Source organism: Candidatus Omnitrophota bacterium (assembly GCA_030650275.1).
In the GTDB taxonomy this organism is placed as follows: Bacteria; Omnitrophota; Gorgyraeia; order Zapsychrales; family Fredricksoniimonadaceae; genus JACPXN01.
Genome location: JAUSEK010000014.1, coordinates 1 through 41,934, shown reverse-complemented (window position 1 = coordinate 41,934; position 41,934 = coordinate 1). Strand labels below are relative to the sequence as shown.

Sequence of the window (41,934 nt, the reverse complement as noted above, 5' to 3'; positions counted from 1 at the left end):
AGGCAGTCAAATCGTCCGTGAAATAGTAATCCCAGCCCTGACCAAGGAAGTCAACGAGAACAAGAACTTCGCCCAACTCCGTCAGGTCTACAACTCCCTTATCCTTGCCACTTGGTACAAGAAGAAGATCAAGGACAGCATCCTCTCTCAGGTCTATGCGGATAAGAATAAGATCAAAGGAACGGAATATCATGACAGCGTCATTAACCCTATGCCTACCAGGGGACATGTTGCGCAAGCTCCCGCGTTAGCGGGAGACCGCAACGTGTCCCCAAGCACATTGCCAACCTCTCAAGCATTGAATGCGAAAGCACCCCAGGGAAACCCTTCTAACGACGTTGAAGCCATCTACCAGCAATACCTCAAGGCCTTCAAAAAAGGCGTCTACAACTACATCAAAGAAGAGCAGGACCCCATAACGCAACAAATCATTCCAAGGAAGTATTTTTCGGGCGGTATTAATGCCACAGATTTTGCCCAACTGGTTTTGCAAACAGTAACAACGATTGATGCAAAACAATTAAACACAGAGGATTTAATGAATGTGTCCGCAGATTTGGCCATGTCCGCGAACGCCGGCCTGGAACTCGTGCCGAATCCCGTAACAGACCGGGCGATGGCGGCCCATCCGAAAAATATTATGGATGGAAAGTTTTTCGCTAATTTTGAAGGGCCGGTCTATTATCCTGCCAGTGAACTGGATTTAAAAAGCATTGTTCCGTTGGCGAAATTGTTTCCGAAGCTTACGAAATTGGTGTATGTCGATTTTTTAGATCCGGATGAAATGAATTTAGCAACTTATTTTAAACCATGGGAAGATGACGGTCCAAACGCTTCTTCAGCATATCGTTATTATGGATCCAAAGACCTGCCATTGTTACAACGCCAAATGAAAAGAAAATTAGCTCAATTTCAATATCGTAAAGAGGCCATTATTGATCAAAGCAAAACTTCCGTGAAGATTGTTTCAGCTCCAAGTAAGGAACTGCGGCTTCAGATAGCCTTCGAGAAGAATATTAAGAGTGCACCTTGGATGAACGGCAGAGTTATAGAGATCAAATTCTTAATTCGTAATATTTTTGATTACAAGAGAATATTCGACGTAATTTATGTCAATTATCCAGGATATAGCGGTACGTTAGCCGATAATGAAAGATTCTGGGAAGCGATGCATAGACGAACTTCAGCGAGAGGGTATTTAGTAGAAACAAATGCACATAGCACTACAAATGAAATGGAGGCTGTTAAGGAAAGGTATTTTGTTAGATCAGCTAAGACATCCTTCAAAGAGCTCTATCTCTATAGCTCGAGTAAAATAACCATATGGCGGCCGTTACCAGGCGCAAAAGGGGACAACGCCCAATTAAGCCAAGACCGGGCGATGACGGCAAAGGGAGTTAAAAAGTTCGTTAACAAATTTCCAATGGATGTCGGAAGTTTGTTACGGGAAGTGATCCGTGATCTTGATTCGAAGCGTGCTCCGGGTATTGTAGGTCTGGTTGACGTGGGTGACGAGGTCAATCAGGTTGTAAGGGTTGGGACCATAAAAGATACTCCATTATATGAGAAAAACGGAGAAGGATCTCGGGGACGTTACGAATCTAGAAAACTGAAAAGTGTTTTTAGGGAGCTGTTGATCAATGCTTATGACGCATCGCCCTCGCATTCAAATCCAATTAAGGTTCAAATTTCATTGTCTGGAAAGAATATAAATATTTCTATTGAGAATAAGGGGCGGATTGATTTCACAGAATTACGACAAAGATTGTTCAATGCAGGGGAACGCTGGAGTTTGTATAGAGATACAAAGACAGGTGAACTGGCTGTCAGTCGTCCTGGGCCGCTAAAAGTGTCTTTAGAAGACCATTCAACCTATGGTAGGATTGATTTTGAGAGAATTGATTGGAGATCAAAAGAAAAGATCAATGAAATAATTGATGGATTTGTTAGTAAATTTGGAATACAGGGATTGTTGTTTATTCGTGGACTAAGTACGAAATATAGGTCCATTGATGATTCATTTGATGAAGATGAAATGGTCAGTGGGGCTGGATTGGGTTTATGGGATGCTAGATTGAACGCCCGCAGTCTTTTCGGGGGAGATGTTCTTTTTGAGAATTCTCAAGCAGGAAGCGTTAGGACGCTTGTTAATTTACATATGGCGGATGAGGCGATGGCGGCGGACGCCGGCCACGCGCCTGCGCCGGATCCCGAAACAGACCACGCGATGATAGCGCAAGCGCAGGGTAACATCGACCTGACGACCTTGCCTATCGGCGGTTTTAACGTATTGAACATACCCGCGGTCAGCCAGGCCATTGAACGTGGCCGCACAGATAAGAAAATATTGGCACAGCTTGAAAAATTGAGAAGTTCATTCGTATATGACAAATATGCTTCGAAGCTTCGTGAATGGGGTCAACAGATGGAATTAAAGGGAGATGTTGTCTATTGTCCTTTCGGAGGTTTTGATCCTGCCACACCGTTGACCATGGTCGGAGGATCGACGGACATTGTTTCAATGGGAAGGGAAGGTTTTGGAACGTGGGAGGACATCAAAGAATTATTCGCACAACCGATAAACATTGTCAGGGCAGAATTGACTTCTCTGCGTTATGATTCTCCTTCGGACTGGGATCAACTTAAAGATCAGACGGGCATCAGCGGCATGGGTCCCTTGGCCATCGCACGGATCATGGCATTTTTGCATGGGAAGATCAGGCAAATTTCCTATTTTGACCTCGACCAAGAAGGGAACATCAATTTTCTTAATGAACAACACGTTAGCAGTATCACGGATGGGGCGAAAACAAATGCCGTGGTGGAGTTTGAAGTTGCCGATGAGAAGACAGGAAAGCCGGTATTAAAACGCTTTTGGTATATTCAAAGGGATGTGTACTCGGGACAGGTATTGGCCCCCTATATTGAAGGATTTTCAGTCGACAACTGGAAGGATTTAAAGACGGCCCTTCAACAAGAGAAATTGATAGATCAAAACAGTGTGATCTTGGAAAAAATGTTGACCCTGGGCGATCAAGTCCCTCAAGGATTGTCAAAAATATTGCCTGCCCAAGATGCCCGTGCCTTGGTCCGGTTTTTAAAAGAAAGACGGGAATCATTTGACGCGTATAAAAAATTTATTTCCCGCCTGTCTTTTCAAACGTTATTTATCAAGGGCGCCTACGATATGTGGGATGTTCCTGCGCGTACCGAAACTCGTCAAGAAGAGTTGGAACAAAAAATATTGGTCAGGAGTGTTACCCTTACTTCTGCCAAGAACAATAAGGCACGCGTTGTTTCAGACAGAAAGCTAGGTGGATGGGATAGTCCTGCGTCGCATGACATATGGAACATTCCACCGCATGAATATGCGCTGGTGGTAAGGGACGAAGCCTTTGGATACAGCCAAGTATATGATTCTATTTACTACGGCGAGGCCGAGCGGCTTAGAGGTGAAAATGATTTTGCCATGGCCACCACCCCGCGTCAAGACCGGGCGATGGGGGCGGATACCAATCAGAATCCTGCACCGGACCACGAAACAGATCAAGTGATCGCGGCTGGGGCCAAGATTATTGACGGGCGAGAGTTTTTTGCCGCAGCTGAGCCTAAGAAAAAAGAGGAAATTTTGGGTCGTTTGGTTGAACTGAACAGGCTCATAGCTCCTTATGATGAGAAAGATCAAGAACTTGTTGATACAGACCGTCAGCAATTCCAGCATCAACTTAATAGTAAGGGACACAGGTTTATGTTTGCGATAGACAGCAGTGGTCAGATACTAGGTTTTGCAGAGGCGGAGAGAATTCCAAAGAAACCTAGAAAAGCGATGCTTGTGGCCATTGCCGTTGATAGACAATATCAAAATAAACCAAACTTAAGGATGGGCACCTGGCTCATGAAACATATCATCGCCGGACTTCATAAAGAAGGCGTACAACAGATGACATGGACAGCTTTTACTGAGGACGCAATCAAATTTTATATGAAGACTTTTAGACCTTATTTTAATAAATATCATAATGAGGTATATTTTGGTAATTTTTGGATCGATATTTCTAAATTATATAAATTGCGGCCAGATTTTGATCTTTCCCGAGGTCATACAGAGAAAAGGGACAACGCCCAATTAGCCGAAAAACATGGACAGGGAGACCAGGCCATGGCCCCGGACGCCGGCCTGGCGTCTGCGCCGAAGCCCGAAACAGACCGGGCGATGGCGGTAGGGGCTCCGGTAGTCTTGTTGATGGGTATACCTGCTTCTGGTAAGGGTATGGTAGGTCTTACGTTGTTTAATAAATTAGGAATTCCTCATATTTCTTTAGGAGAACTATTGTCAGGCCTTGAGAAGGATCAGCGTCAAGGATCTAAAAGGTTGCTTGAGGTTTTAAAAGCAAATCCATCACTTTACGCGAAGGGATTTATTTTAGATCTAAGTCCAATATCTCTTGAAAGACATAAAGGGCTGGAAAAAGTTTTAGAGGAAGAAGGATTTTATATAAAAGGGGTAATTAACGTTAATATTGAAAATGAAACAGCAAGAAAAAGATTTATCGATAGAGGGTATCGGCCGGGAGAGGGCAAAGAAAAAGATTTAGGTGAGAGGTTTGATGAGAGACTTGTAGAGCGTGAGGATGTTAGAACATCACTTGTTCAATCATATAGGGAACGAAAGGATATTAGGGTTTTTGATTTGGATAATAGCGGAACCCCTAATGATTTAGAAACAAAGATTAATGGGATGGTGGAAGAATTCAAGAAATTTTTAAAAGACTCTGACATTGACAATGCTCAATTAGGCGATGATAAGGCCACGGTTAGTAATACAGGCGGTATCGACCTAACCCCCGCCAATTTATATTTGCAAACTAGTAATTCCGGAGGGCAAATTAAGTTTCACATCGACCCCGCCATCCTTCAGCAATTGCAAAACGCCTCGGGCTTTGTGCCGGTCATCATCAACATCCAGCCCCTCAACAACCTGCCCGAATTCCTGGGGATCGTGAATTAAATTATCAAGAGCAGCATATTTGATGATATAATTTAAATATGCAAGTTTCAAGAATGCATGAGGTGACTAATTATGAAGAAAAGATTTGATGCTGTTAAAATGGCGCGGGACATCCGTGACAAATTGCAGCGTAAAACCAAGAATATGTCTCGTAAGGAACTAACTGAGTTTTATCGACAAGCGGCTGTTAGGGTTAATCAGCGTCATGGTGAAACTTTAAAAGAATTGGCTAAGTAGACTTATATGAACAGGTCTTTTTATATTGATCTGGCCCGGTAAAACTTGACGAATTAAAGAAAACCGCGCAAACCGATCATCCGCTGTGATATAATTCCTTTATGGTGCTTAAAAAATTAAAACAAAGTTTATTTTGGTTCTTGAAACGGGACGCGCAGTTCGACCTTGATTGCCCGTCAACGCGGCAGATCTATGTGCAACAGGTACTTTCGCGCGGCCATGAGGCGGACATTCGCGGGCTCCTCAAAGACATCGGCGTTGACGGCATACGCCAGGTATTTGACGATCTCAAGCGGTATATTCCCGCTGAAGTGAGAATGTTTTGGGAGGATTTCTTTGCAGATCATCACACCGTTTCAAAATAATATTTTAAAGAAAATCGGTGGCCTTAAAGATGCCGGACCTTTTTGTTTTACGGGCGGCACTGCGCTGTCATTATTTTATTTAAAGCACCGTAGAAGCGAAGATCTGGATTTTTTTACGGACAAAGAAAATTTTATCATGCCTTTTGGCCGTTTGTTGGAGAAGGACTTGAAGTCAGATGGATACGGGGTTGCCATACACCGGGAATTTAAGTCTTTTGCGGAATTAAAAGTTTCCTTGCCCGGCGATGAGGTCGTCATTCACCTGGCACTGGATGCTCCTTTTTATCTTCAACCGTGGTGTCAATTTTCCGATTATCCGGGTCTTCATGTGCATAGCCTAACAGACATTGCCGCTAATAAATTGCTGGCCCTCTTCGGCCGCGCGGCGTTGAGGGATTTTATTGACGTTTATTATTTGATCAAAATGGGGAAATTCTCCAAGGCCCAGATGGTCGATTATGCCAAACAAAAAGACCCTGGGTTTGATCTGTATTGGCTGGGGGTAGCGTTTGAACGTTTGAAATTATATCAGCAGAAAGATTATGATTTATCGTTGGTTTTTGATCCTTTAAAAGCAGAAGAATTGCTGTCATTTTTCAATCAGTGGCGAAAAGAAATTGCCTCTTCGCTCTCGGGATAGATGCTCTTAAGAGAAATCAGCTTATGAACAGGTCTTTTTATATTGATCTAGCCCGGCAAAGCATGGCTGGCGAAGAATTGAGCGACGCCTTATGCGGCCGCATTTTGGGGGACGAAGCCCTTGAAATTTTGCCTCTTTTAGATGCCGCGTATGAGGTGCGCAAGACCTTTCGCGGCAAAGAGGTGGTCGTCCATATCATCAACAATGCCCAGAACGGCCATTGCCCCGAGGATTGTCACTATTGCGCCCAAGCCAAAACATCCAAGGCGGACATCGAGGAATACGGCCTTAAATCCGACGAGGAAATGCTGGAAGAAGCCCGTCAGGCCTATTCCAAAGGCGCCTACCGTTATTGCATGGTTTTCGCCGGACGCGGGGCTTCGCCGTCAAGGGTCCAGCGCCTGACAAAGCTTATCACCAGCATCAAATCGGAATTTCCAAATAAAGAAATTTGTGTGTCCACCGGTTTTGTGACGCCCGAGGCCGCGGTTTCCTTAAAACAGGCGGGTTTAGACCGGCTCAATCATAATCTCAACACTTCTGAATCGCATTATCCAAACATTTGCACGACGCACACCTTTGCCGACCGGATCAACACCCTTTTGGCCGCGCGCCAGGCAGGCATAGAATTGTGTTCCGGCATGATCGTGGGCATGGGCGAGGAGCATAAGGACATCATTGAAGTGGCCAAACGCCTGCGGACGCTTAAGGCCGCGTCCATTCCGGTCAATCTTTTGGTCCCCATCGAGGGCAATTTGTTGTCCGAACCCAAAAATTTGACCCCGCAATTCGTCTTGCGCGTTTTGTGCCTGTTCAGGTTTTTGAATCCCAAAGCGGAAATCCGCGTCGCCGCCGGACGGGAAGGGCATTTGCGCAGCATGGAAGTCATGGCCTTATATCCGGCCAATTCTTTATTCTTGCAGGGGTATTTGAATTCCAAAGGGGCATCCAATGGCCGTACTTTGCGCATGATCAAGGATGCCGGTTTTGAGATCAAATCGGACCTGGCTATTGACGATTTGATCAAAAATGATAAAATCAAAAATGATGATTTTGGCGGGGATGACGCCAAAGTCGTTATCAAGGGATTAAAGGATCTAAGACCCGCATTAAAGGCCTAGGTTTTTGCTTTTCTCCTTGTCAAACCCGTTGGTAATGTTATATATAAGGATAATAATAAGAGGTTGATATGTCGGTGGAGAAACGTTCGGTCACACGCTTTGAGCTTTTAATGGATGCCGGTTTCGGCGCGCAGAAAGCCGGGGACATCCTTTTGCAGGCCTTTGTGGGCATGGGCAAATACGTCTACGTTGAGCCCATGATCCCGGCCGAGATCAGCCCTCCGGCCAGGACCCGCCCGGCGCTCTCCGGCGTCATCATCCGCCTGGCGGATTTTGACATCACCAATATCGGCAATGACACCGATTTCATTCTGGCTTCCCATGAGATGGTCCTTGATACGCGTCTCGACGATAAGGAATACAATTCCAATTGCCGCATCCTTTTGGACATGGGCGACCGCGAGGCCAACCCCGACTCTTATGAGATGGTGCTCAAACGCTGCACCAGAGAGGGCTTGAGCGTCATTCCTTTTGATGTGGATGAGCCCTCCCAGACCATTGTCAAGGAATTGGGCGGCAAGGGCCAGAACCTGTATTATTTAGGGATGTTGAGTTATGTCTACAACATGGACGAGGAGATCGTCAAACGGGAGATCCAAAAGACATTCGGTAAGAAACTCAACGAAGAGATCTACGCCAAAAATATCACCCTTTTCCATAACGGTTATCAACTGGCCAAGGAAAAGGTTTTTTTCACTTATCAGGTCGAGAGCATCCCGCGGCAGGAGGAGAAGATCCTCATTGACGGCAATACCGCCTTGAGCATGGGTATCATTGACGCGGGGATCAAATTTTTTTCCGGTTACCCTATCACGCCCGCTTCCTCCATCATGCATACGCTGGCCAAAATGTTCCCGTCTTACGGCGGCATGGTGCATCAGGCCGAAGATGAGATCGCGGCCATCGGCACGGCCATCGGTTCGTATTACGGCGGTGTTCCGGCGGTCACGTGCACGTCCGGTCCGGGCCTGTCGCTCAAGCAGGAATTCATCGGTTATGCCCAGGTGGCGGAGATCCCCATTATTGTGATCGATGCCCAGCGTTCCGGCCCCTCAACGGGCATGCCGACCAAAACCGAACAATCGGACCTGCCGGCGGTGATCTTCGGCAGTCACGGCGATTACACAAAGATCGTCATCAGCGTTGCCAATGTCATTGATTGTTTTTACGCTCCGCACATGGCCCGGTATCTGGCTGAAAAGTTACGCTTGCCGGTTTTTATCATGAGCGATTTTCAGACGGCCAACAGTTATAAGGTCATCACCAAGCCCAAGGTCGTTGAGATGGACAATGTCGAAGATATCCCCGATTTTATTTTGGACCGTTTTCACATCAACCGTTTGCCTAAAGAGATTGAGATGGTGCACCTCTCACAGTCCGTGCCCGGCACCGAGGGCGGCATGCGCAGGGTCACGGGTCTGAATACGGACGCCAAGGGCCATGTGGATTATTTTTCCGGCACCAATCAGCGTTCGCATCGCATCCGCAATGAAAAGGTCCATCACGTGCGCCGGGCTTTGGTCAAACCGGAGATGTTCGGGCCCGATTCCGGCGATCTTCTGGTGGTGGGCTGGGGTTCCGCCCGCGGCGCCATCGAGGAGGCCATGTCCCTGTGCAAAAAGGAGGGGATCAAGGTGGCCGGCATGCACATGCGCATCGTTTATCCGTTGCCGCTTATTCTCAAAGATATTTTTGCAAAATATAAGAAGATCGTGACCGTGGAGGTCGCTTACGGCGACGCGCTCAAGCCCTCGCCGCTGGCGATGCTGCTGCGTTGTGAAACACTTTTTGACGTTCAACCGATGATCGCCGAGGCCACCGGCCGTCCCATACGCCCGAAGATCATTGTTAATAGAGTCAAGGAGACGCTTTTATGTCAGTTGTCCTTAAAGACCTGAATACCGAAAATCCGCGCTGGTGCGTTGGCTGCGGGGATTTCGGCATCATCATGGGGTTGAAGCGTTTTATCGTTGAGCGCCAGCTGCAGCCGGCTCACACGGTCAATGTGTCTGGCATCGGCTGTTCCGGCCGCGCCCCGAATTATTTTAATACCTATGGCGTGCACGCGATCCACGGCCGTCCCATCACCGTGGCTCTGGGGCTGGCCCTGACCCGTCCGGACCTGAATCTGTTCGTGCATGCCGGTGACGGGGATGCTTTGAGCATCGGCGGCAATCATCTCATACATGGGATCAACAAGAACTTCAAATGCGTGTTTCTGCTCTACGACAATGAACTTTACGCCCTGACCAAGAACCAGACGTCCCCGACGACGCGCAAAGACCATGTCACCAACACCCAGCCGCAGGGAAGTTACTTACAGCCGATCGATCCTTTGACCGTGGCTTTGGGCTTGGGGGCATCATTCGTCGCGAGCACCGCGGACTGGATCCCGGACCATTTGACCGCCACGATGAAGGCGGCGTTCGACCATCCGGGCTTTGCGTTCGTGCACATTTCCCAGCGCTGTCCGCATTTTGACCCGGCCAATTTTGACCACAAGACATCAACGTGGTTTTCTTTTTTAAAGCATGACAAGGGCATCGCCCCGGACAAGCGCATCGCGCCCAAGACCGAAGTCGTTGAACATGACCCGTCGGACCTGGTTGCGGCGTTCAAATTCGCTGCCGCCGAACGCCGCTATTTCGGTTTGTTCTACCAAAACACGGCCAAGCCCCGTTATGACCAGATCCTGCGCGATCTGGTGGCCAAGGCCGAACAGAAACCCCGCTCCAAAATATTGGACCATTATCTCATCTGATGGAAGACCTCATTATCGTTGGTTCGGGCCCCGCGGGACACACAGCCGCGATCTACGCGGCAAGGGCCGCTCTCAAGCCCTTGATGTTTGAAGGTCTGCTCGCCGGAGGCGTTGCGGCCGGGGGGCAGTTGACCATCACCACCGACGTTGAAAATTATCCCGGTTTCAAGGCCATTGCGGGCCCCAAGCTTATGGATCTGATGCGCGAGCAAAGTTTGCATTGCGGCACACGCATCCTGACCGAAACCGTGGACCGCGTGGACCTTTCCCAACGGCCTTTCAAGGTCTTTGTGGGCGCTGCCGTTCATGAGACCAGGGCGCTCATCATTTCCACCGGCGCCGCGGCCAAGCGCATGAATTTGCCCGGGGAACAACGGCTGTGGCAAAAGGGGATCTCCGCCTGCGCGGTTTGCGACGGGGCTTTGCCGGTTTTTCGTAACAAGGTCCTGGCTGTCATCGGGGGCGGGGATTCGGCTGTCGAAGAAAGCACCTATTTGACCAAGTTCGCTTCCCAGGTCCTGATGATCGTGCGCCGCGATGTTTTGCGCGCCGCCAAGGTGATGCAGGAACGCGTCAAAAATAACCCCAAGATCAAGGTCCTTTTTAATACCCTTCCTGTTGAAATTTTAGGGGACAAGGTGGTCACGGGCCTTAAGGTCAAAAATTCAACCACGGGCGCCGAGTCGGTGTTATCCATCGGCGGTCTTTTTTACGCCATCGGCCACGCGCCCAATACGTCTTTTTTACAGGGCCAGGTGGTTGTGGACGAAGCCGGCTACATTCAAACACAGCCCGGCACGACACGCACGAGCGTGGAGGGCGTCTTTGCCTGCGGCGACGTGCAGGACAAGGTGTACCGTCAGGCCGTCACCTCTGCTGGCACAGGATGCATGGCCGCCCTGGACGCTGAGCGTTTTTTGTCAGGACATTAATGCCGAATTTTAGCCGAAAAACCATTGCCCGATACTTGGATGACCTGGCCGGCCGCGAGCCCGTCCCCGGCGGCGGTTCCGCGGCTGCTTTGTCCGCGGCTTTGGGTACCGCGCTCATTTCCATGGTCACGCGTTATTCCATCGGCAGGAAAGGCAAACCCAGGATCTTAGACCGACAGATGACAAAGGTTTTGGCACAAAGCGAGGCCCTGCGCCGTCGGCTTTTGGTTTTGGCCAGCGAAGATGCCAAGGCCTATCTGGCGGTCGTGGCCGCCCGCGTGGGGAGCGCCAAAGCCAAACAGCGCGCCGCTCTTAAAGCCGCGGCTGTTCCCAAAGAGGTGCGTCAGTTATGTTACAAAGCCATCCGACTGACCCCTTTTCTGACAGCCAAAGGCAACCCGTATCTTTTGAGCGATGTTGAGGTGGCGGTGGAATTGTTGATGGCGGGGTTCAATGCCGCGTCCGCCATGGTGAGGGTCAACGCATGAGCGCTAAAATCCTTGATGGAAAGATACTCGCGGTCCGGATCAAGGAACAATTGATCAAGGACATCGCGGCCCTTAAGTCCGGCACGGGAAAAGTTCCGCGTTTTGTGAGTATCAGCGTCGGGGAAGACCCGGCAGGCGCATCCTACGCGCTTTCTCAGGAGCGCACTGCCAGGGAGCTGGGCATTGCCTATGAACGTAAGGTATTTTCCGCGTCAGTCACAGAATCTGAAGTTCTTGCCGATATCCGCGCCTTTAACGCAGACCCCTTGACGCACGCGATCATTGTCAATAAACCGCTGCCTGCCCATTTGGATTTAAACACGTTGATTGAGGTTATCTATCCTGATAAGGACGCGGAAGGTTTGAATTCCTATAATCAAGGTCGTATTTTTTCAGGGACAGCGTTTTTAATTCCCTGCACGCCAGCTGCGGTGATGGCGCATATCAAATCCACGGCGATCGATCTCAAAGGCAAGGAGGCTGTTGTTCTTGGTCGTAGTGAGATCATAGGTAAACCAATAGCGATGTTACTTTTAAAAGAAAACGCGACGGTCACCATTTGTCATTCCAAGACAAAGAATTTGCCGGAGCATGTTCAAAGAGCGGATATCGTGGTGGCTGCCATCGGCAAACCATTGTTTGTCAAAGGCGATTGGATCAAGCCCGGGGCCATTGTCATTGATGTCGGGACCAACCGGATTGATGGAAAAATTGTTGGGGATGTGGACTTTGAGTCCGCCAAAGAAAAAGCCGGTTACATCACGCCCGCGCGCGGTGGGGTGGGGCCGGTGACGTCAGTGATGCTTATGAAAAATGTTTTTTGGATGTTCAACGCGCAGGTGAAGTGAGGATGTCCAATATTGTCATTATCGGTAACGGAATTCCCGCCATCAGCGCGATCGAGACAATCCGCGCCGAAGATCAAGGATCGCCCATCACGCTGTTGTGTCCCGAAGGTATTTTACCGTATGATCGTACGCTGCTCGCCGCTCATTTGGCCAAAGAGGTCAAAGAGCAGGGCCTTCATCCCAAACACGCATCGTTTTTTAAAGAGCATGGGGTGGATATCGTCCTCAATGAACAATTGTCCCGCGTGAGCACCAAACGCAAATACGTGGGCGCGGAAAGCAAACGGCAATTTCCTTATGACCGTCTTTTGGTCACTGATCTGGGCGCTGTGCATGGACCGGACATTAAGGGCCGCGGCAAAGAGGGTATTTTTGACTGCGCGCATTACAAGTCCATGGAGGCCTTGGCTAAGCACATCCCGTTCATTGACAATGCTGTTGTGTGCGTCAGCAATTTTTTGGGATTGAACACGGCCTGCGCCTTGAAGATGTTGGGCAAGGAAGTCAGTGTTGTCAGCCCCGCCGTGGGCGGTGGGATCCTGCCGGATGTTTTTGACGAAGAGACCACTATGCTTTTAAAGCAGATCCTTGAGGGTAAGGGCTTGAAGGTCATGGCGGGAAATGCCGTGGAAGAAATTTTAGGCGATGGTGAGGTCAAAGCGGTGCGTTTGAAATCCGGCAAGGTGATCGCGGCGCAAGCCGTCATTTTTGATGACCTCAAAGCTGATACAAGGGTTTTTAGCGACGGCATGCCTGATGGCGTGGACATGGCCGCTGTTGATCAACCGTCGACAGGTGTCCGTGATTTCGGCCTTAAGGTCATCAACGGCACCTGCGCCGGTGTGGTGCGCCGGGCCCCCCAAGGCGGGCGGGAATACATGCAATTTGACGGCCCGGATAATGTTTATAAGAAAATTTTCATCCAGGACGGACACATTGTTGGTTTTGTTCTTTTTAACGCTGCTTTTGCCAAAGAAAAACTGCTCCGTGACCTTTTAGAGGGCAAAGAAGTGGCCCAAACCCAGGAACAGTTGTTCAGCGAATACTTCTCCGCCGTAGGCGGATCAGCCTCCGGCTGACAAATCTTTCCATGTCCAATGCGCGCATATTTCTGGTGGATGGCCACGGCCTCTGTTACAGGGCTTTTTACGCGGTCAAAAACCTGTCCAACTCCAAAGGCCAGCCCACCAACGCGGTGTTCGGCTTTTGCAATATCCTGCGCAAACTTCTCAACGATCTGAAACCGGACCATCTGGCGGTTTGTTTTGATACGGGCAAGAAAACGCATCGCCAAACCAAGTTTGCCGACTATAAGGTCCAACGGCCGTCCATGCCCGACGAACTGATCAGCCAGATGGACATCATCCGCCGTGTGGTCGCGGCCTATAACATCCCTATGTTTGAAATGGAAGGGTATGAAGCGGACGATATGATGGCCACTCTTGCCGCGCGTTTTTCCGGAAAAGACAAGGACGTTGTCATCGTCACCGACGACAAAGACATGGGCCAATTGGTCGGGGACCACATCAAACTCTACAGCGCCCGCCAACAGCAGATGATCAGCGCGCAAGATGTGGAAAGCAAATTCGGCGTCACCCCTGGTCAGATCGTGGACTTTATCGCCCTGGCCGGCGACGTTTCCGATAATATTCCCGGTGTCCATGGCATCGGCGAGGTTTCGGCCCGTAAATTGTTAAGTACATATGGGTCTTTGAAGAACATTTACACCCGTCTCGACAAGGTCACTCCGGTCAAATTGCGGGAAAAATTGGAAGCAGGTCGCGAACACGCTTTTTTAAGCCAGGAATTGGCGACCCTGCACACTGACCTGCCCGTGCATGTTTCTCTGGAAGATCTCAAACGCAAAGATCCGGACAGCAAAGCGTTGTTTGACATCTACACCGAATTGGAATTCCGTAAATTCGCCAAGGAAATTTCCGGCGAAGGGGCCGAGGATCCCGTTGCCGAAGATCTCAAGGACTACGTGCATGGACATGAGGGAAAAAAAGACATCCACATCGTTTATGACCTCAAAGCCCTGCGCAAAAGCGGCCGGCTCACGGATGAGGCCTTCAAGGGGGATGTGTTTGACGTGCATTTGGCGGATTATTTATTATCCGGCGGCCAGGGCAAATACAATATGCCTTCTTTGAGGTCCAGCGAAGAGGGACTGCGCGAATTATATACCCTGCAGAAAGCCATGCTCAAAGAACAAGAGGTGGAGGTCCTTTTTTACGATATTGAAATGCCTTTGGCCGATGTTTTGGCCCGCATGGAGAAAAACGGCGTGCGGCTGGACAAGGCGGTGCTGGAGGAACTTTCAAAAGAGTGCGCCGTCAAGATCAAAGAGGCGGAGGATTCGCTGTTTGAGATCGCGGGCACGACGTTTAACCTCAATTCACCCAAACAATTGAGCGAAGTCCTGTTTGAGCGCCTCAAACTCCCCGTCATCAAGAAAACGAAAACCGGTTTTTCCACCGACGAGGAGGTCCTGACCCGTTTGGCCGCCAAGCATCCTTTGCCGGCCCTGATCCTGGAATACCGTCAGGTGGCCAAATTAAAGTCCACCTATATTGATGCCTTGCCGCAGCTTGTTGACCCGGCGGACGGGCGTCTGCACGCGTCTTTTAACCAGACCGGCGCCGAGACCGGGCGTTTGAGTTCCAATAATCCCAATCTGCAGAACATCCCCATCCGCACGGACTTAGGCAGGCGGATCCGCAAGGCCTTTGTGCCTTATGCCAAAGGCCACGTGCTTTTGTCCGCGGATTATTCGCAGATCGAACTGCGCGTCCTGGCTCATTTGTGCGGCGACGTGAATTTAAAGAAGGCATTTGCCGAGGGCGCGGACATTCACCGTTACACGGCCAGCCTGATCTTTGATACGCCGGAGTCAAAGGTGGACGACAACATGCGCACCACGGCCAAGCGGATCAATTTCGGGATCATTTATGGCATGAGTTCTTTCGGTTTGGCCAAGGACTTGGGCGTTTCCATCAAGGAAGCCCAGGATTTCATTGACCGGTATTTTTTGCGCTACCCCAAGGTGCGCGTATTCATGGATGATGAGATCGTCAAGGCCAGGGAACAGGGATATGTCACCACCTTGCTTTGCCGCCGTCGTTATTTGCCGGAAATTCATAATGCCAATATGGGTTTGCGCCAGTTCGCCGAGCGCCAGGCCATCAATACGCCGGTGCAGGGCACGGCCGCCGATCTCATCAAACTGGCCATGGTCAACATTGACCGGCTGATGACCGAAAAGAAAATGTCCTCAACCATGATCCTGACCGTGCACGACGAACTTGTCTTTGACGTGCCGCAAAAAGAGATCGGCCCTATGGCTTCGCTGGTGCGTACCGAGATGGAAGGGGTCATCAAACTTTCTGTCCCCGTCAAAGCCACCGTCAAAACCGGACCAAACTGGCTGGAGATGACAACGCTATCATGAAAATCGTTTTTTGCGCATCAGAAGTGGTCCCATTCGCCAAGACCGGCGGGCTTGCCGACGTGTGCGGGGCCTTGCCGTTGGCTTTGGAAGGATTGGGCCATGAGATCGTTATCATCACGCCCCGGTATAAAACGTCCAAAGGCATCCCTTCGCCCGTGGTGCGCATCGGTAAAAATATCCGCGTTTATTTTGTTGAACACAACCGTTATTTCCAACGGGACGGCCTCTACGGCGACTATGGCGGCGACTACAATGACAATCTTGAGCGGTTCGCCTTTTTCTGCCACGAGGCCTTGGCCATCCTCAAGCGTATCAAATTCAAACCGGACATCATCCATTGCCATGACTGGCATACGGCGCTCATCCCGGTTTTGCTGAAGACCAAATTCCAAAGCGACCCTTTCTTCAAGAACACCCGGTCGGTTCTGACCATCCACAATCTGGCGTATCAGGGCGTTTTTCCCAAACAGCAATACGCCAAACTGGGGGTGGAGGGGCATTTGTTCCACATGCAGGGCCTGGAATTTTATGACCAGATCAATGTCCTGAAAGGCGGCATCATTTTCAGCGACGCGGTCACCACCGTCAGCCCTCAATACGCCAGGGAGATCCAGGGTGAGGAATTGGGCTGCAGCCTTGACGGGGTCTTGCGCAACCGTGGCCGCGATGTCACCGGTATCCTCAACGGCCTGGACTATGAGGCCTGGAACCCCAAGGACGACCCGTTTTTGGATTTTCCTTATTCCTCCCAGGACCCGCAGGAAAAATTTCTTAACAAGATGGTGGTCCGCGCCATGATGAATTTGTCTTCCCCAGACAGTCGCGCGCCGCTGTTCGGTTTTGTGGGGCGGCTCTGCCATCAAAAAGGCGTGGACCTCATTGCGGGGGTTGTGGACGATATCGTGCGTTTGGGCGGGCAGATCGTGTTGACCGGTGTCGGGGAGCGAAAATACCACCGGATGCTGGAAGAATGCGCGGGCCGTCATTCCAAAAATATGGGGATCTTTCTCAAATTTGATGAGAATGTTGCCCATAAGATCTACGCGGGCTGTGATTTTTTCCTGATGCCATCGGCGTTCGAGCCCTGCGGCCTGGGCCAGATGATCGCCCTGCGTTATGGCTCCATCCCCGTTGTGCACCACACCGGCGGTTTGGCCGACACCATCAAACTCTACGACCCCATCCATCAAAGCGGCAACGGGTTCGTTTTTACCAAATACGACAAGCCGTCGTTCGTCAAGGCGCTGGCAGAGGCGGTCAAAACCTACCGCGATCAAAAGCAGATGGATTTTTTGACCGATCAGGCCTTCCGCCACCGTTTTTCCTGGGAGAGATCGGCGCGCGAATACTTAAGGGTGTACCAGAAATGCTTATCGTAGGCGTCACAGGCGGTTTAGGCACGGGCAAAACCACGGTCGCGGCCATGTTCAAGCGCCATGGCGCCGGGATCATTGACGCGGATGCCATCACCCGCGGCCTTTTGGGCCCCAAAGGAAAATGCATTAAAAGAGTGGCAAAAATTTTTCCAGATGCTATACTGAAGTTAATATTAAACCGCCAGGCACTTGCCAGCATTGTTTTTCAAAATTCTCACACATTAAAAAAACTCACCGATATCGTTTTTCCGCCAGCGTTGAAGGAAGTTCAAAGGCAGATCTCCCTATATAGAAACAAACCTCTGATCGTTCTTGATGTCCCGCTCTTATTTGAATCCGGATGGGAAAAAATCGTTGATATCACTGTTGTGGTGAAGGCGTCCCGTTGCCAGCAATTCGAACGGTGCAGATTGTCCGGGGCTGATATCACACGGCGCCTGCGCCTGCAAATGCCCTTGAGCGAAAAGGTCCGGCGAGCGGACATCGTCATAGATAATCGCGGCACCATTGGTGAAACCCGCCAGCAAGTGGATGCCGTTGTTGATAGATTGCTTCAAAGGAAAAAACAAAACAGGAGAACGGAATGACCAAGACGGAAACAAAACCGGACAAAGAAGACCTTAAAAACGAGAACGGCGACTATAAACCGGCCAACCCCGCGGGGAAGACCGTGCATATAGAAGAACTCAAAGAGATGAAAATGGTCGAGTTGACCAAGATCGCCCACGACATGGACATTCAGGGCGCCGGCGGCCTTAAAAAGCAGGACCTGATGTTCAAGATCCTTCAGGCCCAGGCGGAAAAAGAAGGCCTCATGTTCGGGGAGGGGACCCTGGAGATCCTCACCGAGGGATTTGGTTTCTTGAGAAGCGCCGAATACAACTATCTGCCCTGTCCGGATGATATTTACGTATCGCCTTCGCAGATCCGCCGTTTTGACCTAAAGACCGGGGACACGGTTTCCGGCCAGATCCGTCCGCCCAAGGAAGGGGAAAAGTATTTCGCCCTTTTGAAGGTTGAGGCGGTCAATTTTGAGAATCCCGAAAAGAGCAAGGACAAGATCTTCTTTGATAACCTGACGCCTTTGTATCCCAAGACGCACCTGAAACTGGAGATCGACCAGAAGGAGGTCTCCACCCGCATCATGGACCTTTTGACGCCCATCGGCAAGGGCCAGCGCGCTTTGATCGTGGCCCCTCCGTATAGCGGTAAAACGGTGCTCATGCAGAAGATCGCCAATTCCATCGTCACCAACCATCCGGAAGTGGTGCTCATCGTTCTTTTGATCGACGAGCGTCCGGAAGAGGTCACGGACATGCAGCGCAGTGTCAAGGGCGAGGTCATTGCCTCCACCTTTGACGAGCCCGCGGAACGCCACGTGCAGATCGCGGAGATCGTCATTGAAAAGGCCAAACGTCTGGTTGAGCACAAACGCGACGTGGTCATCCTGCTGGATAGCATCACGCGTCTGGCCCGTGCCTATAACACCGTGGTCCCGCACAGCGGAAAGATCCTCTCCGGCGGTGTGGACTCCAACGCTTTGCACAAGCCCAAGCGGTTTTTCGGCGCCGCGCGCAATATTGAGGAAGGCGGTTCCCTGACCATCATCGCCACGTCCCTGGTGGACACCGGAAGCCGCATGGATGAAGTCATCTTTGAAGAGTTCAAAGGCACCGGCAACATGGAATTACAGCTGGATCGCAATCTGTTCCAGCGGCGCATTTACCCGGCCATTGACATCAAGCGTTCCAACACCCGCCACGAAGAATTGCTGGTCTCGGAAAGCGACCTTCAGCGCGTCTGGCTTTTGCGCAAGGCCTTCAATGACCTGAATTCCGCGGAGGCCATGGAGCTTTTGATCGACAAGATCTCCAAATTCAAGACCAACGCGGAGTTCTTGCAAAACATGAATAAATAAGGTAATATACCGCCCTTATTGAAAGGAAACCCTGATATGAAAGCCAATATCCATCCCGCGTATGACCAGGCCATCATCACCTGCGCCTGCGGCAGTGTCATCCATACGCGCGCGACCAAAAAAAGCATCCGCGTGGAGATCTGCTCCCAGTGCCATCCGTTCTTTACGGGGGCCAAGAAGTTCGTGGATACGGCCGGCCGCATTGAGCGTTTCAACAAGCGTTATGCTAAAAACAAATGAGTTGGCCCGGCTCAAAAAAAGCGAAGAGCGTTTTGTTGAGCTGGAAAAACTGCTGGCTGACGCGGACATTGCCGCCGACCAGGGCCGGTATGGAAAACTCGCCAAAGAATTTTCCGGTCTAACATCCCTCGTTGAGCCGTACCGTTCCTATCAAAAGACCGCGGACCAGATCCGCGAACTGCAGGACCTCCTCAAAAGCAAACACGACGCTGAATTTGAGCAAATGGCCAGGTCTGAACTGGTTGACCTGGGCTCGCGTTTGGCTGTTTGGGAAAAGAAACTTTCCGACGCTTTAGACCCCCGCAAGAATGAACAGGACAAGGACATCATCATTGAGATCCGCGCCGGCACCGGAGGCCTGGAGGCCAGTTTATTTGCCGCGGACCTTTACCGCATGTACAGCAAATACGCGGACCTCAAAGGGTGGCGTCTGGAATTGATCGAGTTTGATGAGACGGAGGCCGGCGGGGTCAAGGAAGTCATTTTTTCTTTAAGCGGCAAGGGTTGTTCCAAGCGCCTGAAGTGGGAAAGCGGAACGCATCGCGTCCAGCGCGTGCCCACCACCGAGGCCTCGGGCCGTATCCATACCTCGGCAGTCACCGTGGCCATTCTCTTTGAGCCCGAAGAGATCGACCTGGTCGTTGACGCCAAGGACCTTAAGATCGACGTGTACCGTTCTTCCGGTCCGGGCGGGCAAAGCGTCAATACCACGGATTCGGCCGTGCGCATCACGCATTTGCCCACCAATACGGTGGTCGTGTGCCAGGATGAGCGTTCGCAGTTAAAGAACAGGGCCAAGGCCATGCGCATTTTGCGCGCGCGCATTCTGGACAAGAAGAAACAGGACGCGTTCGCCAAAGAAGCCGCTCTGCGCAAGTCGCAGGTCGGTTCCGGCGACCGCAGTGAAAAGATCCGCACCTATAATTTCCCCGACCGGCGCATCACCGACCACCGCATCGGGTTCACCACGCATCAATTGGAATCCGTGCTGGAAGGGAATCTGGACGAATTGACCGACGCCCTCATGGCCGCGGAACGCGAAGTCCTCGAAAAAGCCCAGGCCGCGTAACCTGTATTAATTATTTTTTGACAATTATTCTGTCTTTTGTTAAATTGTTTCTATCCGCATCGTCCCCGCGATGTTTACATAAATTCCCCGAGAATCTAACTTTCTATTCAAAGGGGGATTTATGTCCGCAAAACCAAACACATCAAACGTCTTAACTCACAATTTCATCGCACAAAAGATCTATTTGATCCGCGGTCAGAAGGTGATGATTGACCACGATTTGGCCATGCTTTATGAGGTAAATACAAAGCAATTGAATCAACAGGTCAAACGTAATAGGGACAGATTTCCTGAAGATTTTATGTTTCAATTAACACGGGAGGAAGCCGACGCTTTAAGGTCACAAAATGTGACCTTAAACGAACCCGATTCAAGGTCACAAATTGTGACCTTGAAACAGGGTCAGAATATTAAGTATTCACCGTATGTTTTTACAGAACAGGGAGTGGCGATGTTGTCCAGTGTGTTAAAAAGCAAGCGGGCGGTGCTGGTCAATATTGCCATAATGCGTGCTTTTGTCAAATTACGCGAGATCATGGCTACTCATAAGGAGCTTAGACAAAAGATTGAAGAAATGGAGAAGAAATATGATGGGCAATTTGGGGACGTTTTTGAGGCCATCAAAAGATTGATGACCTATCCGAATGAAGGATATAAGAAGACCAAAATAGGATTTATCGTTACTCCTGAGAATAAGAATCTTGCTATCACATAATGTGATACCTGCTATAATTTCGGCATGTCTGAAGATGAGATTATTCTTACTCATATCCTGGATTGCCGCCGTATTGACCTGCACCTGAACAAGCCGGTTTTGACTTCCCAACAACAGCAGCAATTCGATGAATATGTGACACGTCGCAAGGCGGGCGAACCTCTACAATACATTTTGGGCTCTTGCAATTTTTTCGGTCTGGAATTCAAGGTCAACCCTGCGGTTTTGGTTCCGCGGCCGGAGACAGAAATTCTGGTCGAAGAGGCCTTGCGGCGGTTCAAGGGTTCCAGCATCTTGGATATCGGTACAGGTTCCGGTAATATTGCCGTGACCCTGACCAAACATATTCCGCAGGCGCGGGTCACGGCGATAGATATTTCCAATGATGCGTTGGCTATTGCGCACGAAAATGCTGTCGCGCACGGCGTGGCGGACCGCATTGATTTTGTGCGGGCGGATATGAATGAATATTTATCCGTAGGGGCGTATGGCCATACGCCCGTACAATTTGATATGGTCGTTTCCAACCCGCCCTACATTCCTTCCAGACAAATCGCTTCTTTACCCGCGGACGTGCAAAAAGAGCCCCGATTGGCCTTGGACGGGGGAGAAGACGGTTTAAAATTTTGTCAAATGCTTATAAAATCCAGTCCCCCCTTGCTAAGAAAGGGCGGTTGCCTTATGATGGAGTTCGGCGACGGACAGGGTTTTGCCCTGCGCGCGCTATGTGAACAAACCCGGGCCTTTTCCCATATTGAAATTTTGCATGATTTAAACGGAAAAGAGAGGATTTTGCATGGAAAAATTCGTCATTGAAGGCGGCAGATCATTAAAAGGGGAGATCAGGGTCAGCGGTTCAAAAAACGCGACCCTACCGATCCTGGCCGCCACCATTTTGACGGACCAGCCTTGCATGATCCGCAACGTGCCGAAATTGCGCGACACGACCACGATGTGCAGATTATTGCGCACGTTGGGCAAGACGGTTGAGGTCAGCGGCGATCAGGTGAGCATCAGCGGTTCTGCGAACAAGCATGTCGCTGATTATAAATTGGTCTCCACCATGCGCGGGTCATTTTGCGTGCTGGGCCCCTTGCTTGGGAAATTGGGCAAGGCCCAGGTCTCTTTGCCCGGCGGATGCATCATCGGTGTCCGGCCGGTGGACCTGCATATGAAAGGCGTTATCGCCCTGGGCGCCAAGGTGGAAATGGAAGGCGGTTACGTGATCGTCCGCGCGCCGAAATTAAAAGGCGCGCAGGTGTATCTGGGTGGAGTGTTCGGCTCGTCGGTGCTGGCGACCGCCAACGTGATGATGGCGGCTGTCCTGGCGCAGGGGGAAACCATCATCGAGTCCGCGGCCTGCGAGCCGGAGGTTGAGGACCTAGGCAATTTTTTAAGCGCCATGGGCGCCAGGATCCACGGGCATGGCACGCCGCACATTGTCATCAACGGGGTGCGCCAACTCAACGGCGCGGCCTTTAAAATGTCGTCCGACCGCATTGAGGCAGGGACGTTTTTGATCCTGGCCGCGGCCCTTAAAAGTGATATTTTGATCAAGAATGCTAACTACGATCATTTGCTTGCTTTGGTGGATAAATTGCAATATGTCGGGGCAGACGTTGTGCGCGTGGGAAATGATATTCGCGTCAAATGCCGCAGGAAACTGCGGCCGGCCAGCGTCACCACCTATCCGCATCCGGGTTTTCCGACAGACCTGCAGGCCCAGTACATGGCGCTGATGGCCATCACTCCCGGGGTGAGCGTTATTACAGATAAGGTTTTTCCCGACCGGTTCATGCACATCGCGGAATTGCTTCGTATGGGCGCGCAGATACGCCGCGAGGGAGGCAGCGCCATCATTGAGGGCGTCAAGCAATTGTATGGGGCTCCGGTCATGGCGTCCGACTTGCGCGCCTCTGCCGCGCTGGTGATCGCGGGGCTGGCCGCCAAAGGCAAGACCGAAATTCACCGCATTTACCATCTTGACCGCGGTTATGAGGGTTTGGATCAGAAATTGATCGCCATCGGCGCGAAGGTATCGAGAGAAAAAGAATAATATGATCCTGATGATCGACAATTATGATTCGTTCACGTACAATCTCGTGCAGTATTTCGGCGAGTTGGGCGCGGACATGAAGGTTTTCCGCAATGATGCCTTGAGCGTCGCGGACATCCGCGCCATGAAACCGGAAAAGATCGTCATTTCTCCGGGGCCGGGCCGTCCGGAAGACGCTGGCATTTCGGTGGCCATCATCAAGGAACTGGCAGGAACGGTCCCGATCCTGGGCGTTTGTCTGGGGCATCAGGGTATCGGGTATGCTTATGGCGGAAAGATCATTAATGCCAAACGTCTCATGCATGGCAAAACGTCCATGATCGAGCATGACGGCAAAGACCTTTTTAAGGGTTTACCACATCCTTTTGAAGCCACCCGCTATCATTCCTTGGTCATTGACCGCGCGACCTTGCCGGATTGCCTGCAGGTGACGGCGTGGACCACCGACGACGGGGAGCTCATGGGCGTTCGCCATAAAAGTTTGCCTGTCTGGGGCGTGCAGTTCCATCCCGAATCCATTCTGACCAAGGAAGGCAAAAACATCCTCAAGAATTTTTTGTCTTTATAATTTTATGTTGGATTACGTCCAAAAAATTCAGCAGGGGCAGAACCTGACCCATGAGGAGATCACGGTCGTGATGGAACTCATCATGGCCGGCCACGTTTCGGTTGATGATATCCGCGATTTTTTGCTGGCCCTCAATGCCAAAGGTCCGACGGTGGAAGAGATCACCGCGGCGGCGCTGATCATGCGCAAATTCGTTGTGCCGGTCAAAACCAAACACGGTGTTGTGCTGGACACCTGCGGCACCGGCGGGGACCAGAAAGGGACATTCAATATTTCAACGCTGGCCGCCCTGGTCGTTGCGTCCTGCGGTGTGGTCGTGGCCAAGCACGGCAACCGTTCGGCCTCCGGCGCCTGCGGCAGTGCGGATGTCCTGGAAGCGCTGGGGGTGGGCATTGATATGGAAGAACGTTATCTCAACGAATGTCTGGATGAGGTCGGCATCGCGTTTTTGTTCGCCCAGCGCCTGCATCCGGCCATGCAGAATGTGGCGCCTGTGCGCAAGGCCATGGGTGTGAAGACCATTTTTAACATTTTAGGGCCTTTGACCAATCCGGCGCAGGCGACACACCAGATCATGGGTGTTTATAGCCGCGATCTGACCGAACCCATGGCGCATGTCCTCAAGGCGCTTGGGTTAAAACGCGCCCTGGTCGTTCACGGCAGTGACGGGCTTGATGAGATCACAACCACCGGTACGACTTTTGTGAGCGAATATAACGGTGTGGACGTGATCTCTTATGACATTGACCCCGACGAGCTGGGCATTGCCCGCGCGGCTGTCAAAGATTTTATTGGCGGGAATCCTTCTGTTAACGCCGCGATCGCTTTGGAGATATTAAAAGGCGAACACGGCCACCGGCGTGATATCGTTATCGTCAATGCCGCCTACGCGCTTTACATTGCCGAGGCCGTGCAAAATTTGCCCCAGGGCATGCGCATGGCCGAACATGCCGTGGATTCGGGCAGGGCATTGGCCAAACTTGAGCAATTAAAGGAATTCACCAGCCGTGTCCGCCGACTTCCTTAAAATGATGGCTGTTCACAAACGATCACTTTTGGACAGCCGGAGATCCTATTACGACGACCTCAAAAAGAACCTTGTCAGGAGTCCTCGCGCCCGCGGCATTTTCAAAAAAGCGATATCCAAACCCGGCAACATCAATCTCATCGCGGAGATCAAGAAGGCCTCGCCTTCACGGGGCATCCTCCGTAAGGATTTTGACGTTTTGGCCATTGCTAAAATTTATGTGGACCACAAGGCCGCGGCCATTTCCGTGCTGACTGAGGACAAATATTTTTTAGGCAAGCCGGATCATTTGAAAATGGTCAGCGAAGCGTTTCCTGTTCCGACGCTGATGAAGGATTTCATCATTGACGAATGCCAGGTCATCGAGGCCTCTTCTAATGGCGGCGCCGCGGTCCTCCTGATCACGGCCATGCTCTCCGATACACAGCTCAAAGACCTTGCTCAGGCCGCGCAGGCGCTGGACCTGGACTCCCTGGTGGAAGTGCATGATGAAAGCGAGCTGGACCGTGCCATTAAAAGCGGGGCTTCCATCATCGGGGTCAATAATCGCGACCTGCGCACGTTTAAGGTGGATTTGGAACAATGCCTGCGCATGATCCCGCGCATCCCCAAAGATAAGGTGATCGTGGCGGAAAGCGGTTTAAAAACCCATGACGACGTCCAACGCGCGGCTGATGCCGGTGCCCACGCGGTTTTGATCGGCGAGACGTTCATGGCTTCCGAAGACATCGGACAAACAATCAAGGATGTGATGTATGGTACGCGTTAAGGTCTGCGGGATCACCCGTTTTGAAGACGCGCTTAAAAGCGCGAATTTGGGCGCTTGGGCGCTGGGTTTTATTTTTTACAAGAAAAGCCCGCGTTTTATAGGACCGGCCAAGGCCAAGAAGATCATCGAGGCCCTGCCGCCTTTTGTGACCCCCGTCGGTATTTTTGTGAACAATAATCTGGGGGCCATCCGCGATATCATCGGCCATTGCGGCCTGCGCGCCGTCCAGTTGCACGGCGATGAGGACCATCATTTCTGCCATCGCCTGCGGCGTTATCAGGTCAAGATCATCAAGGCCTTTCGGGTGGGGCCGGATTTTAACCCCGCTGTGACGGCACCTTATAAGGTGGACGCCTTTTTATTTGACACAGCCGGCGATGGTGAATACGGCGGCACCGGCAAGACCTTTGACTGGACTGTTTTAAAAGAGATCAAGTCCCAGAACATTCCCATCATCCTTTCCGGCGGGCTCAACAGCCAGAATGTCATTGAGCCGGTCAATGGTTTAAAACCCTATGCCGTGGACGTGAACAGCGGGGTGGAAGAAAGCGGAAATCCGGGCAAGAAGGACCCCAAAAAGGTCAAAGAGTTCATTGACATCGTTAATTACATCAGCGGTCCTAATGTCAAAGAGTCCTGATGGAAAATAGCAAAAACCCGGTCATCCCCAAGGCTGAATCGTGGAAGATGTTTGACACGATCTCCCCGCGGTATGATTTTCTCAACCACGTTTTGTCGCTGGGTCAGGACATCCGCTGGCGCCGGCAATTGCCGCGGTATTTGCCGCCGGGGGAGGGCCTGATCGTTCTGGACCTGGCCACGGGCACCGCGGATGTGGCCATGATTTTAGCCCAAAGTTATCCTCGTGTCCGCACGGTGCACGGTGTGGACATGGCGGAAAAGATGCTGGCCATCGCCAACCGGAAAGTAGAAGCCGCGCGATTAAAAGACAGGATTATTCTGCAGAAAGGCGATGCCCAGGCCCTGCCTTTTGTTGAAAATACCTTTGACGCCGCGGCCATTGCGTTCGGCATCCGCAATGTCGGGGACCTGCGTTTGGGTTTGATGGAAATGTACCGTGTCCTTAAAAAAGGCGGCCGCGTTCTGGTCCTGGAATTTTCCATCCCCGGCAATGTTTTCTTGAGGGCGGGTCATCGGGTATACCTGAACTGGATCGTGCCGGCGGTCGGTTTTCTTTTGTCCGGCAATTGGAAGGCCTACCGGTATTTGAACCAGACCGTTGCTTCTTTCCCGTATGGGGAGCGTTTTTGCAAGATCTTAAAGCAAATGGGTTTTACCCGCATTCACGCCCACCCCTTGATGGGAGGGGCGGCCACCATTTATGTCGGCGAAAAGTAACCGTCCTTGTTCCTTCCGTGAAGCCAAGGTCCGCATGGCGCAGGAAATATCCCGCGCGCGGACCATCCTGCAGTGCCATCCTGTTTACCGCATTGAGATCAAGATCAAACCCATAGACCCTCTGGCATGGCTCGCGGCCCAGGACAACGCGGTCAAGATCTACGGGGCCAATCAGGATGACAGCGCCGCCATTGCCGGAATCGGCGAAGCCGCCTGCGTCCGGGGGAACGGGCGGGTCAATTACCCGTCGGTGTTTCGTGGCTTAAGAAAATATTTAAGGCCGCAGTATCCGTATCTGCAATGGTACGGCGGGTTTTGTTTTGATGATCGTACTCCGGGATCCTTTCGTTTCGTCCTGCCGCGTTTTGAACTGGCTCGCGACCGGGGCAGAATGATATTTTGCTGTAATCTCGTCGGACCTTTAAGTCCTGTCGCCCTTGGCCGCATCATTAAGGAGCTGGACCGTTCCCAAGAGAAAGCGTCTTTGAAAAACAGCGCGTTAAAAGCCGTGTCCCGCCGCGACAATCCGTCTTTCAAACAATGGGAAAAGAATGTCCACAGCGTCCTGTCCGCCATTGAGCGCGGGAAATACCGGAAGGTGGTCCTAGCCCGCAAGACCATCCTGACGTTCATGGACGTTTTAAACCCGTGGGTGATGCTCAAACGTCTGCGCAAGGTCACCCGCAACAGTTATCATTTTTGTTTTCAATTTGGGCCATCGGTATTTTTGGGTGCTTCGCCCGAACGTTTGTACAAACGCCAGGGCCGTAGAGTATTGAGCGAGGCGGTGGCCGGGACGTGCCGGCGCGGAAAAACTTCGGCGGAAGACCGACGTTTGAAAATCGCATTGGCCCGTTCGCCCAAGAATACCCGTGAGCATGCTCTGGTCGTTGAAGCCATCCGGGAAAATTTGGGCGGGTTGTGCCGGCGTTTGGACCACACAGCCAGATCCGGTATCCTTAGTTTGGGCAATGGCCACCATTTGTTGACCAAATTTGAGGGACAATTGAAGGATGGCGTGAAAGACGAAGATGTCTTACAATGTCTGCATCCGACCCCGGCTTTGGGCGGGGCGCCTAAGGAAAAGGCCATGGCTGTGATCCGCGCGCTGGAGCCGTTTGACCGCGGATGGTATGGCGGGCCATTGGGCTATGTAGGTTTGGATTGGGCGGAATTCGTCGTCGGCATCCGCTCCGCCCTGGTCCGCGGCAGACAGCTCTCGGTGTATGCCGGTGCCGGGATCGTGGAAGGGTCCAAGCCCAAAGCGGAATGGCAGGAAATAGAAAACAAGATCAGTAATTTCATCAAGATCATCGCCTGATGGACTTTAAGAAAATACCTAATATCAATCATTGGTGGGGCGCGCTCATCATTGAAGAATTGACGCGCTGTGGGGTGGAATATTTCTGTCTGGCCCCGGGTTCGCGTCCCGCCCCTTTAAGCGTTGCCGTTGCCAGAAATCCGAAAGCAAAACCGTTCGTTCATTTTGACGAGCGGGGACTGGCATTCCATGCCTTGGGCTATGCCGCGGGGGCAAAGAAACCCGTTGTTCTGATCTGCACGTCGGGCACCGCGGTGGCCAATGTCCTGCCCGCTGTGATCGAGGCCTCCAAGAAAAAACTCCCTTTGATCGTTTTGACCGCGGACCGTCCGCCGGAATTAAGACAGACCGGCGCGGTACAGACCATTGATCAGGTCAAGATCTTCGGTCCTTATGCCAAATGGTCCATGGACATGCCTTGTCCTGATGCCGAGATCGATCCTGCCTATGTTTTGACAACCATTGACCAGGCGGTTTATCAGGCCGTTGCGGCAACGCCGGGTGTTGTTCATATCAATTGCATGTTCCGTGAACCGTTGGCGCCTGTCGCCGACAGGACAGACATCAGGCGCTTGTCAGCGGGATTGAACACCTGGGCGAGATCGGATCAGGCCTATACGACTTATCATCCTGGGGCTGTGGCGGCGATCAATGACATGGATGCCGTTGTCAAAAATATTAACGCGATCAAGAACGGCCTCATCGTCATCGGGAAGGTCAGCGGGGAAAGCGACCAACAGGCCGCGCTGAAATTGGCCACCAAATTGGGTTGGCCGATCGTTGCGGATATTTCCAGCGGCTTGCGTCTGGGCTGTAGCGATAGGCATGTCATCCATTATTTTGACCATTTATTGTTGTCCTCTAAAATACAGCGTTGGCTTAAGAGGACCGACGGCATCATTCATTTGGGCGGGCGGATGACGTCCAAACGTTATTATGAATGGGTGGCGCAGCACAAAAATATGTCTTACGTGACAGTCATCAACCATTCTTTGCGTAATGATCCGTCCCATCAGGTGACGCGGCGCATCCACGCGTCTGTCGGCGTTTTTGTGGATGCCGTTATGCCGTTGGTCAAGAAGCGCAGGGCATCGGCGTTATTGAAAGCATTGGGCCGGGCCGATCAAACCACGGATGTGTTCATTGACCGGTTTTTAAGGGAAGACGGGCATTTGAATGAACCGCTGGCCGCGCGGCTGGTATCGCGCGCCATTCCGGCGGAGCACGGGTTGTTTTTGGCCAACAGCATGCCGGTCAGGGACATGGATTTTTACGCGGCCATTGACGGCCATAGCGTGCATATCAACGGCAACCGCGGGGCCAGCGGCATTGACGGTACCATCGCCTCTGCCTGCGGTTTTGCGCAAGGGTTAAAAGCGCCGGTCACGCTGATGATCGGCGATTTGGCCGCCTTGCACGATTTGAATTCCCTGGCCATGCTCAAGGATTCGCCATACCCGGTGACGGTCGTCATCCTCAATAACAGAGGAGGGGGCATTTTTTCTTTTTTGCCCATCGCCCAATTTGAAGATGTCTTTGAGCAGTTCTTCGCCACCCCTCACGGCGTGGATTTCCCGGAGGCCGCCCGCATGTTCGCGCTTGAATACGCCAAGGCCTCGACCCCAAAGGATTTCCTGACGGCTTATACCAAGGCGGTCAGAGGAAGAAATTCAACGATCATTGAGGTCCCGTCGGACCGCGCGGAAAATGTCAAGGTCCATAAGCTTTTACAACAGGTACCTTTATGAATTTTGCGGAATTAGATTTTAGCGAAGAATTTGCCGCGGCTTTTGACGCGCTGGAAAATACGTCCAGGCATGTGTTCGTCACCGGCAAGGCCGGCACCGGAAAATCCACGCTGCTGCAATATTTCCGCCACCGCACCGAAAAGAACGTCGTTGTTTTGGCGCCGACCGGCGTTGCCGCCATCAACGTCAAAGGCCAGACCATCCATTCCTTTTTTCAATTCCGTTCCGACATCACTCCGCAAGCGATAGCGGACCTGCATGTGCGCCGCAAGAAACGTGACATGTACCGCAAATTGCAAGCCGTTATCATTGATGAGATCTCCATGGTGCGCGCCGACCTTCTGGACTGCGTGGACGCTTTTTTGCGTCTTTACGGGCCTGAAACAGATAAGCCGTTCGGCGGCGTGCAGATGATATTTTTCGGCGACTTGTTCCAACTGCCGCCGGTGGTGACCCGCGGGGAAGAAGACATTTTCAAGACCGTTTATCCGACCCCATTCTTTTTTTCCGCCAAGGTCCTAGAGGACCTGGATTTTGACGTCCTTGAGTTGAGCAAGATCTACCGGCAAACCGACGAGGGCTTCATCCATTTGCTCAACGCGGTGCGCACCGATACGCTGGAACGTCATCATTTGAGCGCGCTCAATACCCGCGTTAATGCCGTAAAAGTTTTCGCGCCCGGCGATTTTTATATTTCTTTGACTTCCACCAATGCGTTGGCCGAGCGGATCAACGGGGAGCGCCTCAAAGGTCTCGACGGCCGTGCCCGCGTCTACCACGGCGCCATTGCCGGAGAATTTGAACGCAAGTCCTTGCCCACCGCGGACATTCTGGAATTAAAGCCCGGCGCGCAGATCATGCTTTTGAACAATGATCCTGAAAAACGCTGGGTCAATGGGTCTTTGGGGGTCATCAAAGCCATCCGCCCGGAACCGGGAGGGGAAGATGTCATCATCGTCCGCCTGGAAAACGGGACCGAGGTGGACGTCAAGCAATACACCTGGGAGATCAGCCAGTATTATTTCAACGAGGACGCCCAGGCGTTGGCGTCCAAGGTCATCGGCCATTTCACCCAGTATCCCCTGAAACTGGCCTGGGCCGTGACCATCCACAAATCCCAAGGCCAGACGTTTTCCAAGGTCATCATTGACATCGGCTATGGCACCTTTGCCCACGGTCAATTGTATGTGGCGCTAAGCCGCTGCACCACGCTGGAGGGGATTGTCCTTAAACAGCCGCTGGCATTGCGTCATGTCCTTTTGGATTCGCGCGTCGTGGACTTTCACAAAGCCAGGATCCAAACTAAGGCCGTTCTTTCATTTTTTTTATTTTTTATTTTTTCTTCCTTTGTTTACGCCGGGCCCCCGGCGCAGGAAGTGGCCAAGGCCCTGGCCAAAGCCGAGACCCAGGTGGAATTCTCCAAGACCTGGGAAGGCCAGCACGCGGACAAACCCTATATCGCGCTTTTGAGCGAATATGAGACGACGATCAACCCTGACTGGTCATTCACGGAAACGTATCACGCCAGGGTGAAGATCCAGAAAGAAGCGGCCAAGGAGCTGGGGGAATGGCCCATCACCTACAATAAGGCCCGCGAGGAGATCGTTGACGTCCAGGCCTTTGTTGAAACGCCGGAAGGCAAAAGGCTTCCCGCCACCAATATCCAGGACCTTCAGGTCTATGACCAGGCGCCCCTGTATTCCGATATGCGCGTCAAGGTGGTCACCATCCCCCAGGTCAACATCGGCAGCATCATTGACGTGATGGTCAAGACCAAGATCTCCCGCAAAGAGATCCCCGGCCAATTTTGGGACGAAGTGCCTGTGTCGGTCATCCCCACCAAATCGGCGCGGTATACGTATATCGTTCCCCAGGACAAGACCATCGTTTTTAAAGCCGTGAACAGCAAGGATCAGCCGCAGATCACAAAAAAAGACGGTTTGGTCAAATATGTTTTTTCGTATCAGGAGACCGGTTACGTTGAAGATGAGGAATTGATGCCTCCAGCCGACGAGGTCAGGGGCCGCTTGTTTTTATCTTCCATTCCTGATTGGAAGGCGGTGGCGGACTGGTATCGCGCTTTGATCGTAAAGAACACCGTGGCTGACCCGGAGATCACGGTCAAGGCGCTGGAGTTGACCAGGGACAAGGTCCCACAGAAAGAAAAAGCGCGCGCCATCCTAGAATTCATCCAGGACAATTTCCGTTACGTGGCCATGAATTTCGGCGACCACACCGTTGAACCGCACCCGACCAATGAGGTCTTTAAGGACCGTTACGGCGATTGCAAGGACCTTTCGCTTCTGGCCCGGTACATGCTCCAATTGGTGGGCATCAGTTCCCGCATTTGCCTGTTTGCCAATGAGTTTAGCGGCGATCCGCAAAGCGGCCTGCCTAACCCGTCGGTGTTTGAACACGTCATTCTGGAAATTTTGATGGACGACGGGCATTATTTCGTGGACCCGCAGGCCAAGGGTTTTGATTTCGGGCAAGGCCCAAGCGCCTATGACCGCGCCCACCTTTTGGTCATTGAAGAACAAGGGTATCGTTTTGACAACATGCCGGTGTCCAAAGAAGAGGACAACGCGATCGTCAGCACCAGCGATATCACCGTCCATCCCGACGGTTCCGCGACTTTTGATGTCAGGGTCCGGATGTCTCTGGAAGGGTCACAATCCTTCCGCGAGACCTGGGCCTCCACCACCGACCAGAATAAGGACAAGTTTTTTGAGCACCTGGAGGCCTCTTTCACCCAGGGCGGCACCATGATCAAAAGGGAGGTCAAGGGCCTGGAGGACCGTTACGGCCCTGTCCATTTTAACCTGAAATACATCGCGCCCAACGCCTATCCCGTGGCCAATGACATGATCCTTTTAAAGGAGAGCGACCAGAGCGACGTTCCGGATTTTGCCGAACAAAAACGGGTCTATCCGATCTTTGTCGCGTCCAATACCCTCGTTAAGAATACCAACACGTATCACGTTCCCGAGGGGTATCAGGTGAATTTTGTGCCGCAGGATTACCAGCTGGGCGTTGATTTCATGGACGTCAGCGCCGATTACCGCAAGGACGGACAAACCGTTGTCGTCAACAACCTGACGCGCATGAAAAGGGCCAGGGTACCACCCCAACGCTACGGCGAGATCAAAACATTCCGCAACGAATTGTACAAAAAGAACGACCAGTATATTGTTTTAAAGGCAAAGTCCCAGGCCAGCCCCGAAGTCAAAGATTGGATCAAAAAGCAATAGAGACGCAGCAATGCTGCGTCTGTACGAGAAAATCGTATGAAAAGCCTGTGGAATAAAAAGGAAGCGAAGGCCTGCGGCCATGACCTGTTGAAGTTGCGGGTTTATACGTCGCGGCTTTTAGGCCAAGAACCGTCCCTGGTCCTGCACGGCGGGGGCAATACATCGGTCAAAGCGCTGGTTAAGGATTTCTTCGGCGTGACCCAAGATGTTTTGTATATCAAGGCCAGCGGCTGGGACCTGGCCGCCATTGAGACGCAGGGCTTTGCCGCGGTCAAAATGGATGTGCTCAAACGCATGGCAGCCATGAAGCGTTTGACAGATACGCAGATGGTGCGCGAACAGCGTGCGGCCATGCTGGACCCCAACGCGCCCAACCCGTCGGTGGAAGCCATTTTGCACGCCATCATCCCGCACAGGTTCGTGGACCATACCCACGCCGACGCGGTGGCGGCCATCACCAATACACCCCATGGCCGCAGGCGCATTGAAGAACTTTACGGCAAACGTGTTTTGGTCGTGCCGTATGTGATGCCGGGTTTTATTTTGGCCCGCAAGGTCTATGAAATGACCCGGGGCCTTGATTGGAAAACATGCGAAGGCATTGTTCTGCTGAATCACGGCATATTCACCTTCGCGGATGATGCCAAGGTCAGTTATGAACGCATGATCCTGCTTGTCAGCAAGGCCGAAAACTATATCCGCAAACAGAAGATCAAGGTCGCCGTCCATCATCAAAAGCCCGCTGTTGATCTGGCTGCTTTGGTCCGTTTGCGTCAGGCGGTTTCCAAAGCGCAGGGCAGGGCTGTGATGGCCCGTTTAAAAAATGATCCGCGCTCCCTGGGTTTTGCCGGCCTGTCCAATGTCACTGCCATTGCTTCAAGGGGAACACTGACCCCGGACCATGTCATCCGCACGAAACCCATTCCTGTGATCGTCGGTCAAGACCCGCGGAAAAGTGTGACGGAATATGTCCGCAATTATCACGCGTATTTTGATCGTAACACTAATGGAAAGCTGACTTCTCTGGACCCGGCGCCGCGTTGGGCTGTATGGCCCGGACAAGGGCTGGTTGCGTTCGGCCGTTGCAGGGCGGAAGCGGACATTGTTTCTGATATCGTGGACCATACCGTCGAGGCCATCCAATGGGCCCAAGGCATGGGCGGATGGAAGGTTTTGTCCGAACAGGATATTTTTGAAATGGAATATTGGGAATTGGAACAGGCCAAATTAGCGTCCGCCAAAGGCGGATCCGCCTCCGGCGGAAAGGCATCTGGGGCATTACCGCTGCAGGGCAAGGTCGCTTTAGTGACCGGGGCATCAAGCGGCATTGGCAGGGCCTGTGTGGAGACGCTCGTGGCCCAGGGCGCGCATGTGGTTGCGCTGGATATGCGCCGGGAGATCGCCGGTCAATTCACTTCACCCGATGTCTTGGGTATTGTTTGCGACGTTACTGATACTCAAGCGCTCATTCGCGGCGTTGAACAGGGCGTCGGGCAATTCGGGGGCTTGGATATCATCGTGTCCAACGCCGGCACCTTTCCGCCGAGCGGATCATTGGCAGACATGAACGAGGAAATTTGGGAAAAAAGTTTGGCGATCAACCTCACCAGCCATCAGCGTTTGCTCAAGGCCTGTTTGCCGTATCTGGAATACGGCATTGACCCGTCGGTGATCGTGGTGGGGTCCAAGAACGTTGCGGCGCCGGGACCGGGAGCGGCAGCTTATTCCGCGGCCAAGGCCGGGTTAACGCAATTGGCCCGGGTGGCGGCTTTGGAACTCGCGCCCAAAGGCATCCGCGTTAACGTCGTGCATCCTAATCAGGTTTTTGATACGGCGATATGGACGAAGGATGTCCTGAAGCAACGGGCGAAGAGTTACGGGCTTTCCGTTGAAGAGTATAAAACCAATAACCTTTTGAAAGTGGAGATCACCTCAAAAGACGTTGCCGTTCTGGTTTGCGCTTTGGCGGGTGAGGTGTTCGCTAAAACCACCGGCGCGCAGATCCCCATCGACGGCGGCAACGACCGGGTTATTTGAATTAAGGGGACACAATACTTAATTCAGTAGTTAACACCTAGGAATTAAGTATTGTGTCCCCTTAATTCTTATCTCCGCCGCCGGCGCGAAGAAAATCTTGACGAACTAAAGACGAGTTTCGGTTTTTCGAACTGTTCCAGGGGAATTTTGGGATGGGACAGGGAGATGGGCAGGCGCGCGTTCATGACCCGTTCAATACCGGCCACGTCGCTGCGCTGGTCCGGGGTGGCGAAAGAGATCGCGTGCCCGCTGTGTCCGGCCCGTCCGGTGCGGCCGATGCGGTGTACGTAATTTTCCGGGTCATCAGGCAGGTCATAGTTGACGACCAGTTCAATGCCTTTGACATCAATGCCGCGCGCCGCAATGTCGGTGGCGATCAAAACGCGGTATCTTCCGGTTTTAAATCCTTCCAGGGACTCCCGGCGCTGGGACAGGGAACGGTCCGAGTGGATCTCCGCGGCGCGGTGTTTGGTGTTGCGCATCGCGCGGGTCAGGCGCGCGGCCCCGAACTTGGTCCGGCAGAAGACCAAAATGGACCCGCGGTATTGGTCCAGGATCTCGCCGAGAAGCTGGCTTTTCAAGTCCTTGCGCACGATGAAAACTTCATGCGTCACGTGCTCCGCCGCGGTCCCCGACGGGGCAACTTCCACGCGCACCGGCAATTTCATGTAACTGTTGGCGATGCTCAAGACCTCGGCCGGCATGGTCGCGGAAAAGAGCATGGTCTGGCGTTCGGCCGGGACATGGCGCATGATATCGCGGATCTGCGGGGCGAAACCCATGTCCAGCATGCGGTCCGCTTCATCCAGGACAACGATGCCGACGTCGTTCAACCGCAGGGTCCTTTGTTCAATATGGTCCAGGATACGGCCCGGCGTACCGATGATGACGCGGGGCAGGGCCCTCAAAGCGCTGAGCTGTCTTGGCATGGGGTCGCCGCCGATGAGGACCGCGGTCTTAAGGCCCAGCACCGGGGTTATTTTACGCAAATGTTCGTCCACCTGCACGGCCAATTCCCGCGTGGGCACAACCACCAACGCCTTGCCTTTGATCTGCGCCAGGCGCTGGAGTATGGGGATGCCGAAGGCCAGGGTCTTGCCTGTTCCTGTCTGGGCAATACCCATGACGTCCTTGCCTTCAATGGCAATGGGGATGGCGTGGTGCTGGATATGGGTGGGGACCGTGAATTTCATCCGGTCCAGGACGGCCAGGATGCTGGGCGCGATTCCAAGCCCGTCAAAACTCAATTCTGAAGATGTCATGAAAGATAGAGTAACATCACTTGAACAAATATGCAAATGCATTAAAATGGCCTTATGAATGAGCAGAACATTTTTATTTTTCTTTTGCAATTGTTCATCCTGCTCGGATTTGCCCGGTTTTTGGGGGAAGTGTTCACCCGTTTCCGCCAGCCGGCCCTGACCGCCGAGATCCTCGTCGGTGTTTTTTTCGGCCCCACCATCCTGGGCCGTTTTTTCCCGCAGATCCATGGCTTTATTTTTCCCAATGATCCCGTTCAGCAGCACATGCTCGAGACCGTGGCGTGGCTGGGTGCTTTTTTCTTTTTGCTGGAAACCGGCCTTGAGATCGACTTTTCCAGCGCCTGGCGCCACCGGGGCGATGCTTTAAAGATCGCGCTGACCGATATCATCGTGCCCATGGTGCTGGGGTTTGCCTGCGCCTGGTTCCTGCCGAATTCCTATTTGGTTTCCTTAGATAATAAACTGATGTTCTGTTTTTTCATGGCGACCGCGCTGACGATCAGCGCCATGCCCATCACCGCGCGCGCCCTGCATGATCTTCACATCAAAAAGACCGATCTGGGGTTTCTCATCATGTCGGCGTTGTCGGTCAACGACATGATCGGGTGGCTGGTGTTCACCGTTGTGTTCGGGTTTTTTATCCAGTCCGGAGCGCCCCTCGATCAAATGGGGATCATGATCGTCACGGCTGTGGCGTTCGTGGTTTTGTGCCTGACCGGCGGGCGTGTATTCAGCAATTGGGTCATCAGCAGGATCAGGGTCCTGAAATTGCCCGAGCCGTCCGCGTCCCTGACGTTTATTTTTCTTTTGGGCTTGTTGTGCGGTGCCGTGGCGCAAAAAGTGGGCCTGCACGCCTTATTCGGGTTTTTGCTCGCCGGCATCATGGCCGGGGAGGCCAAGGCCATTTCGGAAAAGACCCGCCAGACCATTTCCCAGATGGTCTATGCTGTGTTCGTCCCCCTCTTTTTTACCAGCATCGGGCTTAAAATGGATTTCCTGGCCTATTTTGACCCGGTCATCGTGCTTTTTGTCGCCATCATCGGCATCAGCGTCCGTTTTTTGGGCGCCTGGATCGGGGTCTCTTTATGCCGTATCCCCAAGACCAACCGTTTGACCATCGCCATTGCCCATACGCCCGGCGGGATGATGGAGATCATCATGGGTTTATTGGCTTTGGAGTTCAAACTGATCACACCGACGGTGTTCACCGGCATCGTTTTCGGCGCCTTGATCACGGCCATTGTCATGGGGCCGTGGCTGGCTTGGGGCCTGGGACGGCGCAAGCAGGTCAGCGTGTTTGAATTCTTCAGCCGCCGCGGCATCATCATTCCCCTTAAAGTGGAAAATCGCGAACAGGCCCTGCGGGTTTTGGCACAAGCCGCGGCCCAGGAAGATGATTCTTACGATGATGAATCCATTGTCCATATGGTTTTGGAGCGTGAACAGATGATGGGCACCGCCATTGAGGAAGGGGTGGCTTTGCCGCATGCCCGCCTGGCCGGCTTGCGCAGACCGGTCATTATTTTCGCCAGGTCGCTTTCCGGTGTGGACTGGAACTCCCCCGATGGCAAACTCAGCAATTTTATTTTTCTCATCCTGGTCCCCGACAACGATGATACCCTGCAGGTGCAGATCCTGCAGGCCATTGCCCGCGTGATGCAGGACCCCGCCAACAGGCAGGCCGTTCTCAATGCCAGGGACGCCTCCCAGGCCTGGGACATTTTCCAGACCGCCTTTGCCCAGCTGTACGTGAAAAAGGGGACACCATAAAGTGTCCCCTTTTATTCCCGTTTATGTTATAATTTCCGCTCTATGATTTCCGTCAGTAACGTTTCCTTACAATTCGGCAAGCGCGTCCTTTTTGAGGGGGCCAGCATCACCTTTAACCCGGGCAATTGCTACGGCATCATCGGCGCCAATGGCTCGGGCAAATCCACCTTTTTGAAGATCCTTTCCGGCGAGATCGACACCACCGCGGGCACGGTGAGCGTGGCTCCGGCCAAGCGCATCTCCGTGCTCAAGCAGGACCAGTTCGCTTTTGATGAATTCACCGTCCTGACCACTGTGATCATGGGGCATAAGAAATTGTATGCCGTCATGAAGGAGAAGGATGAGCTTTACGCCAAGCCGGATTTCTCCGACGCGGATGGTTTGCGCGCCTCCGAACTGGAAGCGGAATTTGCCGAGATGAACGGGTGGGATGCTGAAGGTCAGGCCGCCAAATTGCTGAGCGATCTGGGCATCAAGGAGTCCCTGCATGCCCTGCCCATGAAACAGCTGGAAGGTTCACAGAAGGTGCGCGTGCTGTTGGCCCAGGCGCTGTTCGGCAACCCGGACATTCTCATTCTGGACGAGCCCACCAATCATCTCAACGTGGAAACGTGCCTGTGGCTTGAAGAGTTCCTGGCCAATTTTCAGAACATCGCCATTGTCGTGTCTCACGACCGCCATTTCCTGGACAAGATATGCACCCACATCGCTGATATTGATTTTCGTAAAATACAACTGTATTCAGGCAACTACACTTTTTGGCTGGAGGCCAGTCAATTGGCCCTGCGCCAGCGTTCAGAGGCCAATAAGAAGACCGAAGAGAAGCGCAAGGAATTGCAGGATTTCATCGCGCGTTTCAGCGCCAACGCGTCCAAGGCCCGGCAGGCCACGTCCCGCAAAAAAATATTGGAGAAGTTGACGCTGGAAGAGATCAGGCCTTCGTCGCGCAAATACCCTTTTATTAATTTCAAACCCGAACGCGAAGCCGGTAATGACGTGCTGTCTGTGGACGGGATCTCCAAGACCATCGACGGGCAGTTGATGTTCAAGGATTTTTCCCTGCACGTCAATAAAGGCGACAAGATCGCCTTTGTCGGGCCCAACGGCCTGGCCAAGACCGTGTTGTTCCAGATCTTGATGGGGGAGGTGCAGGCGGATTCCGGCAGCTTCAAGTGGGGCGCCTCGACCAGCCGCGCGTATTTTCCCAAGGAGAATGCAAAATATTTCGACATGGACTTAAATCTTGTGGACTGGCTGCGGCAGTATTCCAAAGAGACGGATGAGAATTTTGTACGCGGGTTTTTGGGTCGCATGCTTTTTTCCGGTGAGGAGAGTTTAAAGAAGGTACGGGTGCTTTCCGGAGGGGAGAAGGTGCGCTGCATGCTGGCGCGCATGATGCTCACCGGCGCCAACGCGATCATCCTGGATGAGCCCACCAACCATTTGGACCTGGAGGCCATCACCTCCTTGAACAGGGGGATGGAGTCATTTCCGGGCACCATCCTGTTTTCTTCGCATGACCATCAACTCGTGCAAACAGCGGCCAACCGCATCGTGGAATTGACCCCCGGCGGATTCATTGACCGTCTGGGCACGACTTATGATGAATATTTGAGTGATGAGCGCATCACGCAGCAGAGGCAGGAGATGTATGCTGGCGCGGTGAGTTGATATAGTAATTTGAGGTAATGGAGAGGTGGCCGAGTGGTTGAAGGCGCACGCCCGGAAAGCGTGTGGCGGTCGAAAGGCTGCTCCAGGGTTCGAATCCCTGCCTCTCCGCCATTGTTGACGCTCAGGCGAACCCTGTTCGGTGCTGGTAACAGCAACGGGCAGGGTTTCCTGTTTTTTAGGGTCAATTTGGCAGGTTAGTTCCTCGAAGGGTTCCCCGATGTACATCCGCATTATTACGTGGTCATCATGGATGTCTATGGCCTTAATCAGGGCCTTTAGCAGGGTTATCTGAGCCTCTGCCGGGGCTTTGTCCAGATGTGCCATGGCAAACCGCAGGTTTGAATACAAATACTCGCTGGAGTGGATCGACATATCCGCGGCCCTTCGGTGCGCTACCGCTTTAGACAATTTATCTTCCAATACGGTGACTTCTTTTTCTAATACGTCCATTTTATCTGAGTAGGTGACGCCTTTTGAGACTACTTTTTCTATGGCGAGGTTTAATAGTTTAGTCGCCGCTTTTTTCGCTATGTCGAGCTTCTTCTGTAGTGTTTTGACTTCTTTGTCGTAGATATCCAGCTTGGTTGCGTTGTCTTTGATCGCATTTCCCATCGCCTTCACGATGATTTCCTGATCTTTTGACGCCCGCCTAAAGAAGGCAATTACCGCTTCATCAAACGCCGTAGCGGATATCCGCTTGGTGTCACATCCGAGTTTTTGTCTCGCCCGGCTACATTCATAATAATAAAAAATGTTTCCATTATGGCTATGAGCTATGGCGCAGACGAAACTACTCCCACATTTCCCGCATCGCAGTAATCCTTTCAAGCGCTGGTTATAATCCTTAGCTATTTTCTTAAATCTGTGACCGGGCAGGTTCGCCGAGATCACTCGGTTCGCTTTATCCCAGAGTTCATCATCGACAATGGCGAGATGGTTGCCTTTATGGAGTTCTCCGGAATAGGAGATTATGCCTTTGTAGAACGGATTCTTTATGATTTTTGCGACCGTTTGCTTTCGCCACAACATTTTCTTTGCGGTCGGCACTTCGTTTTGTATGAGGGTGTTTCCGATTTCGCTCAAGGTTTTATTCTCAGCCGCTAGATCAAAAATGCGTCTTATGTGCGGTGCTATCGTTTCGTCAATTTCATTTTTATGAGGCTGTCTGCCGTTTGGAAGCGGTTCGCCGTCTTTTACTTGTTTGTAGCCGAACGGCGGTCGACCGGCAACCCATTTGCCTTGTCTTGCCCGGGCGATCTGTGAGGCTTTGACGCGTTCGCCGGTGAGTTCGCGCTCAAAAGCTGATAGCAATCCGATGATGCCGATGACAACCCGACCGATGGCTGTTGAGCTGTCAAGATTCTCACGGACGGATAGGAAGTCGACTTCTTGTGCCTTGAAAAGATCGATCATGCTGTAGAGATCGCGAGGATTGCGGGTCAGGCGGTCTAGGCGGAAAAAGATAATGCCATCAAAAGACTTTGTTTTTTGAATGTCTTTGAGTATGGCTTGGATGCCGGGACGATTCAGGTCTTTTCCGGAATAGCCATCGTCGTTAATTACGCCGTTATCACCGAAGCTTGCCAGTTCGTAGCCGAAGGCATCCATCATGTTCTTGCAGTGATGGGCCTGCGCGTCAAGGGTCGTGTAGTCGCCTTGCGCCTGATCGTCGGTGGAACATCGGGTATAAATGACGAATCGTTTTCTTTTTTTGTCTTGTACTATTGGTGCGATCATCGTTCTCCTTTCATATCTGCTTTACAACACCCCTATAACACCCCCTCGGACAAGTCAAGCTATATGAACCCAACTGAGCCCCTGTGCGTATATACAGATTTTTTTTGATTTTTGTCCCGTAAAGGGGGGACATTTTTTGAAATTTATCTGTATGTATGCCTAGAGGTGAAAAACCAAATGGGTAAACCG

At 52.1% G+C, this 41,934-nt stretch carries 35 protein-coding genes and 1 tRNA gene; 34 read left to right on the top strand and 2 right to left on the bottom strand.

What is annotated here, in order from left to right:
• The coding region (locus Q7K71_04050; GenBank protein ID MDO8675273.1) for a hypothetical protein at positions 1-193 on the bottom strand (193 nt) is incomplete at its 3' end.
• 72 nt (positions 194-265) lie between these two features.
• Between Q7K71_04050 and Q7K71_04045 the strand changes: the two genes are divergently transcribed.
• The 29 genes from Q7K71_04045 (at position 266) to Q7K71_03905 (ending at position 35,305) form a co-directional block, all read left to right on the top strand.
• Positions 266-5,008 (top strand): nucleoside monophosphate kinase, encoded by a 4,743-nt coding sequence (locus tag Q7K71_04045; protein MDO8675272.1) that lies wholly within the window; start codon positions 266-268, stop codon positions 5,006-5,008.
• 72 nt (positions 5,009-5,080) lie between these two features.
• Positions 5,081-5,245 (top strand): hypothetical protein, encoded by a 165-nt coding sequence (locus tag Q7K71_04040; protein ID MDO8675271.1) that lies wholly within the window; start codon positions 5,081-5,083, stop codon positions 5,243-5,245.
• Between the two features lie 101 nt (positions 5,246-5,346).
• Positions 5,347-5,610 (top strand): hypothetical protein, encoded by a 264-nt coding sequence (locus tag Q7K71_04035; GenBank protein MDO8675270.1) that lies wholly within the window; start codon positions 5,347-5,349, stop codon positions 5,608-5,610.
• Positions 5,582-6,250 carry a nucleotidyl transferase AbiEii/AbiGii toxin family protein gene (locus Q7K71_04030; GenBank protein MDO8675269.1) on the top strand — a complete coding sequence of 223 codons (669 nt, stop codon included), beginning with the start codon at positions 5,582-5,584 and terminating at the stop codon, positions 6,248-6,250. Before Q7K71_04035 ends, Q7K71_04030 begins: the two co-directional genes overlap by 29 nt.
• 23 nt (positions 6,251-6,273) lie before the next feature.
• On the top strand, positions 6,274-7,371 hold the full coding sequence (gene bioB, locus Q7K71_04025) for a biotin synthase BioB (GenBank protein MDO8675268.1): 1,098 nt from the start codon (positions 6,274-6,276) through the stop codon (positions 7,369-7,371).
• Between the two features lie 68 nt (positions 7,372-7,439).
• Positions 7,440-9,269 carry a 2-oxoacid:acceptor oxidoreductase family protein gene (locus tag Q7K71_04020; GenBank protein MDO8675267.1) on the top strand — a complete coding sequence of 610 codons (1,830 nt, stop codon included), beginning with the start codon at positions 7,440-7,442 and terminating at the stop codon, positions 9,267-9,269.
• Positions 9,245-10,132, top strand: a complete 888-nt coding sequence (locus Q7K71_04015) for a thiamine pyrophosphate-dependent enzyme (protein ID MDO8675266.1) — start codon at positions 9,245-9,247, stop codon at positions 10,130-10,132. Before Q7K71_04020 ends, Q7K71_04015 begins: the two co-directional genes overlap by 25 nt.
• On the top strand, positions 10,129-11,064 hold the full coding sequence (gene trxB / locus Q7K71_04010) for a thioredoxin-disulfide reductase (GenBank protein MDO8675265.1): 936 nt from the start codon (positions 10,129-10,131) through the stop codon (positions 11,062-11,064). The genes Q7K71_04015 and trxB overlap by 4 nt, the downstream gene beginning before the upstream one ends.
• Entirely contained in the window at positions 11,064-11,552 is a 489-nt protein-coding gene (locus tag Q7K71_04005; GenBank protein MDO8675264.1) for a cyclodeaminase/cyclohydrolase family protein, read from the top strand. The genes trxB and Q7K71_04005 overlap by 1 nt, the downstream gene beginning before the upstream one ends.
• Positions 11,549-12,400 (top strand): bifunctional 5,10-methylenetetrahydrofolate dehydrogenase/5,10-methenyltetrahydrofolate cyclohydrolase, encoded by an 852-nt coding sequence (locus Q7K71_04000; protein ID MDO8675263.1) that lies wholly within the window; start codon positions 11,549-11,551, stop codon positions 12,398-12,400. The genes Q7K71_04005 and Q7K71_04000 overlap by 4 nt, the downstream gene beginning before the upstream one ends.
• A 2-nt stretch (positions 12,401-12,402) precedes the next feature.
• The gene (locus Q7K71_03995) at positions 12,403-13,479 is read left to right on the top strand and encodes an FAD-dependent oxidoreductase (GenBank protein ID MDO8675262.1); all 1,077 of its coding nucleotides are present in this window, start codon (positions 12,403-12,405) and stop codon (positions 13,477-13,479) included.
• Positions 13,480-13,490: 11 nt separating this feature from the next.
• Positions 13,491-15,851 (top strand): DNA polymerase I, encoded by a 2,361-nt coding sequence (gene polA, locus Q7K71_03990; GenBank protein MDO8675261.1) that lies wholly within the window; start codon positions 13,491-13,493, stop codon positions 15,849-15,851.
• Positions 15,848-17,230 carry a glycogen/starch synthase gene (locus tag Q7K71_03985; GenBank protein MDO8675260.1) on the top strand — a complete coding sequence of 461 codons (1,383 nt, stop codon included), beginning with the start codon at positions 15,848-15,850 and terminating at the stop codon, positions 17,228-17,230. Before polA ends, Q7K71_03985 begins: the two co-directional genes overlap by 4 nt.
• On the top strand, positions 17,218-17,814 hold the full coding sequence (gene coaE / locus Q7K71_03980; protein MDO8675259.1) for a dephospho-CoA kinase: 597 nt from the start codon (positions 17,218-17,220) through the stop codon (positions 17,812-17,814). Before Q7K71_03985 ends, coaE begins: the two co-directional genes overlap by 13 nt.
• An 83-nt stretch (positions 17,815-17,897) precedes the next feature.
• A complete protein-coding gene (rho, locus tag Q7K71_03975) occupies positions 17,898-19,145 on the top strand; it encodes a transcription termination factor Rho (protein MDO8675258.1) in 1,248 nt (415 codons plus the stop codon).
• A gap of 36 nt (positions 19,146-19,181) precedes the next feature.
• Entirely contained in the window at positions 19,182-19,385 is a 204-nt protein-coding gene (gene rpmE, locus Q7K71_03970; protein ID MDO8675257.1) for a 50S ribosomal protein L31, read from the top strand.
• Positions 19,369-20,454 (top strand): peptide chain release factor 1, encoded by a 1,086-nt coding sequence (gene prfA, locus Q7K71_03965; GenBank protein ID MDO8675256.1) that lies wholly within the window; start codon positions 19,369-19,371, stop codon positions 20,452-20,454. The genes rpmE and prfA overlap by 17 nt, the downstream gene beginning before the upstream one ends.
• Positions 20,455-20,575: 121 nt before the next feature.
• Positions 20,576-21,169 carry an ORF6N domain-containing protein gene (locus Q7K71_03960; GenBank protein MDO8675255.1) on the top strand — a complete coding sequence of 198 codons (594 nt, stop codon included), beginning with the start codon at positions 20,576-20,578 and terminating at the stop codon, positions 21,167-21,169.
• Positions 21,170-21,193: 24 nt separating this feature from the next.
• Entirely contained in the window at positions 21,194-21,985 is a 792-nt protein-coding gene (gene prmC, locus Q7K71_03955; protein MDO8675254.1) for a peptide chain release factor N(5)-glutamine methyltransferase, read from the top strand.
• Positions 21,966-23,225: a UDP-N-acetylglucosamine 1-carboxyvinyltransferase gene (gene murA, locus Q7K71_03950; protein ID MDO8675253.1), complete on the top strand. Its 1,260-nt coding sequence runs from the start codon at positions 21,966-21,968 to the stop codon at positions 23,223-23,225. The genes prmC and murA overlap by 20 nt, the downstream gene beginning before the upstream one ends.
• 1 nt (position 23,226) lies before the next feature.
• A complete protein-coding gene (locus Q7K71_03945; GenBank protein ID MDO8675252.1) occupies positions 23,227-23,793 on the top strand; it encodes an aminodeoxychorismate/anthranilate synthase component II in 567 nt (188 codons plus the stop codon).
• A 4-nt stretch (positions 23,794-23,797) separates the two neighbouring features.
• Positions 23,798-24,820 carry an anthranilate phosphoribosyltransferase gene (gene trpD / locus Q7K71_03940; protein ID MDO8675251.1) on the top strand — a complete coding sequence of 341 codons (1,023 nt, stop codon included), beginning with the start codon at positions 23,798-23,800 and terminating at the stop codon, positions 24,818-24,820.
• Positions 24,801-25,589, top strand: a complete 789-nt coding sequence (trpC, locus tag Q7K71_03935) for an indole-3-glycerol phosphate synthase TrpC (protein MDO8675250.1) — start codon at positions 24,801-24,803, stop codon at positions 25,587-25,589. The genes trpD and trpC overlap by 20 nt, the downstream gene beginning before the upstream one ends.
• Positions 25,576-26,229 carry a phosphoribosylanthranilate isomerase gene (locus Q7K71_03930; protein MDO8675249.1) on the top strand — a complete coding sequence of 218 codons (654 nt, stop codon included), beginning with the start codon at positions 25,576-25,578 and terminating at the stop codon, positions 26,227-26,229. Before trpC ends, Q7K71_03930 begins: the two co-directional genes overlap by 14 nt.
• Positions 26,229-26,948, top strand: coding sequence for a bifunctional demethylmenaquinone methyltransferase/2-methoxy-6-polyprenyl-1,4-benzoquinol methylase UbiE (gene ubiE, locus Q7K71_03925; GenBank protein ID MDO8675248.1), 720 nt, complete (start codon positions 26,229-26,231; stop codon positions 26,946-26,948). The genes Q7K71_03930 and ubiE overlap by 1 nt, the downstream gene beginning before the upstream one ends.
• Positions 26,932-28,269 carry an isochorismate synthase gene (locus Q7K71_03920; GenBank protein ID MDO8675247.1) on the top strand — a complete coding sequence of 446 codons (1,338 nt, stop codon included), beginning with the start codon at positions 26,932-26,934 and terminating at the stop codon, positions 28,267-28,269. The genes ubiE and Q7K71_03920 overlap by 17 nt, the downstream gene beginning before the upstream one ends.
• Complete coding sequence (gene menD / locus Q7K71_03915) at positions 28,269-30,017, top strand: 2-succinyl-5-enolpyruvyl-6-hydroxy-3-cyclohexene-1-carboxylic-acid synthase (protein ID MDO8675246.1); 1,749 nt, start codon at positions 28,269-28,271, stop codon at positions 30,015-30,017. The genes Q7K71_03920 and menD overlap by 1 nt, the downstream gene beginning before the upstream one ends.
• Positions 30,014-33,268 (top strand): DUF3857 domain-containing protein, encoded by a 3,255-nt coding sequence (locus Q7K71_03910; protein ID MDO8675245.1) that lies wholly within the window; start codon positions 30,014-30,016, stop codon positions 33,266-33,268. Before menD ends, Q7K71_03910 begins: the two co-directional genes overlap by 4 nt.
• 36 nt (positions 33,269-33,304) lie before the next feature.
• Entirely contained in the window at positions 33,305-35,305 is a 2,001-nt protein-coding gene (locus Q7K71_03905; GenBank protein ID MDO8675244.1) for a bifunctional aldolase/short-chain dehydrogenase, read from the top strand.
• Between the two features lie 68 nt (positions 35,306-35,373).
• Here Q7K71_03905 and Q7K71_03900 read toward each other — a convergent pair whose 3' ends face one another.
• Positions 35,374-36,567 (bottom strand): DEAD/DEAH box helicase, encoded by a 1,194-nt coding sequence (locus Q7K71_03900; GenBank protein ID MDO8675243.1) that lies wholly within the window; start codon positions 36,565-36,567, stop codon positions 35,374-35,376.
• Positions 36,568-36,621: 54 nt separating this feature from the next.
• On the opposite strand from Q7K71_03900, the gene Q7K71_03895 reads away from it, so the two are divergent.
• The 5 genes from Q7K71_03895 to Q7K71_03875 all read left to right on the top strand — a co-directional run bounded on the left by Q7K71_03895 (position 36,622) and on the right by Q7K71_03875 (position 41,853).
• Complete coding sequence (locus Q7K71_03895; protein MDO8675242.1) at positions 36,622-38,337, top strand: cation:proton antiporter; 1,716 nt, start codon at positions 36,622-36,624, stop codon at positions 38,335-38,337.
• Between the two features lie 42 nt (positions 38,338-38,379).
• Positions 38,380-40,008, top strand: coding sequence for an ATP-binding cassette domain-containing protein (locus tag Q7K71_03890; protein ID MDO8675241.1), 1,629 nt, complete (start codon positions 38,380-38,382; stop codon positions 40,006-40,008).
• 19 nt (positions 40,009-40,027) lie between these two features.
• A tRNA-Ser gene (locus Q7K71_03885) sits at positions 40,028-40,119 on the top strand.
• 753 nt (positions 40,120-40,872) lie between these two features.
• A complete protein-coding gene (locus Q7K71_03880; protein ID MDO8675240.1) occupies positions 40,873-41,112 on the top strand; it encodes a hypothetical protein in 240 nt (79 codons plus the stop codon).
• Positions 41,113-41,517: 405 nt separating this feature from the next.
• The gene (locus tag Q7K71_03875) at positions 41,518-41,853 is read left to right on the top strand and encodes a hypothetical protein (GenBank protein MDO8675239.1); all 336 of its coding nucleotides are present in this window, start codon (positions 41,518-41,520) and stop codon (positions 41,851-41,853) included.
• Positions 41,854-41,934 lie beyond the last annotated feature (81 nt).

Excerpts from the sequence above, each read along its gene's own strand:
- Q7K71_03960 (MDO8675255.1), top strand. The coding sequence starts at position 20,576 with ATGTCCGCAAAACCAAACACATCAAACGTCTTAACTCACAATTTCATC.
- Q7K71_04035 (MDO8675270.1), top strand. The coding sequence starts at position 5,347 with ATGGTGCTTAAAAAATTAAAACAAAGTTTATTTTGGTTCTTGAAACGG.
- rpmE (MDO8675257.1), top strand. The coding sequence starts at position 19,182 with ATGAAAGCCAATATCCATCCCGCGTATGACCAGGCCATCATCACCTGC.
- coaE (MDO8675259.1), top strand. The coding sequence starts at position 17,218 with ATGCTTATCGTAGGCGTCACAGGCGGTTTAGGCACGGGCAAAACCACG.
- Q7K71_04005 (MDO8675264.1), top strand. The coding sequence starts at position 11,064 with ATGCCGAATTTTAGCCGAAAAACCATTGCCCGATACTTGGATGACCTG.
- ubiE (MDO8675248.1), top strand. The coding sequence starts at position 26,229 with ATGGAAAATAGCAAAAACCCGGTCATCCCCAAGGCTGAATCGTGGAAG.
- prmC (MDO8675254.1), top strand. The coding sequence starts at position 21,194 with ATGTCTGAAGATGAGATTATTCTTACTCATATCCTGGATTGCCGCCGT.
- Q7K71_04015 (MDO8675266.1), top strand. The coding sequence starts at position 9,245 with ATGTCAGTTGTCCTTAAAGACCTGAATACCGAAAATCCGCGCTGGTGC.
- Q7K71_04040 (MDO8675271.1), top strand. The coding sequence starts at position 5,081 with ATGAAGAAAAGATTTGATGCTGTTAAAATGGCGCGGGACATCCGTGAC.
- Q7K71_03895 (MDO8675242.1), top strand. The coding sequence starts at position 36,622 with ATGAATGAGCAGAACATTTTTATTTTTCTTTTGCAATTGTTCATCCTG.
- Q7K71_03995 (MDO8675262.1), top strand. The coding sequence starts at position 12,403 with ATGTCCAATATTGTCATTATCGGTAACGGAATTCCCGCCATCAGCGCG.
- menD (MDO8675246.1), top strand. The coding sequence starts at position 28,269 with ATGGACTTTAAGAAAATACCTAATATCAATCATTGGTGGGGCGCGCTC.
- Q7K71_03920 (MDO8675247.1), top strand. The coding sequence starts at position 26,932 with ATGTCGGCGAAAAGTAACCGTCCTTGTTCCTTCCGTGAAGCCAAGGTC.
- Q7K71_03945 (MDO8675252.1), top strand. The coding sequence starts at position 23,227 with ATGATCCTGATGATCGACAATTATGATTCGTTCACGTACAATCTCGTG.
- Q7K71_04000 (MDO8675263.1), top strand. The coding sequence starts at position 11,549 with ATGAGCGCTAAAATCCTTGATGGAAAGATACTCGCGGTCCGGATCAAG.
- Q7K71_04020 (MDO8675267.1), top strand. The coding sequence starts at position 7,440 with ATGTCGGTGGAGAAACGTTCGGTCACACGCTTTGAGCTTTTAATGGAT.
- Q7K71_03900 (MDO8675243.1), bottom strand. The coding sequence starts at position 36,567 with ATGACATCTTCAGAATTGAGTTTTGACGGGCTTGGAATCGCGCCCAGC.
- Q7K71_03905 (MDO8675244.1), top strand. The coding sequence starts at position 33,305 with ATGAAAAGCCTGTGGAATAAAAAGGAAGCGAAGGCCTGCGGCCATGAC.
- polA (MDO8675261.1), top strand. The coding sequence starts at position 13,491 with ATGTCCAATGCGCGCATATTTCTGGTGGATGGCCACGGCCTCTGTTAC.
- Q7K71_03985 (MDO8675260.1), top strand. The coding sequence starts at position 15,848 with ATGAAAATCGTTTTTTGCGCATCAGAAGTGGTCCCATTCGCCAAGACC.
- Q7K71_03890 (MDO8675241.1), top strand. The coding sequence starts at position 38,380 with ATGATTTCCGTCAGTAACGTTTCCTTACAATTCGGCAAGCGCGTCCTT.
- trpD (MDO8675251.1), top strand. The coding sequence starts at position 23,798 with ATGTTGGATTACGTCCAAAAAATTCAGCAGGGGCAGAACCTGACCCAT.
- murA (MDO8675253.1), top strand. The coding sequence starts at position 21,966 with ATGGAAAAATTCGTCATTGAAGGCGGCAGATCATTAAAAGGGGAGATC.
- Q7K71_03930 (MDO8675249.1), top strand. The coding sequence starts at position 25,576 with ATGGTACGCGTTAAGGTCTGCGGGATCACCCGTTTTGAAGACGCGCTT.
- prfA (MDO8675256.1), top strand. The coding sequence starts at position 19,369 with ATGCTAAAAACAAATGAGTTGGCCCGGCTCAAAAAAAGCGAAGAGCGT.
- bioB (MDO8675268.1), top strand. The coding sequence starts at position 6,274 with ATGAACAGGTCTTTTTATATTGATCTAGCCCGGCAAAGCATGGCTGGC.
- Q7K71_03910 (MDO8675245.1), top strand. The coding sequence starts at position 30,014 with ATGAATTTTGCGGAATTAGATTTTAGCGAAGAATTTGCCGCGGCTTTT.